General features: G+C 71.2%; 45 protein-coding genes (1 of these 45 cut by a window edge). 26 read left to right on the forward strand and 19 right to left on the reverse strand.

What is annotated here, in order from left to right:
- Window positions 1-610, forward strand: partial view of an ABC transporter ATP-binding protein gene (locus ACFYPC_RS29960; RefSeq protein ID WP_391888883.1) — the 3' portion only. It extends 182 nt beyond the left edge of the window; only the last 610 of its 792 coding nucleotides appear in the window; the start codon falls outside the window, past its left edge; the stop codon is at window positions 608-610.
- A gap of 3 nt (window positions 611-613) precedes the next feature.
- Entirely contained in the window at window positions 614-1,924 is a 1,311-nt protein-coding gene (locus tag ACFYPC_RS29965) for an FtsX-like permease family protein (protein ID WP_391888886.1), read from the forward strand.
- Window positions 1,925-2,050: 126 nt separating this feature from the next.
- Here the strand turns inward: ACFYPC_RS29965 and ACFYPC_RS29970 are convergent, their stop codons facing one another.
- Window positions 2,051-2,905: a SigB/SigF/SigG family RNA polymerase sigma factor gene (locus tag ACFYPC_RS29970; RefSeq protein ID WP_391888888.1), complete on the reverse strand. Its 855-nt coding sequence runs from the start codon at window positions 2,903-2,905 to the stop codon at window positions 2,051-2,053.
- A 212-nt stretch (window positions 2,906-3,117) separates the two neighbouring features.
- A complete protein-coding gene (locus ACFYPC_RS29975) occupies window positions 3,118-3,960 on the reverse strand; it encodes an alpha/beta fold hydrolase (RefSeq protein WP_391888891.1) in 843 nt (280 codons plus the stop codon).
- Between the two features lie 356 nt (window positions 3,961-4,316).
- On the opposite strand from ACFYPC_RS29975, the gene ACFYPC_RS29980 reads away from it, so the two are divergent.
- Window positions 4,317-5,669 (forward strand): discoidin domain-containing protein, encoded by a 1,353-nt coding sequence (locus ACFYPC_RS29980; RefSeq protein ID WP_391888893.1) that lies wholly within the window; start codon window positions 4,317-4,319, stop codon window positions 5,667-5,669.
- Between the two features lie 149 nt (window positions 5,670-5,818).
- Here the strand turns inward: ACFYPC_RS29980 and ACFYPC_RS29985 are convergent, their stop codons facing one another.
- Window positions 5,819-6,784, reverse strand: coding sequence for a pirin family protein (locus ACFYPC_RS29985; protein ID WP_391888895.1), 966 nt, complete (start codon window positions 6,782-6,784; stop codon window positions 5,819-5,821).
- Between the two features lie 191 nt (window positions 6,785-6,975).
- Here ACFYPC_RS29985 and ACFYPC_RS29990 point away from each other — a divergent pair, with 191 nt between their 5' ends.
- The 3 genes from ACFYPC_RS29990 to ACFYPC_RS30000 all read left to right on the forward strand — a co-directional run bounded on the left by ACFYPC_RS29990 (window position 6,976) and on the right by ACFYPC_RS30000 (window position 8,367).
- The gene (locus ACFYPC_RS29990; protein ID WP_391888897.1) at window positions 6,976-7,512 is read left to right on the forward strand and encodes a MarR family winged helix-turn-helix transcriptional regulator; all 537 of its coding nucleotides are present in this window, start codon (window positions 6,976-6,978) and stop codon (window positions 7,510-7,512) included.
- Window positions 7,509-7,949, forward strand: a complete 441-nt coding sequence (locus tag ACFYPC_RS29995) for a MarR family transcriptional regulator (protein ID WP_391888899.1) — start codon at window positions 7,509-7,511, stop codon at window positions 7,947-7,949. Before ACFYPC_RS29990 ends, ACFYPC_RS29995 begins: the two co-directional genes overlap by 4 nt.
- A gap of 70 nt (window positions 7,950-8,019) precedes the next feature.
- A complete protein-coding gene (locus tag ACFYPC_RS30000; RefSeq protein ID WP_391888902.1) occupies window positions 8,020-8,367 on the forward strand; it encodes a tetratricopeptide repeat protein in 348 nt (115 codons plus the stop codon).
- Between the two features lie 94 nt (window positions 8,368-8,461).
- Here the strand turns inward: ACFYPC_RS30000 and ACFYPC_RS30005 are convergent, their stop codons facing one another.
- Window positions 8,462-9,853, reverse strand: coding sequence for a PepSY-associated TM helix domain-containing protein (locus ACFYPC_RS30005; RefSeq protein ID WP_391888904.1), 1,392 nt, complete (start codon window positions 9,851-9,853; stop codon window positions 8,462-8,464).
- 202 nt (window positions 9,854-10,055) lie between these two features.
- On the opposite strand from ACFYPC_RS30005, the gene ACFYPC_RS30010 reads away from it, so the two are divergent.
- Window positions 10,056-10,712 carry a peptide deformylase gene (locus ACFYPC_RS30010; protein ID WP_391888906.1) on the forward strand — a complete coding sequence of 219 codons (657 nt, stop codon included), beginning with the start codon at window positions 10,056-10,058 and terminating at the stop codon, window positions 10,710-10,712.
- An 86-nt stretch (window positions 10,713-10,798) separates the two neighbouring features.
- Here ACFYPC_RS30010 and ACFYPC_RS30015 read toward each other — a convergent pair whose 3' ends face one another.
- Window positions 10,799-12,235: a dihydrolipoyl dehydrogenase family protein gene (locus tag ACFYPC_RS30015; RefSeq protein WP_391888908.1), complete on the reverse strand. Its 1,437-nt coding sequence runs from the start codon at window positions 12,233-12,235 to the stop codon at window positions 10,799-10,801.
- 120 nt (window positions 12,236-12,355) lie between these two features.
- Here ACFYPC_RS30015 and trxA point away from each other — a divergent pair, with 120 nt between their 5' ends.
- On the forward strand, window positions 12,356-12,733 hold the full coding sequence (gene trxA / locus ACFYPC_RS30020; protein ID WP_391888909.1) for a thioredoxin: 378 nt from the start codon (window positions 12,356-12,358) through the stop codon (window positions 12,731-12,733).
- A 15-nt stretch (window positions 12,734-12,748) separates the two neighbouring features.
- On the opposite strand, the gene ACFYPC_RS30025 is transcribed toward trxA, so the two are convergent.
- The 3 genes from ACFYPC_RS30025 to ACFYPC_RS30035 all read right to left on the reverse strand — a co-directional run bounded on the left by ACFYPC_RS30025 (window position 12,749) and on the right by ACFYPC_RS30035 (window position 16,509).
- Entirely contained in the window at window positions 12,749-14,185 is a 1,437-nt protein-coding gene (locus tag ACFYPC_RS30025) for a benzaldehyde dehydrogenase (RefSeq protein WP_391888911.1), read from the reverse strand.
- Window positions 14,186-14,223: 38 nt separating this feature from the next.
- The gene (locus ACFYPC_RS30030) at window positions 14,224-15,402 is read right to left on the reverse strand and encodes a 4-hydroxybenzoate 3-monooxygenase (protein ID WP_391888913.1); all 1,179 of its coding nucleotides are present in this window, start codon (window positions 15,400-15,402) and stop codon (window positions 14,224-14,226) included.
- A 72-nt stretch (window positions 15,403-15,474) separates the two neighbouring features.
- Window positions 15,475-16,509, reverse strand: coding sequence for a LacI family DNA-binding transcriptional regulator (locus ACFYPC_RS30035; protein WP_391888915.1), 1,035 nt, complete (start codon window positions 16,507-16,509; stop codon window positions 15,475-15,477).
- Between the two features lie 182 nt (window positions 16,510-16,691).
- Between ACFYPC_RS30035 and ACFYPC_RS30040 the strand changes: the two genes are divergently transcribed.
- Together ACFYPC_RS30040 and ACFYPC_RS30045 are read left to right on the forward strand one after the other, a co-directional pair.
- Window positions 16,692-18,131, forward strand: a complete 1,440-nt coding sequence (locus tag ACFYPC_RS30040; protein ID WP_391888917.1) for an amidase — start codon at window positions 16,692-16,694, stop codon at window positions 18,129-18,131.
- A gap of 60 nt (window positions 18,132-18,191) precedes the next feature.
- Entirely contained in the window at window positions 18,192-18,638 is a 447-nt protein-coding gene (locus tag ACFYPC_RS30045; protein WP_391888920.1) for a type II toxin-antitoxin system PemK/MazF family toxin, read from the forward strand.
- Window positions 18,639-18,708: 70 nt separating this feature from the next.
- Here ACFYPC_RS30045 and ACFYPC_RS30050 read toward each other — a convergent pair whose 3' ends face one another.
- A complete protein-coding gene (locus tag ACFYPC_RS30050) occupies window positions 18,709-19,539 on the reverse strand; it encodes a TIGR02452 family protein (protein ID WP_391888921.1) in 831 nt (276 codons plus the stop codon).
- 258 nt (window positions 19,540-19,797) lie between these two features.
- Here ACFYPC_RS30050 and egtA point away from each other — a divergent pair, with 258 nt between their 5' ends.
- The 5 genes from egtA (at window position 19,798) to ACFYPC_RS30075 (ending at window position 24,607) form a co-directional block, all read left to right on the forward strand.
- The gene (gene egtA, locus ACFYPC_RS30055; protein WP_391888923.1) at window positions 19,798-21,192 is read left to right on the forward strand and encodes an ergothioneine biosynthesis glutamate--cysteine ligase EgtA; all 1,395 of its coding nucleotides are present in this window, start codon (window positions 19,798-19,800) and stop codon (window positions 21,190-21,192) included.
- Window positions 21,189-22,529: an ergothioneine biosynthesis protein EgtB gene (egtB, locus tag ACFYPC_RS30060; protein ID WP_391888925.1), complete on the forward strand. Its 1,341-nt coding sequence runs from the start codon at window positions 21,189-21,191 to the stop codon at window positions 22,527-22,529. Before egtA ends, egtB begins: the two co-directional genes overlap by 4 nt.
- Window positions 22,529-23,320 carry an ergothioneine biosynthesis protein EgtC gene (egtC, locus tag ACFYPC_RS30065; protein WP_391888927.1) on the forward strand — a complete coding sequence of 264 codons (792 nt, stop codon included), beginning with the start codon at window positions 22,529-22,531 and terminating at the stop codon, window positions 23,318-23,320. The genes egtB and egtC overlap by 1 nt, the downstream gene beginning before the upstream one ends.
- Window positions 23,317-24,279 (forward strand): L-histidine N(alpha)-methyltransferase, encoded by a 963-nt coding sequence (gene egtD / locus ACFYPC_RS30070; RefSeq protein ID WP_391888929.1) that lies wholly within the window; start codon window positions 23,317-23,319, stop codon window positions 24,277-24,279. The genes egtC and egtD overlap by 4 nt, the downstream gene beginning before the upstream one ends.
- Before the next feature lie 112 nt (window positions 24,280-24,391).
- Window positions 24,392-24,607 carry a dodecin gene (locus ACFYPC_RS30075; protein ID WP_391888931.1) on the forward strand — a complete coding sequence of 72 codons (216 nt, stop codon included), beginning with the start codon at window positions 24,392-24,394 and terminating at the stop codon, window positions 24,605-24,607.
- A gap of 36 nt (window positions 24,608-24,643) precedes the next feature.
- On the opposite strand, the gene ACFYPC_RS30080 is transcribed toward ACFYPC_RS30075, so the two are convergent.
- The 3 genes from ACFYPC_RS30080 to ACFYPC_RS30090 form a co-directional block, all read right to left on the reverse strand.
- The gene (locus ACFYPC_RS30080; protein ID WP_391889092.1) at window positions 24,644-25,144 is read right to left on the reverse strand and encodes a hypothetical protein; all 501 of its coding nucleotides are present in this window, start codon (window positions 25,142-25,144) and stop codon (window positions 24,644-24,646) included.
- Window positions 25,145-25,343: 199 nt separating this feature from the next.
- A complete protein-coding gene (locus ACFYPC_RS30085; RefSeq protein WP_391888933.1) occupies window positions 25,344-26,624 on the reverse strand; it encodes an MFS transporter in 1,281 nt (426 codons plus the stop codon).
- A gap of 135 nt (window positions 26,625-26,759) precedes the next feature.
- The gene (locus ACFYPC_RS30090) at window positions 26,760-27,314 is read right to left on the reverse strand and encodes an RNA polymerase sigma factor (protein ID WP_391888935.1); all 555 of its coding nucleotides are present in this window, start codon (window positions 27,312-27,314) and stop codon (window positions 26,760-26,762) included.
- A gap of 481 nt (window positions 27,315-27,795) precedes the next feature.
- Between ACFYPC_RS30090 and ACFYPC_RS30095 the strand changes: the two genes are divergently transcribed.
- The 3 genes from ACFYPC_RS30095 to ACFYPC_RS30105 all read left to right on the forward strand — a co-directional run bounded on the left by ACFYPC_RS30095 (window position 27,796) and on the right by ACFYPC_RS30105 (window position 30,055).
- A complete protein-coding gene (locus ACFYPC_RS30095) occupies window positions 27,796-28,542 on the forward strand; it encodes a serine/threonine-protein kinase (protein WP_391888938.1) in 747 nt (248 codons plus the stop codon).
- Between the two features lie 87 nt (window positions 28,543-28,629).
- Window positions 28,630-29,181, forward strand: coding sequence for a hypothetical protein (locus ACFYPC_RS30100; RefSeq protein ID WP_391888940.1), 552 nt, complete (start codon window positions 28,630-28,632; stop codon window positions 29,179-29,181).
- 244 nt (window positions 29,182-29,425) lie between these two features.
- The gene (locus tag ACFYPC_RS30105; protein ID WP_391889094.1) at window positions 29,426-30,055 is read left to right on the forward strand and encodes a DUF4232 domain-containing protein; all 630 of its coding nucleotides are present in this window, start codon (window positions 29,426-29,428) and stop codon (window positions 30,053-30,055) included.
- 103 nt (window positions 30,056-30,158) lie between these two features.
- Here the strand turns inward: ACFYPC_RS30105 and ACFYPC_RS30110 are convergent, their stop codons facing one another.
- Together ACFYPC_RS30110 and ACFYPC_RS30115 are read right to left on the reverse strand one after the other, a co-directional pair.
- On the reverse strand, window positions 30,159-32,072 hold the full coding sequence (locus ACFYPC_RS30110) for a ricin-type beta-trefoil lectin domain protein (RefSeq protein ID WP_391888942.1): 1,914 nt from the start codon (window positions 32,070-32,072) through the stop codon (window positions 30,159-30,161).
- Between the two features lie 528 nt (window positions 32,073-32,600).
- Window positions 32,601-33,569, reverse strand: a complete 969-nt coding sequence (locus ACFYPC_RS30115) for an aldo/keto reductase (protein WP_391888944.1) — start codon at window positions 33,567-33,569, stop codon at window positions 32,601-32,603.
- Window positions 33,570-34,331: 762 nt separating this feature from the next.
- Here ACFYPC_RS30115 and ACFYPC_RS30120 point away from each other — a divergent pair.
- From ACFYPC_RS30120 to ACFYPC_RS30150, 7 genes are all read left to right on the forward strand, one after another.
- A complete protein-coding gene (locus ACFYPC_RS30120; protein WP_391888947.1) occupies window positions 34,332-41,414 on the forward strand; it encodes an SDR family oxidoreductase in 7,083 nt (2,360 codons plus the stop codon).
- A 5-nt stretch (window positions 41,415-41,419) separates the two neighbouring features.
- Window positions 41,420-45,946: a beta-ketoacyl synthase N-terminal-like domain-containing protein gene (locus tag ACFYPC_RS30125; protein WP_391888950.1), complete on the forward strand. Its 4,527-nt coding sequence runs from the start codon at window positions 41,420-41,422 to the stop codon at window positions 45,944-45,946.
- Window positions 45,936-46,274, forward strand: coding sequence for a phosphopantetheine-binding protein (locus ACFYPC_RS30130; RefSeq protein ID WP_391888953.1), 339 nt, complete (start codon window positions 45,936-45,938; stop codon window positions 46,272-46,274). Before ACFYPC_RS30125 ends, ACFYPC_RS30130 begins: the two co-directional genes overlap by 11 nt.
- Before the next feature lie 2 nt (window positions 46,275-46,276).
- Entirely contained in the window at window positions 46,277-47,077 is an 801-nt protein-coding gene (locus tag ACFYPC_RS30135; RefSeq protein ID WP_391888955.1) for an alpha/beta fold hydrolase, read from the forward strand.
- The gene (locus ACFYPC_RS30140) at window positions 47,078-48,271 is read left to right on the forward strand and encodes a glycosyltransferase (RefSeq protein WP_391888958.1); all 1,194 of its coding nucleotides are present in this window, start codon (window positions 47,078-47,080) and stop codon (window positions 48,269-48,271) included.
- Entirely contained in the window at window positions 48,268-50,037 is a 1,770-nt protein-coding gene (locus tag ACFYPC_RS30145; protein WP_391888969.1) for an ABC transporter ATP-binding protein, read from the forward strand. Before ACFYPC_RS30140 ends, ACFYPC_RS30145 begins: the two co-directional genes overlap by 4 nt.
- Before the next feature lie 83 nt (window positions 50,038-50,120).
- A complete protein-coding gene (locus tag ACFYPC_RS30150; protein WP_391888971.1) occupies window positions 50,121-51,158 on the forward strand; it encodes an LLM class flavin-dependent oxidoreductase in 1,038 nt (345 codons plus the stop codon).
- Window positions 51,159-51,210: 52 nt separating this feature from the next.
- On the opposite strand, the gene ACFYPC_RS30155 is transcribed toward ACFYPC_RS30150, so the two are convergent.
- The 5 genes from ACFYPC_RS30155 to ACFYPC_RS30175 all read right to left on the reverse strand — a co-directional run bounded on the left by ACFYPC_RS30155 (window position 51,211) and on the right by ACFYPC_RS30175 (window position 56,634).
- A complete protein-coding gene (locus ACFYPC_RS30155; protein WP_391889097.1) occupies window positions 51,211-52,056 on the reverse strand; it encodes a lysophospholipid acyltransferase family protein in 846 nt (281 codons plus the stop codon).
- Window positions 52,057-52,232: 176 nt separating this feature from the next.
- On the reverse strand, window positions 52,233-53,003 hold the full coding sequence (locus ACFYPC_RS30160) for a GNAT family N-acetyltransferase (protein WP_391888974.1): 771 nt from the start codon (window positions 53,001-53,003) through the stop codon (window positions 52,233-52,235).
- Window positions 53,004-53,258: 255 nt separating this feature from the next.
- A complete protein-coding gene (locus tag ACFYPC_RS30165; RefSeq protein WP_391888975.1) occupies window positions 53,259-54,014 on the reverse strand; it encodes a succinate dehydrogenase/fumarate reductase iron-sulfur subunit in 756 nt (251 codons plus the stop codon).
- Entirely contained in the window at window positions 54,011-55,960 is a 1,950-nt protein-coding gene (locus ACFYPC_RS30170; protein ID WP_391888977.1) for a fumarate reductase/succinate dehydrogenase flavoprotein subunit, read from the reverse strand. Before ACFYPC_RS30170 ends, ACFYPC_RS30165 begins: the two co-directional genes overlap by 4 nt.
- A gap of 2 nt (window positions 55,961-55,962) precedes the next feature.
- Window positions 55,963-56,634: a succinate dehydrogenase gene (locus tag ACFYPC_RS30175; protein ID WP_391889099.1), complete on the reverse strand. Its 672-nt coding sequence runs from the start codon at window positions 56,632-56,634 to the stop codon at window positions 55,963-55,965.
- A gap of 120 nt (window positions 56,635-56,754) precedes the next feature.
- Here ACFYPC_RS30175 and ACFYPC_RS30180 point away from each other — a divergent pair, with 120 nt between their 5' ends.
- The gene (locus ACFYPC_RS30180) at window positions 56,755-57,639 is read left to right on the forward strand and encodes a LysR family transcriptional regulator (RefSeq protein ID WP_391888979.1); all 885 of its coding nucleotides are present in this window, start codon (window positions 56,755-56,757) and stop codon (window positions 57,637-57,639) included.
- The last annotated feature ends 32 nt before the right edge of the window (window positions 57,640-57,671 follow it).

Consider the following 57,671-nt stretch of genomic DNA (forward strand, 5'->3'; position numbering starts at 1 on the left):
GGGCAAGTCCACGCTGTTGCAGTGCGCGGCCGGGCTGGACCGGCCCGACTCGGGCATCGTGATGGTCGACGGCGCGGAGATGACGGGCGGCGGCGAGGCCGAGCTGACGAGGTTCCGGCGCAGCCGGATCGGGTTCGTCTTCCAGCAGTACAACCTGCTGCCGACGCTGACCGTCGCCCAGAACACGGTGCTGCCGCTCAGGCTCGCCCGGCGGCGCGTCGACCGCAGGCGGGTCCAGGAGACCCTGACGGCCGTCGGTCTCGGCGACCGCCTGGGCCATCTGCCCGAGCAGCTCTCGGGAGGTCAGCGGCAGCGCGTCGCGATCGCCCGCGCACTGGTCACCGAGCCCCGGGTGATCTTCGCGGACGAACCGACCGGGGCGCTGGACACGCGCAGCGCGCGGGATGTGCTGCGGCTTCTGCAGGAGGCGGTACGGGTGCACGGCAGGACCGTCGTCATGGTGACGCACGACCCGGTCGCCGCCTCGTACGCCGACTCCGTCGTGTTCCTCGCGGACGGCCGGCTGGCGGGCGCGATGCACGCGCCGACAGCCGACGCCGTGGCCGAGCGGCTCGCGCACCTGGGTGACGACACCACGGTGGGGGTGTGAGCCATGTTCGCTCTGTCCTTGCGTTCCATCAGGCAGCGCCCCGGGCGCTTCACCTCGACGCTGCTGTCGGCCTTCCTGGGCGCGGCGATCATCATGACCTTCAACGCGATGCACGACACGGCGGGGCAGCCCGGCGTCGACTCCGTGAGCGCCCAGTCGCTGACCACTGCGGCAAGCGTCGTGGGCGGCTACGGCTCGCTGCTGGTGTTCTTCGCGGTCGCCTCGACGCTGACGGTCAATGTCCGTCAACGCGCCGACGAGATCGAGCTGTTGCGCTGCTCGGGGGCGACTCCGGCGCAGATCAAGCGGATGGTCGTCGGCGAGTCGGTGGTGGTCGCGCTGGTGGGCGCGGTGCTGGCGATCGGTCCGGCGATGCTCGGCGGGACGGCCCTGCTGGACGTGTTCCACGACAGCGGCCAGGTCGCCCGGTCGGTGGACTACTCCTTCGGTACCGTCGCGCTCATGTCGGGCATCTGGATCACGGTGCTCGCTTCGGCGGGCGCGGCGTTCCTGGCGGTACGGCGGGCCACGCACCGGCGTCAACCCCGGCGCGGCGTACGGAGGTTCTTCGCGTACGCGGCACTGGCCGTCGGTGGTCTCGCGGTCCTGTCCACCTTCGGGTTCTCCTCGACGGACGCCGCGCTGATGGCTCCTCCCGCGTACGGGGCGATCCTGCTGTCCGTGGGGTGCGCGCTGCTCTCGCCGCAACTGCTGGCGGGGCTGCTCGACCGGCTCGTACTGACGAGCCCGAGCGGCTACCTGGCCGTACGGAACCTGCGCCGCCGGGCAGCCGAGCTGTCCGGGGTCCTGATGCCGCTGATCCTCTTCACCGGCATGGCGACGGCGACGCTCTCCATGCAGGCGGTCGAGAGCGACGCGATCAAGGCCTCAGGTATTGCGAAAACAATCGACGCGAAGAATCTCGAAACCCTGAACCTCGTGGTTGTCGGCATCATTGTGGTCTTCTCCTGCATCATGCTGATCAATTCCCTGTACGCGGCGACGACTTACCGCAGCCGGGAGTTCGGCCAACAGCGACTGGCCGGTGCGACGCCGGGCCAGGTGCTCGGAATGATCGGTGTGGAGGGCCTGGTCGTGACGGTCACCGGTGTCGTCCTCGGCACCGTGGCAGGGCTCGCCGGACTCCTCCCCTTCACCCTCGTCCGCACGGACGCGGCCTGGCCGGACCAGGGCCCGGGTATCTGGCTCACCGTCGTCGCGATCGCGGGGGCGGTCACGCTGGGGACCAGCCTGTTCACGGCCCGGCGTACCCTGCGGACGCCCGCGGTGGCGGCGGTGACGACGGCCGCGTGATCGCAGTGATCTCAAGGGCGGCCGGGCGTCGTGACCGCAGTGATCTCAAGGGCGGCCGGGCGTACTCGCCGGCCGCCCTCATGCGCCCCCGAGGCGAAAGGGGCGCCGGTCCCTCTCCGCTTGCGCTCAGGCCGCGTCGGACCCTCGCCGCGCAGGCCGCGCCGGTCCCTCTCCGCTCGTCGCAGAGGCCGCGTCGCTCGCTATCTCCTCGCGCAGGGTGGCGCAGCAACCGCTGATCAGCCTGGACACGTGCATCTGCGAGATGCCGAGCTGCCGCGCGATGCCGAGTTGCGTCATCCCGCCGAAGAAGCGCAGGTAGAGGATGGTCCGGTCGCGTTCGGGGAGCGTGCGCAGCGCGGGTTTCACGGCCTCGCGGTCGATGACCAGGTCGAAGCCGGCGTCGGGCTCGCCGAGGGTGTCGGCGAGGTCGTATCCGTTCTCGCTGCCCGGGAGTTCGGCGTCCAGCGAGAGCGCGGTGAAACAGTCGAGAGCCTCCAGGCCGGTGCGTACCTCGTTCTCGCTCAGGTGCGCGCACTCGGCGATCTCCGTGACGGTGGGCCGTTGGCCGGGGATCGTCTGCGCCAGGTTCTTGAGGGCGGCGCGCACCCGGTTGCGCAGGTCCTGGACGCGGCGCGGCACGTGCAGGACCCACATGTGGTCACGGAAGTGGCGTTTGATCTCGCCGGTGACGGTCGGCACGGCGTAACTCTCGAAGGCGTTGCCCAGGGCGGGGTCGTAGCGGTCCACCGCCTTGACCAGTCCCAGGGCCGCGACCTGGTTCAGGTCCTCGACGTTCTCGCCCCTGCCCCGGAACCGGCTCGCGATGCGCTGCGCCATGGGCAACCAGGATTCGATGAGCTCGTCGCGCAGCGCCTGCCGCTCGGGCCCGTCGGACAGGCCGGCCAGACGGGCGAAGGCCGCGGCGGTGTCGGGGGCGTCATCGTGCGGATGCTGCTTCTTGCTGACCGGGACAACAGACATGGTGCTCACAACTCCCTCAGGGGGTGCTGAGCGGACAGTCACCATGGGAGGGCGCGCATACCAGTCGGAAGGGAAACACCCGCGGCCTTTGCACACCTGCGCCCACGGACGTGCCTCCTGTCCGAAGCACTGGATCTCAAATTCCCCGCACGGCGCCGGCAAAACCATTTCGCCAATCAGATGACTCCGCGCAATCAGTCGAATCGGGAACGTCAATCCCCTGAAATCGGAAAGGGAGCGGCGCCGGGACGGACGATACGGGCGGCGAATTCGGCGAGGTCGGCGACGACCCGCTCGGGCAGTTCCCAGTGCACGACGTGGCCCGCACCCTCGTAGACAAGGAGGCGCGCTCCGAAGATGGCGTCCAGGATGATCTGCTGGTCGCTGCGCGGGAGGATTTCGTCCCGGTCGCCCCAGATGACGAGGGTCGGCACCAGGATTCCGGTGAGCGTCGCGCCGAGGTCGGCCTCCAGCAGGCCGCGGAGGGTCTCCCGCCAGACGCGGGCCGGAACCTTCAGGCTCTCTTCGATCATGGTCTCGACGAGTCCCCTGGCGACCCCGTCGCCCACCGTGACAGCCATGAGGTCCTCGACGAACTTGCGGGGAACGGGGTCGGAGAAGCCCGCCACCGACTCCTGCGCTCTCAGCGCCGCGGGCTTGTCGGCAAGCGTGGCGGGGACGCCGAGCAGGACCAGTCCCTCGATGCGATCGGGGTGGCTGCCGGCGACGATCCGGGCCTGCACGCCACCGCTGGAGGATCCCACGAGAAGAGCGCGGTCGATTCCGACGGCGTCGAGGAAGTCCACGAGATCGGAGGCGAAGTCCTCCGGCGTGTAACCGTCGGGGGGACGGCCTGCGTCACCGTGTCCGCGCTGGGTGGGCGCGTAGCCGTGCAGGGAGACCGGGAGACGCCGCAGGAGGGGTTCGAAGGACCACCAGGAGTCGGAGAGCCCGTGCACGAAGACCACCGGTGTCCCATCGGGGTAGCCGGCCTCGGCGTAGGGGAGCACGAGTCCGTCGCCCACCGTCGCGGACTTCACAGAGATCACGGTCACGGCTGCCAGCCTCCCTCCGCTCGGCCGTCCCGACCCGGGAGCCGGGCACAGGAAAACGAGCGGCGAACACCTCCGACAGTACCGACCGGGGACACGGGCCGCCCTCCGGCGGCGGGCCTCGCCGGGGTCCGGCAGCCGGGCAGCGGGTCCCTGGCTCGCCCTCACAATCCTGACCGCAACGCCACACGCGGTGGCAGTACGGGAGTGCTGCCGCTCCTTGAGGCCCGTATGCGAACGATCGTCCAGATGACCTCTGACAACGTCGCAGTGTTCATGACAACATTGTCATCGGGGCCGGGGTTGCTGTGGTCGTCACCGCGACCGCCCCCGGCCCGAGGGGCCAAGGAGGCCAAGGCATGACTGTCAGGAGAACGCTCGTCCGGGTGGTGGCCGGGCTGGTCGCGGCCGCGACCGTGCTGTTCGGCACCGGGACGCCCGCTGCCGCGGCAAACAGCAAGCGGGTCGTAGTCTACTACCAGACGCAGTACTCCAACGGGTCCTACGTCTCCCCGTTGGGCCTCACCAACAACAACACCGGGGTCACCGACCTGCTGATCGGCGCCTTCCATCTCAACAGCGACCTGTCGGTCCACCTGAACGACAACCCTCCCGGCAACGCGATGTTCAACCAGATGTGGACGGACGTCGCGGCGATGCAGGCGAAGGGCGTGCACGCGATCGGCATGGTCGGCGGGGCCGCCCAGGGCACCTTCCAGCGCCTGGACACCGACTTCGCCACCTACTACCCGCTGTTGAAGAACGTGGTGTCCACCTACCACCTCGACGGCCTGGACCTGGACGTGGAGGAGTACATGTCCCTGGCCGGCGTGGAGCGGCTCATCGACCAGCTCCACGCCGACTTCGGCGCCGGCTTCATCGTGACCCTGGCGCCCGTGGCCACCGCGTTGAGCGGGGGCGGCAACCTGTCCGGCTTCAGCTACGACCAGCTCTATCGCGACCGCGCGAGCTCCATCGCCTGGTTCAACGCGCAGTTCTACTGTGGCTGGGGATCGCTCAGTTCCACCAGCGGTTACGACGCGATCATCAACCGCGGCGTGATCCCCGCGGACAGGGTCGTCGCGGGTACTCTCACCAATCCGGCCAACTGCGGCAGCGGTTACGTCGATCCCAGCGTTCTGAACAGCACCCTCGCGACGCTCACCGCCAAGTACCCCTCCTTCGGCGGCGTTTCCGGCTGGGAGTACTTCAACTCCCTGCCCGGCGGCACCAGCGCGCCCTGGCAGTGGGCCGCCTCGGTGAGCGCCGCCATGGGCAGCGGCACCGGCCCGACCAACCTCGCTCTCGGCAAGAGCGCCACCGGCAGCACCTCCTGCAACAGCAACGAGACGCCCGCCAAAGCAGTCAACGGCACGGTGACCGGCGGGAACAGCGACAAGTTCTGCTCCCTCACCTCCCCGGCGCAGCTCACCGTCGACCTCGGCTCGGCCCACTCCGTCACCGGCCTCGAGATCGACCACGCCGGCGCGGGCGGCGAGGCCGCGTCCTACAACACCCGGGCGTACACGGTGCAGGTCTCCACCAACGCAACGACCTGGACCACCGTCGCCCAGGCCACCGCCAACACCGCCGGTGTCAGCACGCACAGCCTCACCGGTACCTCCGCCCGCTACGTCCGGCTGAATATCACCACTCCCACCCAGGGCACCGACCCCGCCACCCGCGTCTACGAGTTCAAGGTCTTCGGCTGACGAGGAGCCGCTCACGACGAGGGTGTCGAGTGGGCCGTGCCGGTCTGCGTGTGCTCAAGATCCGGGCGGCAGCACAGCCCGGGAGCGGACCGGTCCGGCCCGTCGCCCCGCGTTCCGCGCGAGGGCTGCACCCGAGCTCGAACTCCAGGTCAGCGCACCCTTCCACGCGGTTTCAACGGCACCGGCGGGAGTTCAGGAGCAGGCAGTGGCGCACCGTCATAGCCCACCACCTCACCGAACCGGGAGCCGGCCATCCAGTCCGAACGGGCCTGACGGATGTCCTCGTTGGACCGCCCGATGAAGTTCCACCACATGATCAGCTCCTCCTCGAACGGTTCGCCGCCTAGGAGCATGAGGGCCGCGTCGGACCGGGCGCGCAGCGGGAGTTCGGTGCGGCCGCAGCCGAGGTAGAGCATCGAGCCCGGGAGTACCGGTACGCCGTCGACATCGGCCTCGCCGGACATGGCGAGGACGGCGTACTCGAAGTCGGGCTCCAGGGGCAGACGTACGTCGGCGCCGCTCGTGAGAGCCAGGTCGGCGCCGACGATCGGGGTGTACGTCGTGCCGGGCGACGCCGTGCCGTCGACCGTGCCCAGGATGAGCGTGGCGCGCAGGCCCGGAGCGGTGACGAGGGGCAGTTCGGAGTGGTGCTCGAAGCGCGGTTCGGCATGGCGGTGGCTGTCCGGGAGGGCGACCCAGAGCTGCGCGCCGTGCAGGAAGCGGGCGTGCGACTTGGGGCTCTCCTCGGAGTGGCTGATGGCGCGGCCGGAGGTCATCAGGCCCAGTTCGCGCGGACGGATGGTCTGCAGGCTGCCCGTGGAGTCGCGGTGCAGCACCTCGCCCTCGTGCAGCCAGCTGACGGTCTGCAGGCCCATGTGCGGGTGCGGCGGGACCTGCATGCCGGGCTCCTCGGCGATGTCGTCGGGCCCGTAGTGATCGACGAAGCACCACGCGCCGACCATGCGGCGGCCCAGGTTGGGCAGCAGGCGGCGGACTTCGGTGGACTCGCCGAGCTTGACCTTGCGGGGGCTGAGGAGTTCGCGCACCGGTTCGGCCACCACAAAACCGCGGCCACCGCACAGGGCGGGCACTGCCTCGCGATCAAGATTGCTCATGGCCCACAACCTAGCCCCGTGGGCGACCCGCCGTCCGGCCATCGACCCGCCCATTGAGGGGCACTCGGCGCCAGGTCCGGGCAAAGGACGACAAAAGGGTCGGGGGCCTGGGGCCCAGACGCATACCCCATCGGTCGGGCCGACCGACAAAATAGTAGCCATGGATATAGTAGCCATGTACTGTTTTTTGCATGAGTTCGGCACCTGAGAACGCGACGCCCGGCTTCCTCGTCTGGCGTCTGTCGATGAAATGGCGGGTGGCCGTCGACCGGGCGGTCGCGCCGCTGGGCCTGACCCACGCGCAGTACTCGCTGGTGGCGTCGCTGTACGGCATGCACAGGGATGGCCGGCGGCCGAGCCAGCGCGCACTCGCCGACCACACCGGACTCGAACCGCTCTACGTCTCCAAGCTCGCCCGCGCCCTGGAGACGGCCGGGCTCGTCGACCGGACCCGCGATCCGGCCGACCCGCGAGCCGTGCAGCTGTCACTCACCAAGGAGGGGCGCGAGGTCACGCGCCGCGCGATCAGGGTGGTCCAGAGCCTCCTGGACCAGCTCCTGGAACCCCTCGGCGGGCTCCACGGCGAGCGCACAGGGGCGTTCAGCCGCGAGTTGGCGGCGCTGCTCGACGTACCACTGGGTCCACGTTCCGAGCAGAGACACCCACAGAGGGAACGCCCCGAACAGGAACACCCCAAGCAAGTACTTCCCGAGAAGGAGCAGTCATGACCACCGCCACTCCCCCCGCCAACGGCCAGCTCATAGCCCTGGCCCACTTCGCGAGCCGGGCCGTTCTGGAGACGGTCCTGGGCAGCACCGGAACCACGTTCCACCAGTCGGTGACCCTCAATGCCGTCGCGAGTCAGGGCGGCACCGCCGAGCACGACTGGCTCATCGGCCGCCTGACCGGAGCACTGAAGATCGAGGAGTCCGCGGCCCGGGAGATCGCCGACGAACTCGTTACCCTGAAGCTGCTGGAGGAGTCGGCCGCGGGGCAGGTTTCCTTCACGAACAGCGGCCGGGAGCTCTTCGACAGTATCCAACCGGGCGTACGTGAGGCTTCGGCCCGGCTGTACGCGGATATCCCGGCGGAGGATCTGGCGACCGCCGGTCGCGTACTCACCCTGGTCACGGAGCGGGCCAACGCGGAGCTCGACGGCGCCTGAACCCCACCACCCTGCAGTAGTGGAATATTCAACCAACACCTGCCGTTGAGCCCGTCAAAGGAGGTCAGCGGTGGACACGACGTACTACGACCACGGGACGGCCGCGGAGCGCTGGGAGCGGGCGCGGATGTTCTTCGATGCCAGGGACTACGCCGGTGCGGCGCGGGTTCTGGAGGGCCTGGTCCAGGAGGTGCCGGAGCTGGTCGGACCCCGGCTGCTGCTGGCCCGCTCGTACTACCACTCGGCCCAACTGCGGCGCGCGGAGGCCGAGTTGCGCGTACTCGTGGAGCTCGACCCGGTCGAGCACTACGCCCGCCTGATGCTGGGGCGCACACTTCAGCGCCAGGGGCGGTCCGAGGAGGCGGAGCGGCACCTGCGGATCGCCTCGGCGCTCACGGGCGAATTCGAGCAGGTGTAACAGCCCTGCGGAGGAAGGCCGGTCACCACCGTGACCGGCCTTTTCGTATGCGCCCTCGGTAATGGCCGGACGGGCCGGACAGGTCCTAAGGGTTTCAAGCGGCGTACGTACGCTTCCCCCTCCGGTGCGCGATCTCTCCGAGCAGCACGTCCACCGCGATGAACGCCGCCAGCGGGATGCCGAGCAGCGGGACGAAGTAGCCGAGCACCGCGATGGCCGCCATGGCCGGGACCAGGATCTGCGGCGGGACCTGCTGCCAGGCGCCGCGCGGGATGGGGCGGCCGAACGCGGAGGCGCGCCCGCGCAGCCACCACATGCGGTAGCCCAGGACGATCAGAAGGATCAGCGCGCCCGCGAGAGCCATCAGCACGATCTGGTTGACCAGGCCGAAGAGGACGCCCGTGTGGGCGTCGATGCCCCAGCGGGTCAGCTTGGCGAGCACCGGGTAGTCGGCGAAGCGGAGTTCGTCGGTGACCGCGGCGGTCGTCGGGTCGACGGCCACCGCGTCCTGCTTCTCGGGCCAGCTGCGCTGGACCTGCTTGACGACGTAGGCGGAAGAGGCGTCGGCCGGCGGGGTGATCTCGACCGGGTCGCCGAGGCCCTTGGCACGGGCCGCGGCGAGGATCTCGTCGATACCCGCTCCGCCCTCCGCATCGCCCGCCGAGGCCGCGGCCTCGTGTTCCGCGTGCTCGCCGCCCGTCGCCGCGGAGACCGAGGGCGTCGACTGGCCGAGCGAGGTCCTGAGGACGTCGATGTTCGCCCCGGCGTATGTCGACCAGGTCAGTCCGGTCGCCGAGAGGAAGAAGAATCCGACCGCCGCCCAGACGCCGACGGTGCCGTGCAGTCCCAGGGTGCGACGACGCCCGCTCGTCCCACGCACCTTGCGCTGCGAACGTCGGCGCGCGAACCACAGCACCAGACCGCCGCTCGCGATCACCCACAGCCAGCTCGCGGCGAGTTCGCTGTAGAGGCGGCCGCTCTCGCCGAGGTGCAGGTTGCGGTGGAACTCGTCGATCCAGGTGCGCACCGGGAGCGCGCCGGTGGCGCCGTACTGTTCCAGGTCCCCGCGCACCTTCGCGGTGTACGGGTCGACGAAGACCGCGAGGGTGTGGTCGGCGTTGATGCCCGGGACGCCCGAGAGCATCACCCGGGTCGTCGCATCGGCCTCAGGCGAGGGGCGTATCGCCGAGATCGTGCCCTCCGGGTGGGCCTTGCGGGCTGCGGCCACCTGCTCGGACAGCGGCAGCTTCTCGTCGCCGACCGGGACGGTCATCTCATGCGAGTAGATGATCTTCTCGGCCTGGTACGAGGCGGCGTACAGGAAGCCGGTGGCCGCGGCGACCAGCAGGAAGGGGGCGACGAGCACTCCTGCGTAGAAGTGCAGGCGCAGCACCAGGGGACGCAGCGAGGACCAGGCTCTTCGGGTGGATGCCGGCGTGGCGGACTGCGGGGACTCGTCCGTCGTGATCGGGGGCGCGGTGGACATCGGCGGGGTTCTCCGGTCAGGAAGGGGACGGGATCGGGCCGTGGGCCGGGAGTGGGGCTCCCTTCACCGGTGGCGGTCCAGTAGTCGGGGCGCGCGCGGGGGGAGTTCCCGGGCCCGGGGGTGGCATGCGTCACATTCGAGAAGCTGGGGGACTCGCCTGTGCCGCCTCGCGACGCGTCGGACCACTTGACATCCTGGGGTGATGGCATCCGAACGTGACCCCAGCGCCTCCCGCTCCCTCAGCGACCAGGTCGAGGAACTCCTCTCCCACGAAGGCCCGTTGCCGATCGTGGCGGCCGGAGACCCGGTGCTGCGGCGTACCGCCGAGCCCGTCGACGGCCAGTTGGACGCGGGGTTGTTGACCCGCTTCGTCGCCGCTCTGCGCGCGACGATGCATGCGGCGCCGGGTGTCGGCCTCGCGGCGCCGCAGGTCGGCGTACCACTGCGGCTCGCGGTCATCGAGGACCCGGCGCCGGTGTCCGAGGAGGTACGGCTGGTGCGCGGGCGGGTGCCGCAGCCGTTCCGGGTGCTGATCAATCCGTCGTACGAGGGGATCGGCGCCGGGCGGGCGGCGTTCTTCGAGGGCTGCCTGTCCGTGCCGGGCTGGCAGGCCGTGGTGCCCCGGCATGCGGAAGTACGGCTGCGGGCACTGGACGAGGAGGGTCACGCGGTCGACGAGGTGTTCACGGGCTGGCCCGCGCGGATCGTCCAGCACGAGACCGATCACCTGGACGGTGTGCTCTATCTCGACCGTGCGGAGACGCGTTCGCTGTCCTCGAACCAGGCGATGGCCGAACACTGGTCGCAGCCGACGCCTCAGGAGGCGGCTGCGGCCCTCGGCTTCACACTGCCCGGCTGAGCCGCCACGGCAGGTTGCGCAACTGAGAGGACCTGCCGCCGCGGCAGGATGCCCTGGTGCGGGCAGGCACCCTGCCGGCTGCTCGGCTACGGCGCGTCCCGGTAGGCCTCCAGCAGCCGCAGCCACACCTCGCTCACCGTCGGATAGGACGGGACGGCGTGCCACAGGCGGCCGATGGGCACCTCGCCGGCGACGGCGACGGTCGCGGAGTGGATCAGTTCGCCCACGCCGGGTCCGACGAAGGTGACGCCGAGGAGGATCTCGCGGTTGATGTCGACGACCATGCGGGCCCGGCCGCGATAGCCGTCCGCGTACAGTCCCGCGCCCGCCACCACGGACATCTCCACGTCCACGGCCCGCACCCGGTGGCCCGCCTGTTCGGCCTCGGCAAGGGAGAGGCCCACCGCGGCGGCCTCCGGGTCGGTGAAGACGACCTGGGGGACGGCCGCGTGGTCGGCGGTGGCGGCATGGGCGCCCCAGGGGTCCGACTCCAGGAGCGGTACGCCGGCCGCGCGGGCGGCGATGGCCGCGCCCGCGATACGCGCCTGGTACTTGCCCTGGTGGGTGAGGAGCGCGCGGTGGTTGACGTCGCCGACCGCGTACAACCACTCGCTGCCGATCACCCGGAGGCTGTCGTCCACGTCGAGCCAGGACCCCGCTTCCAGGCCCACGGTGTCGAGGCCGAGGTCGTCGGTGCGGGGCGCGCGGCCGGTCGCGAAGAGGATCTCGTCGGCCTCCAGGCGGTCACCGGTGTCCGTCAGGACGACCACGGTCGAGCCCTCACGGGTCACCGCGGTCACCGAGGTGCCGGTGCGCACCTCCACGCCCGCTTCCTGCAGGCCCTCAGCCACCAGTTCCCCCGCGAAGGGTTCCATGCGGGGCAGCAGGCCCTTGCCGCGGACCAGGACCGTGACCTGGGATCCGAGGGCCTGCCAGGCCGTGGCCATCTCGACGGCGACCACACCGCCGCCGACCACGACGAGCCGGCCGGGCACGGCCTGCGCGCTGGTGGCCTCGCGGCTGGTCCAGGGCCTGACCTGGGCGAGCCCCGGCAGGTCGGGCAGCAGGGCGCGGGTGCCGGTGCACACGGCGACCGCGTGCCGGGCTGTCAGCACCTGCCGCTCGCCGTCCGGCCCTTCGACCGTCACTGTGCGTGCTCCGTCGAGCCGCCCGTGTCCGCGATAGAGGTCGGCACCGATGCCGTCCAGCCAGCCGACCTGGCCGTCGTCCTTCCAGTGGGAGGTGAAGGAGTCGCGATGGGCGAGTACCGCGGGTGCGTCGAGGGGGCCTTGCACCGCTTGGCTGAGGCCGGGCACTCGGCGGGCGTCGGCGCGGGCGATGGCCGGGCGCAGCAGGGCCTTGCTGGGCATACAGGCCCAGTAGGAGCACTCGCCGCCGACCAGTTCGCTCTCCACGACCGCGGCGGAGAGGCCGGCCGCGCGAGCGCGGTCCGCGACGTTCTCCCCCACGGGTCCGGCACCGAGCACCACGACGTCGTACGCGATGGATTCCGTTTCCGTCATGGGATCAGTCTGGTTCCTGGTGTGCTTCGTGGCCACATGGGTAAGGGCGCGGAATACGCCACTGGAAGGCGGTGTTGTGCGAACCGGCACGAACCGAGTCGAGAAAAAGGGGAGACAGGCATGAGCAGCACCGTGGAGCTCACCAAGGAGAACTTCGACCAGACGGTCACGGACAACGAGTTCGTCCTGATCGACTTCTGGGCGTCCTGGTGCGGGCCGTGCCGTCAGTTCGCCCCGGTCTACGAGAAGGCGGCCGAGGCCAACCCCGACCTGGTGTTCGCCAAGGTTGACACGGAGGCGCAGCCCGAACTGGCCGCGGCCTTCGACATCCGGTCGATCCCGACGTTGATGATCGTCCGCGACCAGGTCGCGATCTTCTCCCAGCCCGGGGCGCTGCCGCAGGCCGCGCTGGAGGACGTCATCGGCCAGGCACGCAAGCTTGACATGGACGAGGTCCGCAAGTCCGTCGCCGAGCAGCAGGCTCAGGCCGGCCAGTAGGTTCCGGGTTCACGCTCAGAACGGGTACGGCGCCACGTCGCCGCGCACCGTCGTCCAGCGCACGTCGGTGAAGGCCTCCAGGTTGGCGTCACCGCCGAAGCGGGCGCCGGTGCCGGAGGCCGCGATGCCGCCGAAGGGCGCGACGGCCTCGTCGTTGACGGTCTGGTCGTTGATGTGGGCGATGCCGGTGGGGATGCGGTCGGCGAGGTCGAGACCGAGCGCGGTGTCCCGGGTGACGATTCCCAGCGAGAGGCCGTAGGGTCCCGCCGAGGCGAGGGCCGCGGCCTCGTCGACGTTCGCGAAGGAGCGTACCGGCGCGACCGGTCCGAAGACCTCCTCCGTGTACGCGGGGGTGGAGTCGTCGACTCCGGCGAGCACCGTCGGCCGGTAGAACAGCCTCTCGTGCGTACCGCCCGCCGCCAGCTTCGCGCCGCGTGCCGTGCTGGACTCCACCAGCCTCTGGATCTTGGCGAGTTGGGCGCTGTCGATGATCGGCCCGAGGTGCACCTGCTCGCGGTGCGGGTCGCCGACGGCGAGCGAGTCGGCCTTGGCGGCGAGCCGCTCGACGTACTCCTCGTAGAGCGAAGCGTGGACGAGATGGCGGCCCGTCGTCATGCAGATCTGGCCCTGGTGGAAGAACGAGCCCCACGCCGCCGTGGAGATCACCGCGTCGATGTCGGCGTCCGCCAGCACGATCAGCGCGGAGTTGCCTCCCAACTCCAGGTGTACGCGCTTGAGTTGACGGCCGGCGGCCTCACCGACCGCGCGTCCGGCGGCGGTCGATCCCGTGAACGAGATCACCGGAACCTGAGGGTCGGCGACCAGTGCCTGGCCGGTCTCGGGACCACCGGGCAGCACGTGCAGCAACCCCTCCGGGAGACCCGCCTCGGCGAAGACGGCGGCGAGCGCGAGGCCCCCGCACACAGCGGTGCGCGGGTCCGGCTTCAGGACGACACCGTTGCCGAGCGCGAGCGCCGGGGCCACCGAGCGGATCGAGAGGATCAGCGGAGCGTTGAACGGGGCGATGACGCCCACCACACCGACCGGGACGCGCCGGGTGTACGACAGACGCGGGGCCTCCGACGGGAGGATCTGACCGGTCGGGCGCGAGGCCAGCGCTGCCGCCTCGTAGCACTCCTGGGCGGCGACATGAAGCTCGAAGTCGGCCTTGCCGGGAATGGAGCCGGACTCGCGGACGATCCAGTCGCGCAGTTCGTCGGCGTGCGCGGCGAACAGGTCGCCCGCCTTGCGCAGGACGGCGGCGCGGACGAAGTGCGGGGCCCCGGCCCATTCGGACTGGGCGGCCCCGGCGGTCCGCGCGGCCGTCGCGATGTCCTCGGCGGTGGCGAGCGTGACGCTGCCGAGCGCCTCGCCGGTGGCGGGCTCGGTGACGGCGTACTCACCGCCCGCCAGCGTGCGGGACTGCCAGGTCTTGGGGTCGAGCAGCGGCATGACGGCTCTCCGATCGATCGCTGGTCAGCGGCGGGACATCACAGGGCGAGGGGTAATCCCGTGTAGTTCGCGGCCAGTTCGGCGGCCGCGGGACGCGATGACGTGATCCGGCGCAGCCGCGCGAGCTGCATCCGGCGTTCGAAGGCGTCCCCGTCCGGTTGAGCGTGCAGCATCCTGGTCATGTCGTAAGAGAAGCGGGTGGCCTGCCACACCCGGTCCAGGCTCAACTCCGAGTAACGGTCGAGGAGTTCGGCTGATCCCGCATGGTGCAGAGCCGCGAAGCCACGCGCCAGCACCCGGACGTCGGACACCGCGAGGTTGAGCCCCTTGGCGCCGGTCGGCGGCACGATGTGCGCGGCGTCCCCGGCGAGGAAGAGCCGTCCGTGGCGCATCGGCTCGTGGACGTAACTCCGCATCGGGGTCACGGACTTGGCCGTGACGGGACCGCGCTCCAGCCGCCAGTCGCCGTCGATCGCGAAACGCGCGGCGAGCTCGTCCCAGATACGCTCGTCGGGCCAGTCGTGGACATCGGTGCCGTTGGGGACCTGGAGGTAGAGCCGCGACACCGAGGGTGAACGCATGCTGTGCAGGGCGAAGCCCCCGTCACCGCGCGCGTAGATCAACTCCTCGCAGGAGGGCGGCACATCGGCAAGGATCCCGAGCCAGGAGTAGGGGTAGTCGTGCGCGTACGTGCGGCTCGCGTCGGCCGGGAACGCCTCGCGCGCGACGCCGTGGGAACCGTCGCAGCCCACCACGTAGTCGCAGCTCAGGGTCTGCTCGCGCCCCTGGTGCACAAAGCGCACCAGGGGCGCCTCACTGTCCGGCTTCTCGATCGCGATCGCCTCGGCCCCGAACAACAGCGGTGGCCCGTCGGCGAGTTGGAGGGCGATGAGGTCCTTCACGATCTCCGTCTGGGCGTAGATCGTGACCGTGCGACCGCCGGTGAGGTCGGGGAAGTCGATGTGGTGGCGTTCGCGTGCGAAGCGCAACTCGATGCCGTGGTGGATCAGGCCCTCGGCGTCCAGCCGGTCGGCGGCGCCGCACTCGCGCAGCGCGTCGACGGTGCCCTGCTCCAGCATTCCTGCGCGCTGGCGCTGCTCGGCGTACGCCCGGGTCCTGCTCTCCAGGACGACACAGTCGACGCCTGCCCGGTGCAGCAGCCGGGCCAGCAGCAGCCCGGCGGGACCCCCGCCGATGATGCCGACCGTGGTCCGCATGACGCGCCTCCGTGTCCGATCCAGCCCGGGAAACAGTCCCCGGCTTCGGCCGGGGAAGAGTCCCAGCCTCTCTCAGCTCGACTCGCGGTGCACGACTCTCGCGCCCAGCACCTCGTGCGTTTCGGTTGCGGCACCGGGCTCGCGCACCACACGGTCCACCAGTTCGGCCAGGTCGCGCCCCGACGGCAGCTCGATGTGCACGGTACTCAGCCGCGGCCGCAGCAGCCTGCCGAGCATCAGGTCGTCGGCGCCGATCACGGCCGTCTCTGCCGGGATGCCGATGCCCTCGTCCTGGAGGGCGCGGGTCAGCAGCATCGCGTACTCGTCGTTGTACGCGAACACGGCGTCCAGGTCCAGGGAGCGCCAGCGGGCCGCGAGGCGGGCGGCGGCCTGCTCCTCGTACGCGAGCGACAGCTCGGTCACCGTCGCGTCACTGCCGTGCAGGGCGCGCCGTACGCCTTCGAGGCGGGGCCCGGAGAAGACGTCCAGGCCTGCTTCCCGGGGCACCACGACTCCGATCCGGCGGCGGCCACGGGCCAGGAGGTGGGCACCCGCGCAGTGGCCGACCCGTTCGTGGTCCATGAGCAGCGCGTGCGCGCCCTCGACGCTCTCGGGGCCCATCGTGACGACGGCCCGGGCGCCGGAGCCCTTGAGGACGGCCACGCCCTCCGAGCCGAGCCTGCTGCCGGGCACGAGTACGGCGACCGGCCGCAGCTCGGCCCAGCCACGGGCGGCCTCGTCGTCGTGCAGGCCGCCGCTGCCGTGCTGCACGACCGTGTAGTCGAGGCGGCTCAGCGCCCACTGGAGCTCATTGAAGAACTGGCTGTAGAGCAGGCCCATGGGCAGGGACGGCGCGGGCATCAGCACCATCCGGCTGTGGCCGGCGCGCAGGCTGCGGGCGGCGGCGTGCGGGACGTACCCGAGTTCCTTGGCCGCCTCGTGGACGCGGCGGCGGGTGGGTTCGCTGATCCGCACGGCGCTGGTGTTGTTCAGGACGTATGAGACGGTCGCGCGGGAGACGCCCGCCAGGCGGGCCACATCGGCACTCGTCGGCACGGTTCGTTGTGCGGGCGCTGACGGGGCGGGCTGCTTCGGTATCTGCACCATGACGGGACGCATCCTTGCAGAACCGAGGCGCGCCGCTCGGCGCGGTGGAGAGGCCGCCGGCCCCAGGTGGCTGGAACTCGCCCTTCCACAAAGGATGTTCGACATCCCGTACCGGATGAACCGCCCGGAGGTTACCGTGCGGTAGACGACGTGCTTCGGAGGTGTCCTCGTTGGCTCCCGACGTGACTGCAGACACAGCTCCCGACCGTGCCCCGGGTCTGGCCGAATGCGCCCTCGCCCTCGCCGAGGGCACGGTCACCGCGCGCGAGACGGTCGAGCGGGCACTGGCCCGGATCGAGGCGACCCAGCCCTCCCTGAACGCCTTCCGGGTGGTGCGTGCCGAGGCGGCGCTGGCCGAGGCCGACGCGGCGGACAAGGAGCTGACCGCGGGGACACGACGGCCGCTGCTCGGGGTTCCGGTGGCGGTGAAGGACGACATGGACGTGGCGGGCGAGCCGACCGCGTTCGGCTGCCGGGGCGAGTTCCCGCCCCAGGCCGCGGACGGAGAGGCCGTGCGCCGGCTGCGTGCGGCCGGCGCGATCATCATCGGCAAGACCAACACCTGCGAACTCGGACAGTGGCCCTTCACCGAGGGACCCGCCTTCGGCGCCACCCGCAACCCCTGGCACACCGGCCACACGCCGGGCGGCTCCTCCGGGGGCTCGGCGGCAGCCGTGGCGGCGGGCCTCGTCCCGGCCGCGCTGGGCTCGGACGGCGCGGGCTCGGTCCGCATCCCGGCCTCCTGGACCCACCTGATCGGGATCAAACCGCAGCGTGGCCGAATCTCGACCGGCCCGCACCCGGAGTCGTTCCAGGGCATCACGGTCAACGGCACTCTCGCCCGCACCGTCGCCGACGCGGCCCTGCTCCTGGACGCGGCGAGCGGTCAGCACGACGGCGATCTCCACCGGCCCCCCGCCCTGCGCGTGTCGGACGCGGTGGGCCGCGATCCGGGCCGGCTGCGGATCGCGCTGTCGCTGAAGCCGCCGTTCACGGCTCTGCCCGCCCGGCTCGACCCCGCCGTACGGGGGCGGGTCCTCGCACTCGCGGAGCGGCTGTCGGCGCTCGGGCACGTGGTGGAGGAGGCGGAGCCGCGGTACGGGCGGATCGGGCTGTCGTTCATCCCCCGCGCGACGGTCGGCCTCGCCGAACGCGTACGCGACGTGCCGCAGCAGGACCTCCTCGACCGGCGTACCCGCGACGCAGCCCGCCTGGGACGCGTCCTCAGCGGAGTGCCTCTCCGATTGGCCCGCCGCGCGGAGGCCACCCTCCACCGGCGGATCGGCGCGCTCTTCGAGTCGTACGACGTCCTCCTCGCACCGACGACCGCCGCTCCCCCGCCACGCATCGGCTCGATGGTGAACCTGAACGGGCTGGGCACCGACCGGGCCATGATCGCCGCGTGCCCGTTCGCCTGGCCGTGGAACGTGCTGGGCTGGCCCGGGGTCAACGTCCCCGCGGGCTTCGTGGGCGACGGCCTTCCCGTAGGGGCGCAACTCCTCGGCCCCGCGAACAGCGAGCCACTGCTCGTCTCGCTGGCCGCCCGGTTGGAGGCGGATCAGCGCTGGCACGAACGGTGGCCGCCGCTCGCGACGGACCCGGGCTCCCGCGCGGTGCGGTGAGGCGGTGGCCTTCGGGGGCAGGGGAGTTGGCCGCCCTGTCCCCGAAGTAACGTGACCCATGTGACTGCATCGACCGAAGAAGACGTCCCCGGCCGCCACGGCCTTTCCGCGACCACGGAGGCCGAGCCTCGTGAGGTGGGCCGGGTGCGGACCGAGTACTCCCCCGCGCACGACGGCGACCCCGATCCGGGCGAGATCGTCTGGACGTGGGTGCCCTATGAGGAGAACGACGGCCGGGGCAAGGACCGCCCGGTGCTCGTCGTCGCCCGGGAGGCCGCGGGCACCTTCCTCGCCGTCCAGCTGTCGAGCAAGCGGCACGACGGCGACCGGGAGTGGGTGCCGATCGGGAGCGGGCCGTGGGACCGCACCGGCCGGGACTCGTGGGTGGCCGTGGATCGCGTACTGCGGCTGCACGAGGACGGGATGCGGCGGGAGGCGTGTGCGCTGGACCGGATGCGGTTCAACTCCGTGGTGCGGCGGCTGCAGGAGCGGTACGGGTGGCGGTAGGTGCGCTGGATCGACTGCGGGCTCATCGTGGCCGATCGTGCAGTTCCACGCGCCCCTGAAACGGGGCGCGTTACCGGACCCCGAGCTCAGCTGCGAACGTCCGCTCGAACGCGCCCCGCGTCGCCGAACCCTCCGTACGGTCCAGGACTCCGAACACGACGTGCTCGAAGTACCCCTCGAAGCGGCCCTTGACCAGCAAGCCGTGGAAGGCGCCCGCGACCTGCGCCGGGTCGTTCCGGAAGACCCCGCAGCCCCAGGCGCCGAGCACCAGCCGCCGGTAGCCGTGGGCGGCCGCGGTCTCCAGGACCCGCTCGGCGCGTACGGCCAGGGCGTGCGGCAGTTCGGAGGCGCGGTCCGGAGCGGTCCGCAGGACGACTCCGGCGTTGGGTGCCGCGGCCGTCAGGAAGCCGGCCGGGTACGGCTCGTCGAGGAGGCGCCCGCGGTCGTCACGGAAGACGGGCACGGCGGGTGAGTGGATGACACGGTCCGTGTAGAAGGGATCGCGGTGGGCGCGGTGGTGGTCGTAGAACGGCCGGGTCCGCAGCAGACAGGTGTACAGCGCGGAGGCCCGGCAGAGCGCCTCTTCCTGGGCCTGCGCCCCGTTGAGATAGCCGCCGCCGGGATTGCGCGCCGAGGCGAAGTTCAGGACGGCGACAGGGTCCGTTCCGTCCACGAGCCGCCGGGCGGCCTCCAGGCTGCTCTCGCCCGTGACCTCGAACGTCGTGTCCGCCGCGCCGCCGAGTTCCGTGCCCACGGGCTCCGGGCCGTACATCCGCGTCCCCGCCCGCGCGGCCTCGACCGCCACGGCGATCGACACCTCGCGCCCGTCGGACGCCCGGTACGAACCCGCCGCGACGATCTCCTCCGTGTGATGCGCGACACCGCGCAGGCGCGCACTCATGGCGCCACCCCCGTACGCGCCACGAGCGCGTCCCGCGCGATCTCCCCCGTCGTGCTCATGAACGCATCGTGAGCGATGCTGGTCATGCGGCGCAACAGAGTTTCCCGGGCTTGCAAACAGCGTTTCCCGGCCCCCCAAAGCGGCGAAACGCACCCTTGTGCGAACCGGCGCATGTGGTCTTGGGTGGGACGAGCACTGCCGGTCCGGTGCCACGGATGCCGGTCCGGCGGCATGGTGGAATCTCAGGAGGATCCCGACATGTCCGATTCGGTGAGTGACTGTACGGAGCACCGCTCCGGCGTCACCGAGGCCGAGGTGGAAGCGCTGGTCCGAGGCATCTGCTTCAAGACCGGACCCCCTCGACATCTCGGCGTCGAAGTGGAATGGCTCGTCCACGAGCTGCGGCAGCCGCAGCTCCCGGCAACACCTGAACGACTGGTAGCGGCCTACGCCGCACTGCGGACCCTGCCCCTGCGTTCGGCGCTCACGGTCGAACCCGGCGGACAGCTGGAGCTCAGCTCTCTTCCCGCCGCCTCCCTGATGGAGTGCATCGGGTCCGTGTCCGCCGACCTCGATGCCGTACGCGCGGTACTGCGCGAAGCGGGTCTCGGCCTCAGTGGTTACGGCCAGGATCCCTGGAACCCCCCGAGCCGCTTCCTCCATGAGCCGCGGTACGACGCCATGGAGCAGTATCTCGACCGCGCGGGCCCCGAGGGCCGCGCCATGATGTGCTCCTCCGCCTCCGTCCAGGTGTGCCTGGACGCCGGCCACGAGGAGCCGGGACCGCTCGGGTACGGGCGCCGCTGGTGGATGGCGCACCAGCTGGGCGCGGTCCTGGTGGCCGCGTTCGCCCACTCGCCGATGGCCCGGGGGCGGCACACCGGCTGGCGCTCCTCTCGGCAGTCGCTGTGGGCGGCGATGGATCCCGGGCGGATCGACGCGCCGCCGCTGGGGCCCGAGCCGCGTGCCGCGTGGGTCCAGCGCGTCCTGGACGCGCCGGTGATGTGCGTACGGGCGCCGGACGGTCCCTGGGACGTACCGGAAGGCATGACGTTCCGGGAGTGGACGCGCTCCGACAGCCCGCCGGACCGGGCGGACCTCGACTACCACCTGACGACCCTGTTCCCGCCGGTGCGCCCGCGCGGCCACCTGGAGCTCCGCATGATCGACGCGCAGCCGGGCGACGACGGATGGATCGTCCCGCTCGCCGTCACGACGGCCCTCTTCGACGACCCGGAAGCCGCCGAGATCGCCTACCGGACGGTCAAGCCCCTCGCGGAGCGAGCGGGCTCGCTGCCCGCTCCGCGCAATCCGCTGTGGGAGGACGCCGCACGGCACGGCCTGGCCGATCCCGAGCTGCACGAGGCCGCCGTCATCTGCTTCGCGGCGGCCACCGAGGCCCTGCCCCGGCTCGGCGCCACCACCGAGGTCCTGGATGCCGTCACCGAGTACACCGGGCGCTTCGTCGCCCGGGGCCGCTGCCCCGCCGACGATCTGCTCACCCAGCTGCGGGCCCGGTCCGACGATCAGCGCCCCGATCAGTTCCACGACCAGCCGCACGACCAGCCGCACGACCGGCTCAACGGTCAGTTCCAAGGCCAGTTCCACGGTCAGTTCCACGGTCAGTTCCACCGGAAGGACATCGGCTCATGACCGCCCCCGAACCCCTCACGGAATCCGTGTCGCCCACGGACCCGGAGTCGCTCAGGGAGCGCGCCCTGGACGCGCTCACCACGGCCCGCGACCGCACAGCGCTCCTCACCTCGTGCGTCGAGGAACCCGAACTGACCGCGCAGCACTCGCCGTTGATGTCCCCGCTGGTGTGGGACCTGGCGCACATCGGCAACCAGGAGGAGCTCTGGCTGCTGCGGGCGGTCGCCGGGCGTGACGCGATGCGGCCGGAGATCGACGGGCTGTACGACGCGTTCGAGCATCCGCGCGCCGAGCGGACCTCGCTGCCGCTGCTGCCGCCCGGGGAAGCCCGGCACTACGCCGCCGAGGTGCGCGGCCGAGCGCTGGACATCCTGGAGAGCACCGCGTTCGGCTCCACCCGCCTGACGGAGGCCGGCTTCGCCTTCGGGATGATCGCACAGCACGAACAGCAGCACGACGAGACGATGCTGATCACCCATCAGCTCCGCAAGGGACCGGCGGCCCTGACCGCTCCGGACCCCGCGCCCGCGCCCTTGTTCACCGGACCCGCCGAAGTCCTGGTGCCGGGCGGCCCGTTCACGATGGGCACGTCCACCGAGCCCTGGGCGCTGGACAACGAAAGGCCCGCGCATCAGCGCATGGTCGCCTCGTTCTTCATCGACACCACGCCGGTGACGAACGCCGCCTACCAGGCCTTCATCACCGACGGAGGCTACGGCACCGCACGTTGGTGGGCACCGGAGGGCTGGGACCACATCCGGGCGCACGGCATCGAGGCGCCGCTGTTCTGGCGCCGCGAAGGCGGGCAGTGGCTGCGGCGCCGCTTCGGCGTCACCGAGCCGGTGCCGCCGGACGAGCCGGTGCTGCACGTGAGTTGGTACGAGGCGGACGCGTACGCCCGCTGGGCGGGGCGGCGGCTGCCCACCGAGGTGGAGTGGGAGAAGGCGGCCCGCCACGACCCGGCGTCCGGCCGCTCCAGGCGTTACCCGTGGGGCGACGCCGACCCGGCCCCCGAACACGCCAACCTGGGACAGCGCCATCTGCGCCCCGCCCCGGCCGGCAGCTATCCCGCGGGTGAATCACCGCTCGGCGTACGGCAGTTGATCGGCGATGTGTGGGAGTGGACGTCGAGCGAACTCTCGCCCTACCCCGGGTTCGCGGCCTTCCCGTACAAGGAGTACTCGGAGGTGTTCTTCGGGCCGGAGCACAAGGTGCTGCGCGGCGGTTCGTTCGCGGTGGACGCTGTCGCCTGCCGGGGCACTTTCCGCAACTGGGACTATCCGATCCGGCGGCAGATCTTCTCCGGGTTCCGCACGGCACGCTCGGGGGATGTCTGATGTGCCGTCACCTGGCGTTCCTCGGGCCCCGGGAGACGATGGGCAGCCTGCTCGTGGAGCCGCCGCACAGCCTTTTCCGGCAGTCCTGGGCGCCCCGGCAGCAGCGGTACGGCACGGTCAACGCCGACGGTTTCGGGGTGGGTTGGTACGCGGACGGCGATCCGGCACCGGCCCGCTACCGCCGCACCGGGCCCATCTGGGGCGACCAGTCCTTCGCGGATCTGGCCCGTGTCGTCAGGACCACCTCGCTGCTCGCGGCGGTCCGGGACGCGACCTTGGCCGGCGCGGACGGGGAGGCCGCGGCGGCGCCGTTCGCCGCGGGGCCCTGGCTGTTCAGCCACAACGGCGCGGTGCTCGGGTGGCCGCGCTCCCTCGCCCCGCTCGTCCAGAGCCTGCCCGCCGTGGAGTTGCTGTCGCTGGAGGCGCGCTGCGACTCGGCGCTCGTCTGGGCGCTGCTGCTGCACCGGCTGCGCGAGGGCGACGACGAGAGCCAGGCACTGGCCGACACGGTCGTCGAGGTGGCCGAGGCGGCGCCCGGGTCCCGGCTCAACCTGCTCCTCACCAACGGCGATTCGATCACCGCGACGGCGTGGGGCGACACCCTCTGGTACCTCATCGAGCCCGGCCACCGCACGGTCGTGGCCTCCGAGCCGTACGACGAGGACCCGCGCTGGCAGGAGGTGCCGGATCGCACGCTGCTCGCGGCGACCCGCGACGAGGTCCTGCTCAGCCCGCTGAAGGACCCGCACGACCACATGGCATCCGCCCCGTCGAAGGAGCCCCGCACGTGAGTCCGTTCCTTCTCACCCGCACCCTGACCGAAGGCGCCACGGAGGCCGCCCTGCGCGCCGATGTGCTGCACGGTCTCCGCCGCACCCCGAAGTCCCTGCCGCCGAGGTGGTTCTACGACGCTCATGGCAGCGAACTCTTCGAGAAGATCACCGAGTTGCCCGAGTACTACCCCACCCGGGCGGAGCGCGAGATCCTGATCGCGCGGGCCGCGGAGATCGCCGGCGCGACCGGCGCGCGCACCCTCGTCGAGCTGGGATCGGGCTCGTCGGAGAAGACACGGTTCCTGCTCGACGCGCTGCCGGGGCTGCACACGTATGTGCCCGTCGACGTCAGCGAGTCCGCCCTCACTCAGGCCGGGCGCGCACTGATCGCCCAGCATCCGGATCTCAGTGTGCACGCCCTGCTCGCCGACTTCACCGGCGGTCTCGCCCTTCCCGGCACGCCCGGGCCGCGGCTGGTGGCCTTCCTCGGCGGCACGATCGGCAACCTGCTGCCCGCCGAACGCGCCGCGTTCCTGGCGTCCGTACGATCCCTGCTGTCGCCCGGCGATGCGCTGCTGCTCGGCACGGACCTGGTCAAGGACGAGTCGGTCCTCGTCGCCGCCTACGACGACGCGGCCGGGGTGACCGCCGCGTTCAACAAGAACGTCCTCAGCGTCGTCAACCGCGAGCTCGGCGCCGACTTCGACCCCGACGCGTTCGAGCATGTCGCTCTCTGGGACGCCGAGAACGAATGGATCGAGATGCGGCTGCGCTCACGCGCCGCGCAGACCGTGAAGCTCCCCGCCCTCGACCTCACCGTCGACTTCACGGACGGCGAGGAACTGCGCACGGAGATCTCGGCGAAGTTCCGCCAGGACAGCATCCGCGGTGAACTGGCCTCGGCGGGCTTCGAGTTGGCCCACTGGTGGACGGACAAGGAGGGCCGCTTCGCACTGTCGCTGAGCACCGCCGGGTAGTTGCGGGCGCGTACGTCATCCACGGGCCGCCCCACACCTCGCGGACCGCCGCCCAGTGGGGCACCGTGGAATGACGCGTGGCACACCCGCCACGGCGGAGAGGAGCACCCGCATGTCCGACCACACGTACCGGGTCACCGAGATCGTCGGCACCTCCCACGAGGGCGTCGACCAGGCCATTCGCAATGGCATCGCCCGCGCCTCGCAGACCCTGCGCGGGCTGGACTGGTTCGAGGTCACGCAGGTCAGGGGGCAGATCGTGAACGGCCAGATCGAGCACTACCAGGTCGGTCTGAAGGTCGGCTTCCGCCTGGAGGACGGCGACTGACCACCTCACAGCCCCGCCGCGGCCCGGGGCCGGTCCTCAGGTCCGCCCCTCGCGCTCCTGCGCGTCCTTCAGCGCCTCGGACGCGCCGGCCCAGCGTGCCCGTACGACCGTGAAGCCCGCCCGCTCCGCGTCCTCGCAGACGAGTTCGTCGTCGTCCACGAGAACGCGGATCTGGTGGTCGCGGGCGAGCCCTTGGAGGATCTCCAGCTTGGTGCGGCGGGCCGGCCTGCGGTCGTCGTTGCGCCGCATCCAGACGCGCCCCTCGGGCAGCCCCTGTGCGGTGAGCCAGGCGAGTGTGTCGCGGCGGCACCGCTCGGGGCGGCCGGTGAGGTAGACCACCTCGCACTCCTGCGCGCTCTTCAGCGCCAGTGCCACGCCCTCGGCGAGCGGCGGATCGTGCGGCGCGGCCGCGAAGAAGGCGTCCCAGTCCCGTGGTTTGCGCTCCAGGAAGCGCTGGCGGTGCGCGGAGTCCGCGAGGGTGCCGTCCAGGTCGAACACGGCCAGTGGTCTGCTGCCCTTCTGCGTCACGGGGACCAGACTAGGCAGGGCGCGTGGAGCCCGGCGCCACGCATCCGCTCCGAGAGAGCGGATCCAGGGACACGGCCGCTCCCCGGTATGCGGAGGTCCCCGTGAAGGCGCCGCACATGACCACATCGGACACGCCGCGCAGCCGGTGTCGCCGTCCCGCCGCAGCCTGTTGCGGGCCGTGGTCGCCAGGCGGAGGAACTAGTGGTCGCTAAGCGGAGGAACTACCCGTAGCCGGGGACGGAGTCGCTTCCGTCGTAGGCGCTGGAACAAGCACGGTGGAGATGCCTGCCTTGCGCCATGGCAGGAGCAGCGCGCTCGCCACGCACAGCAGGCCGGCGATGAACAGGGCGCCGCGTACCCCGGCTGCGGCGGCGATCAGGCCACCGGCGATCATGAAGACCGCCTGGCATGCCTTGGAGCCGACGGACCAGGAGGTGCCGACGCGGGACATCAACACGTCCGGGGTGGCAGCCATGCGGTACGTGGTGAACGACGGGCCGAAGACGCCGGCTGAGAAGAGTAGGCCGAAGTCGGCGGCCACGATGACGCACACGCCGAGGGCACCGGAGGGTGCCAGTGGCAGAAGGACCGTCCAGAGCGTGCGTGCGACACCGGACAGCAGCAGAATGCGGCGCTGTCCGAATCGCCGGGTGAGCAGCGGGGTCAGGCGGGAGCCCAGCACGCCGCCCAGGCACGGCAGCCCCAGGGCCAGTCCGTACTGCCACGGTGCAAGGCCGAGATCATCCAGCATGAGGACTGCCATCAGAGGTGATGTCATCATGATGGATCCGCCAAAGAGGAGCGCGTTGAAGAACAGCGGCCGCAGTCCTGGGTGCCGTAGGAGGTACTGCCAACCGGCAGCGATGTCACGGCCCAGGTGAGAGATGGCGGAGCGTTTCGGCGGCGTGGGTTCGGGCTGCCCGATGCGCCGGATGCCAAGTGCCGACCCGAGGAAGGACAGCGCGTCGACCACCAGCGTGGCGGCCGCGCCCAGTGCCCCGATCAGAAGCCCGCCGACGGGCGGGCCCGCGCTGACGGTGATCCAGTTGGTCGTCTCGAACAGGCTGTTGGCACGAAGGCGGTGCTCGGGCAGGACAAGTGCCTTCAGGTGCGCCCCACTCGCCGCGTCGTGCGCGACAGAAGCCGCCGTCTGGAGAACGCCGACCACACACAGTTGAGTGAAGGTGAGCCTGTCGAGAGCCATGGCGACGGGAACGCTTGCCAGCACCGCGCAGCGGACCAGGTCGGCGGTGATCATGACCGGCCGCTTGTACTGGTGCTCGATACACGCTCCGAGCGGCAGAGCGATCACCCCACTGGCCACCGCGGACAACGCAGCGAGCACAGAGACCTGAAACGCCGAGGAATCCAGCGCCAGGAGGGCAATCAGCGGCAACGCCCCCATACCGACGGCGCTGCCCGCCGCGCTGACCGCGTAGGCGCTCCACAACCGCCGGAAATCTCGCCCGAGCGTGCTCCGCCGAACCAACCGGACCTCCGAAGTGTGGAAGCGGTCAGCGTAGTCACTCGGTCCGCCCACCACCCCGTGATCGAGCCATCACCCCGACCCTCGTGAGACTGCGCCTCCGCAGGTGTGGCGGGGTCCGCCCGGGCGCGAGTCGGTCTACCGCGAGGCGTCGGCGAGCCAGGGCCTGACCTGCTTGCGCGCCTCGTGGAGCCGCGACTTGAGCGTGCCGAGCGGAATACCGACCCGCTCGGCGGCCTCGGCGTAGTCCAACTGGCAGATGTCCCGGTAGACGAGTGGCGCCACCAGATGCGGGTGTTCGCGCTCCAGGCGTTCCAGCGCCTCCAGGAGGTCGACGCGGGATCCCGCGATCACACTCGTGGTTCGCGGATCGACATGCTGCGAGGCGTCGATCTCGACCGGCTGTTCGGCCGCCCGGCGCTTCAACTCGCGATATTTCTGGCGGGCGCAGTTGGCGACCACCGTATACAGCCAGGTGCTGAAGCGGCTGCGGCCCTCGAAGGTGGTGATCTTCCGCGCCACCTGGAGGAGCACGTCCTGTGCCGCCTCCTCGGCATCCTCGCGGCAGGGCAGAAAACGTCCGCAGCGCCGTACGACCTCGGGCCGCACCTTCTGGAGCAGCGCGTCCAGCGCCTGTCCGTCACCGGCGGCCGCGCGCCGGGCCAGCTCCTCGGTCTCCGCCGCGTCCTGCACAGCATGCTCCCCTCGGGGTCGATCAGAGGCCAGGCACGATCGTCGCACGCGCTCGCCGGGGACACTGCTGAAGCGCCAGGCCCGGAGCCGTTGAAGCGGCGCGACGGCCTGCACGCCCGGGGTCCGGGGGCGGGAACAGGCGGGTTTCGCCGCCGTCATGCCGGCGTTCATCCCGCTGAGGTGCTGATGCTGCTCTTCGCCGGCCCGCCCGGGTGGCCGGAGTCGGTCCTGACTCCGCTCACGGTCATGGGGACTGTCTCAGGATGCGGAGCGATTCGTGACTGAAGCGGCGGGTAGGCTTCAACAGCCCGATCGTCGCCAGGAGCAGCAACCCGTCTACGGACAGCGGCCACAGTGCCGCGCTCGTGGCAACCGGCCCGCCCTGGAGATTACTGGAGAGGGAAATGCCCGCTGGTGACCGCAGGAGGCGTACGCCGCCGGCCCGGCTCGACCAGCTCACGGGTTTCTGGGCGGGTTGCCCATGCTGAGGGATCCCTTGGAGCGGATCGGCCGCTACCGCCTGGACCGACGTCTGGGCGCCGGCGGCTTCGGCGTCGTGTGGCTCGCCCACGACGAGGTACTGGAGGCAGCCGTCGCCGTGAAGGTGCTGTCCGACAACTGGGTCGACCAGCTGGACATCCGGGAGCGGTTCCTCGCCGAGGCCCGTCTGCTGCGCCGCGCCGACTCGAACCGGGTCGTCCAGGTCTACGACATCGGTGAACTCCCCGATGGCAGGCCCTACTTCGTCATGGAGTACGCCGACGGAGGCACCCTGGCCGACCGGATCGCCGCCGGACCTCTGCCCCTGGGCGAAGCCCTGCGGCTGACGGCTCTCGCGGCGCGGGGCGCGGCCGCGCTGCACGAGGCCGGCATCGTGCACCGGGACATCAAGCCGTCCAACGTGCTGCTGCGCTCCTCGCCCGGTGGCTCCGACCGCGTCCTGCTCGCGGACCTCGGCCTGGCCAAGAGCCTGGCCCAGGCGTCCGGACTCACCATGGCGGCGGGCTCGGCGGGCTACACGCCACCCGAGCAGTCCGCGCCCGGCTCCGGGATCGACGAGCGGGCCGACGTGTACAGCCTGGGCGCCCTCGGCTACCACCTGGTCACGGGCTCGGTCCCGGGTCCGCCCGGCAAGGTCGTACGGCCGGACCGGCTCCGTACGGACCTGGCGCCGGCGGTCCAGCGGGCGCTGCTGCGTGCCATGGAACCCGACCGCGAGCGGCGCTAGCCCGGCGCGTCGCAGTTCGCGGCGGAACTCGACCGGCTGGCCGGTCCGGTGTCCACGGCTCGTCGACCGCGCCGGCGTCGACGGACCGTGCTCACGGCACTGGCGGCGACGGTCGCGGTCGGCGCCGTCGGCGTCACCGCTCTGGTCGTCACCCGGGACCACCCCACGGCGACCGTCGTCCAGGTGAAGGACAGCTCCGGACGGGTCACGGCCGAGGTACCGGGCGCCTGGGGCCGCCAACTGCGCGACTCCGGATGGAACCCCAAGACCCTTGGCCTGCCGGCCGGCACGGAGCCCGGTCTCGCCGTCGCGGACGACCTGGCGAAGTGGCAGGACCTGCGCTCCGGGGTCAACGGAGCGTTCATCGGTCTCAGCGAGCACGGCGACGTCACCGCCGTGGTCGGCGCGATCACCCACACCGGATGTCACTTCGACGGCAGCCGCACCTACACCGGCGCGCGCTGGCACGGGCTGATACGGACCTGGGACGACTGTCCGGGCGGCGCAGGCTCCCTGACGGAGGCGGGGCTGACGTCGGCGGACGGCGACGAGCAGCCGCAGGTGTACGTGCAGCTCCGGCAGGACGGCGGCGCCGACGCGACGGACACTGTGCTGGACTCGGTGCGGGTCGAAGGCTGACCGGAATCAGCCGCCGAACCCGTGAACTTTTCGGCGTCGCGGTGCATCGGACACTGATGACGGGGCATGTGGCGCCGTGTGCACGCGCCAGGCGCGTGCAGTGAATTTCTCAAGGAGTGGTGAGATGGCGACCTTCCGGCACGGCACAGCGGACCAGGCCACGGATCCGAACCCCACCGGGGCGGTGCGCGCACGGCGTACCGCGGCCCCGGCTCGGCTGGCGGCGCTGGTCGCGGGCATCGCGATGGTGGGCCTGCTCACCGCCTGCGGTTCCGACAACAGCGCGAGCAGCACGCCGCAGACGCTTCCCGGTACGGCCGAACCCGCCTCCGGTGACCACACCACGGACTCGGGCGGAAGCAGCGCCCCCGTCCCCACCGACAGCGCACCGGACAGCACCACCGCGCCCGGCTCCGGCGCGACCACTGCGGCCTCTGCCACGACCGCGGCCTCCAGTACCCGCTGCCACACCTCCGAACTGACCGCCTCGGTCGGCCGCAACGACCCCGGAGCGGGGCAGGAGAACTTCCCGATCAACCTGACCAACAACTCCCAGCGCACCTGTACCCTGCGCGGCTTCCCCGGCGCGGCGTTCGTCGACGCGTCCGGCAAGCAGCTGGGACCCGACCCCGAGCGCTCGTCGGAGTCGCCCACGACGGTGACGCTGGCGCCGGGGCAGCAGGCATGGGCCGGTCTTACGTTCAGCAACCCGGAGATCAGCGGGGCCCGTACGGCGACTCCCGCCGCGCTGCTCGTGACACCGCCCGACGAGCGGGACTCCCTCAAGGTGAAGTGGACGCAGGGCAAGGTTCCCGTCTCCGGCACCTACTCGACGGTGTCCCTGACGGTTGTGCGCTCCGGTACCGGTTCCTGACCACGAACTGACCGACCCCGCCACCCGATCGCCCGGCCGCCCGATCGCCCGGCCGCCCCGCCGCCCGCAGAGCCGGTCGGCGGGGTTTGTCGTTCCTGAGCGCTCACCGGCGGTCTCCGCCGCCTCCGTCGTTTCCGTCGCTGTTTCCGTCACTGCCGCCGCTTCCCCTGCCGTCGTCGTAGCCGCCCCCGCCGTACTGCGCGTCACCGGCGCAGTAGAAATAGGGGTAGGAGCAATAGCCCACCGCCGCGGACGCGGACGACGACGGCGTCGGCTTCGGGGGTGACAGTGTCGCCGACGGCTTGGGTGGGGCGCTGGGAGACGGTGGTGTCGAGGGAGTGGGAACGGTGCCGGGGCCGGGCGCCTCGGATTCGCTGGTGGAGCCCCAGTTGACCACCTCCAGCTGGAGGGAGGGCGAGGTGCTGTCGAGCGTCCAGCGCTGGGCCGACTCGTCCTCGCGGACCTTGAGGACGACGGCAGCTTCCTCCTCGGCTGAGGCGGGGGTGAGGGCCAGGTCCTGGTTCCAGCGCGGCACGAGGGCGCCCTGGAGAGTGAAGTCGTAGCGCACGTTCTTGGTGTCCGGCTGGGAATCGCCCGTACAGGGGGCCAGGCGGACCGAGTAGCCGAGGTGGGAGTCGAGGCAGAGGCCGGGGTCGGCCACGTTGCGCAACAGCCCGTCCTCCTCGTACGTCCACTGCTGGACCGACTTCGAGGTGCACGACGTCAGTTCGGTCTCGGCGCCGTTCACGGGCCTGCCGCCGACGACGCCGATGCACTGCCCGTTTCCGGAGTTGCGCAGCCGGCCGCCCACGGCGCCGTTCGACTGGTCCCCGGACCCGACCCAGGACGGGTTCGCGCCGGGCACCTTGTCCGGATCCGAATCGGGCGCCGCCGAGGTGCCTTCGGCAGCGCTGTCCTCGCCGCCGGAACCCAGGCCGGCCCACAGGACGAGCGGGGCCAGGATCAGGCCGCTCGCGGTCAGCGCGGCGAGGGTGACGTTCCGGCGACGCGGGACGCGCCGGTGGGCCTTGCGCGTCGACGGGTGGGAGTCGGCGTGCGTGTGACCGGGCGGCGCGGGTGGAGGGGGAAAGCTCGGAGGGCGTGAAGCGTCGGCCGGAAGGTGAAGACGGCCCGTCTGGTCGGCGGCCGCAGCCGCGGGATTCCCGGTCACTTCCACGATCTGGGTGGCGCGTCCCTGTCGCGTTTCGAGATAGGCGCGCGCACCCCAGCCGAGTACGGCTTCGGCCAGCGGGAGGGCGAGTTCGCCGTTGAAGCGGTTCAACTGATCGGCGGCACGACGGCAGTGCTCGCATCTGGCCATGTGGCGCCGCAGGTCGGGGTCGAGGTCGGTGCCGCCGCGTCTGAGGGACACGTCGAGCATGCGGTTGTAGTGCCGGCACTCTTCCGTGGGCGCCAGTTCGCGATGGATCTCCAGGCAGCCCTCGCGCAGGCGTTCGCGGGACCGCCGCAGTTCCACGGTGGCGTCGTCGTCGGCAAGGCCCAACAGCGCGGCGGGCAGGTGCAGCGGCTCCGCCTCGACCTCGGTGTGCCACAGCAGGCAGCGGGCCGGCTCCGGGAGTCGCTGGAAGGCTCTGGCCAGCAGTCGTCTGTCCGGGGACGGAAGGAGTCGTACGGCGGCTCGCTCATCGTGCGGGCCCGACCGCAGTTCGGGATGGACCTGTTCGGCCCGCTGGTCCATGAGCCACTCGGCGGCTATGCGGCGCACGGTGACCAGCAACTGCGGGCGCCATGCGGCCGTCGGCCCGGTCTGGCGCAGTGATTCTCCGAACAGCCTCGTGAATGTGGCCGTGGTGAGCATTCCCGCGGGGCGCACGCCGTTCGTGCACAGTCGTGCGTATGAGAAGACGGCTTCCCAGTGGCGGTCCAGGAGTTCGCCCACGGGATAGTTCGCCGGCGTGTTCCCCAGGCTCTTCTTCAGATCGGCGGAGAGCCGCTCGTCCGGAACCTCGAACAAGCGCGCGGGTGCTGAAGAATTGGACAGACCTGCGTCATTCACGTCCGCTTTCCTCCCAAAGGTAACGTAGGAAAAAGTCCATACCAATGGGTATGTAGCCCACCCGACGAAGCGGAGGGACTACCCATGGGGGGCTGCACCGCGAACGACCACGTCAGGCGGCTCCGGCCGGGCGAGGGGCGGACGAGTGCACCGTATGCGCACAGAACGATGCAAAAATTGTCTGCACGCCGACAACGCACACCTTTGCACAGGGTGACGAGCCGGAACAAGCAGTCTCGCGATTCCCCTTCCCCTTCAAGAGGCGGGGTATTGACTTATAGTCAGGCCGACGGGGTCCGCAAATGAATTTCGGATTCCCGCGGCAGCCTGACCCACAGCGCCGAAATCTCCGCTCCGCCCACCAGGCGAACGCATCAAGTACCCGAAAGGAACCCAAGTGCCATTGCCAATCCTGGCATGCCCATGCAAAGCAATGAGGTATGGGGAGCGCTTCCCATACCTCATTGCTTTATCACCGGACACCAGGAAGCCGAACCGCCGACCGAAGGCCCCCGCGCCACCGGACTGTCAGTGGCCGCTGATCGCCTTGGGCGCGTACGGCTTGTCCAGTTCCTCGATCTCCCTCTCCGTCAACTCCACGGCGAGCGCGGCCACCGCGTCCTCGACGTGATGCGGCTTGGTGGCGCCGACGATGGGGGCGGTCACCGTGTCCTGGTGCAGCAGCCAGGCGAGGGCGATGCGCGCACGCGGCACGTCACGCGCGGCGGCGATCCGGGCGACGGCGTCGACGATCTCGTGGTCTCCGTCCTGATAGAGGTTCTTGCCGTACTCGTCGGTCCGGCTGCGCGCGGTGGCGGTGTCCCAGTCGCGGGTGAGCCGGCCGCGGGCCAGCGGGCTCCAGGGCAGCACACCGACACCCTGGTCCGCGCAGAGCGGCAGCATCTCGCGCTCCTCCTCCCGGTAGAGGAGGTTGTAGTGGTTCTGCATGGAGACGAACCGGGTCCAGCCGTTCAGCCGCGCGGTGTACTGGGCCTTGGAGAACTCCCAGGCATACATCGAACTCGCCCCGATGTACCGGGCCTTGCCCGCCTTGACCACGTCATGCAGGGCCTCCATCGTCTCCTCCACGGGAGTGGCGTGGTCGAAACGGTGGATCTGGTACAGGTCGACATAATCGGTGCCCAGCCGGCGAAGGCTGTTGTCGATCTCCGTCATGATCGCCTTGCGGGACAGACCGTGCGCGTTGGGCCCCTCGCGCATCGAGCCGTTCACCTTGGTGGCGATGACGACCTCGTCGCGGCGCGCGAGGTCTGCCAGCACCCGGCCGACGATCTCCTCGCTGGTGCCGTCGGAGTACACGTTCGCGGTGTCGAAGAAGTTGATCCCGGCCTCCAGAGCCTGGCGGATCAACGGACGCGAGGCCTCCTCGTCGAGCGTCCACTCATGGGTGCCACGATCGGGCAGCCCAAAGCTCATACAGCCCAGACAGATCCGGGACACGTCCAGGCCCGTGGAACCGAGCTTCACGTACTGCATGCTCACTCCTGCTCACCATGGCGGTGGGGGCCAGGCCCGGCGCGCCGGCGGTGGTCGGGCCGCGGCCCGGACCTTCGGGAGGGCCATTCTCGGTCACGGACTCCCCTGTCGCACGACCGCCTCCGCCACAGCGAGTACCGCTGACCGCGGCAGCCGCCGACGGGCGGTCGGCCCGACAAGAGCTGAATCTCGTTTACCCAATCGCCACGTCGGCATGCCGGACAAAAATGACGTCGAGGGGGCGGAACAGGACCGGTCCGGACATTACGAAAGCGACCATAAACGCCGAAGTGTCGGATCCCCCCCTTTTACACAAGGCCAGGTTTCAGTTATGTGAAGAAAAACTTGTTGCACATTCAATTGCGTGACCGAAAACAATCCCCTTCCGGGAGATCGCCAATCCCAGGTTTCTGACGCATCGTCAAGTACGTGTCGACGCAGACGAGTTGGGGCAGACGCGGGCAAGAGTGAACGACTGACCAGTTCCAGCTGTGATTCTGGTGGGCCCTTGGTTACCAGTTGGTAAGTCAGACCCCCTGAGCTGTGTCGAAGACGTTAAATGAGGCACGTCCACCCTCTCTTTGAGAGTTTGACTTTCACAGGGGTGCGCAATGACTATGAGCGTGCCGCGCACCGACGTCGCTGCGCGTTCCAGCGCTCTCCCCCACTCATCCTCACACTTGTGTGATTTGGAGCGTTCGCGTGCCTGTGCCGAATTTTGTTACTTCCGGGCTGTTCGCTGTCGAAGACATTGTCATCGCCGTGAACCCGTTCGCCGTCGCTTCGGCACGGCTCACCGCGGCTGCCGTACGCGCCGGTGGTCTGGGTGTGCTCGACCTCACCTCGGGCGGGCGCCGTGCCGCGGCACAACTCGCGCTCGCCGAGGAGTGGTCGGCCGCCGGATTCGGCGTACGACTCGCCGACAACGATGCCTTTCCCGCGCGGGAGCTGCCCGCCGCCGTGCACACGGTCCTGCTGACCAGCGACGCCTCGTGCACGGCCGCCGAGTTCCCCGGCCGGCGCGTGCTCGTCGAGGTGACCGGTCGCGAGCAGGCTCTGAGGGCCGCCGCGGCCGGCGCCCACGGCCTCATCGCCCGAGGTCACGAGGCCGGCGGCCCCATCGGTGAACTGAGCACCTTCGTGCTGGTGCAGCAACTCCTGGCCGAGCCGGAGCTGGACCTGCCGGTCTGGGCCTGCGGCGGTGCCGGCCCGCACACCGCGGCGGCCGTCGTCGCCGGCGGCGGTGCCGGTGTCGTCCTCGACACGCAGCTCGCCCTGCTCTCCGAGGCCGAGTCGGAGCTGCCCGCCGAGACCACCACCCTGCTCGCCGGACTCGACGGCTCAGAGACCACCGTGGAGGACGGCCGCCGCGTCGTACGACGCCGCAGACCGGGCGCCGTACCCGCCGAAGGCGACTCCACGGCCCCCGAGATCGGCCAGGACGGCTTCCTCGCGGCCCGCTTCCAGGAACGGTGGGGGACCGTCCACGCAGCGGTGCGAGGGGTACGCGACTCGGTCCTCGATGCTCTGAAGCACGCCGGTCCCGCGCTTGCCCCCGGCGGCGCGGGCAGCCAGGCCCTGGGAACCCAACTGCCGGTCGCCCAGGGACCGATGACCCGCGTGAGCGACCAGGCCGCGTTCGCGGCCGAGGTGGGCAACGCGGGCGCGCTGCCCTTCATCGCCCTCGCGCTCTCCGGCGCCGAGCAGACTCGCGCCGTCCTCGAGGAGACCCGGGACGCACTCGGCGACAGGCCGTGGGGCGTCGGCGTCCTCGGATTCGCCGACGAGGAGATCAAGGCCGCCCAGCTCGACGTCGTACGGGAGATCCGCCCCTCTCACGCGATCATCGCGGGCGGCCGTCCCGCCCAGGCCGCCGCGCTGGAGGAAGTGGGCATCTCCACCTTCCTGCACGTGCCCTCGCCCGGGCTGCTGAAGCAGTTCCTTGAGGCGGGCGCGCGCAAGTTCATCTTCGAGGGCGCCGAGTGCGGCGGCCACGTCGGCCCGCGCAACAGCTTCCCGCTGTGGGAGGCGCAGCTCGGCGTACTCGACGACTTCCTGGCGGGCAGCAAGAAGGTGAAGGCCGCCGAACTGCAGCTGCTGTTCGCCGGCGGAGTGCACGACGAGCGGTCGGCCGCCATGGTCACCGCTCTCGCCGCGCAGCTCAGCGCGCAGGGTGCCGCCGTCGGCGTACTGATGGGCACGGCGTATCTGTTCACCGAAGAGGCCGTGACCGCGGGCGCGGTGCTGCCCCTGTTCCAGCAGCAGGTGATCGAGGCCGAGCGCACCGATCTCCTGGAGACCGCTCCCGGACACGCCACCCGCTGCGTGAACAGCCCGTTCACCGACGAGTTCGCCGCCGTCAAGGAAGACCTGGCGGCCCGCGAGATACCCGGCCGGGAGGCCTGGGAGCAGTTGGAGCAGCTCAACGTCGGGCGGCTGCGGCTGGCCAGCAAGGGCATCGAGCGGGTCGAGAGCGGCCTGAGCGCGGTCGGCGAGGAACGACAGCTCGCCGAGGGCATGTTCATGGCCGGCGAGGTCGCCGTGCTGCGCTCCGAGGTCACCACCGTCGCCGCGCTGCACACCGCGGTCACCACCGGCGCGGCGCACTTCCTCACCGCGCGACTGCGCGGCCTGGGTATCGAGGAGCCGGCCACCCCGGCCGCCCCCGAGCCGCTCGACATCGCCATCGTCGGCATGGCCTGCATGTTCCCCGGCGCTCCCGACCTCGCCACCTTCTGGGCGAACGTCCTCGCCGGTGACGACGCGGTCACCGAGGTACCCGCGACCCGCTGGGACGCGGACCTCTACCACGACCCGGACGGCTCGGGTGAGAAGACGCCGTCCCGCTGGGGCGGTTTCCTCCCCGAGATCCCCTTCGAGCCGCTGCGGTACGGGATCCCGCCGTCCTCGCTGCCCGCCATCGAGCCCGTGCAGCTGCTGGCCCTCGAAGCCGCGCGCCGCGCTCTTGACGACTCCGGCTACGGCAACCGGGTCTTCGACCGGGCCCGTGCGTCGGTCGTGTTCGGCGCGGAGGCCGGCAGCGACCTGTCGAACGCCATGACGCTGCGTTCCGTACTGCCCGCCTATCTGGGCGAGCTGCCGCCCGCGCTCGAAGAGCAGTTGCCGCGGCTGACCGAGGACTCCTTCCCGGGCATCCTGGCCAACGTCATCTCCGGCCGGATCGCCAACCGTCTCGACCTCGGCGGCGCCAACTACACGGTGGACGCTGCCTGCGCGTCCTCCCTCACCGCGGTCGACGTGGCCTGCAAGGAACTGACCAGCGGTACCAGCGACATGGTGCTGTGCGGCGGCGCCGACCTGCACAACGGCATCAACGACTACCTGCTCTTCGCCTCCGCGCACGCCCTCTCCCCCTCCGGCCGCTCCGCCCCCTTCGACAGCACGGCCGACGGCATCGCGCTCGGCGAGGGCGTCGGCTGCGTCGTGCTCAAGCGGCTCTCCGACGCGGAGCGCGACGGCGACCGGGTCTACGCGGTCATCAAGGGTGTCGGCAGCGCCAGCGACGGCCGGGCTCTCGGTCTCACCGCCCCCCGGCCGGAGGGCCAGTACAACGCGCTTGCCCGGGCCTACCGCAACGCGGGCGTCTCACCCGCCGAGGTGGGTCTCGTCGAAGCACACGGCACCGGCACCGTCGTCGGTGACCGCACCGAACTCGGCTCCCTCACCAAGGTGTTCGAGGACGCCGGTGCGCAGCCCGGCAGTTGCGCACTGGGCTCGGTCAAGTCGCAGATCGGGCACACCAAGTGCGCCGCCGGGCTCGCCGGACTCATCAAGACCTCGCTCGCCCTGCACACCGGCGTGCAGCCGCCGACCCTGCACCTCACCGCGCCGAACCCGGCCTGGGACGCCCAGAGCAGCCCGTTCGCCTTCCACACCGAGGCCCGCCCCTGGGCGGCGGCTCCGGCCGAACGAGTCGCCGGAGTCAGTGCGTTCGGCTTCGGTGGCACCAACTTCCATGTAGTCCTGCGTGCTTACCAGGACGGTCCGCCGCCGGTCACCTCGGCCGAGCAGTGGCCCGCCGAGCTGTTCACCTTCCGGGGGTCCGACCGGGCGACGGCCGTACGTGCCGCCGCCGATCTGCTCGCCCTCGTCGAGGGGGACTCCGGTCAGTACGAGCCCTGGCGGCTGCGGGACTTCGCGCTCGCCGCGTCCCGGCGCGCCGAGTCCGTCGCCACGCGTGGCGCGCGGGTCTGGATCGCGCTGGTGGCCGAGTCGACGCAGGACCTGACGGCGCTGCTGCGCCGGGCCGTGGCGGGTGAACACGCCCCGAAGGAAGGCCTGTTCGCCGCCGACGACACCGAGCCCGGCGATCTGGCCCTGCTCTTCCCCGGGCAGGGCAGCCAGCGGCCCGGGATGTTCGCCGAACTGTTCGTCGCCTTCCCCGAACTCCAGCGCCATCTGCGGCTCGACGAGGACACGGCACGGGTGCTCTTCCCGCCGGCCGCCTTCGACGACAAGAGCCGCAAGGAGCAGCAGGCGCGGATCACCGACACCACCGTCGCACAGCCCGCCCTCGGCCTCACCGGGCTCGCCGCCCACCAGCTCCTCGCCCGGGCCGGGGTACGCCCCGCGATGGCCGCCGGACACAGCTACGGAGAACTGGCGGCACTGGCCGCGGCGGGCGCTCTCGCACCCGACGTGCTGCTGCGGGCCAGCCGTGACCGGGCCGCCGCCATCCTGGGCGCCACCGGTGACGGCGACCCCGGCACCATGGCCGCCGTCGCCGGCGGCGAACCGGAGGTCGCGGCGGCCCTCGTGGACGCCGGCCTCGCCGGATCAGTGGTGACGGCGAACCGCAACTCGCCCCGCCAGACAGTGATCTCGGGCCCCACCGAGGACATCCTCACCGCCGTGGAGCGGCTGAAGGCGCACGGGCTCAGTGCGAAGCGGATCCCGGTGGCGTGCGCGTTCCACAGCCCGCTGGTCGCCGCGGCCGGCGAGACGTTCGCCAAGGTCCTCGCCGAAGTCCCGGTCGGCGCGACCGACTTCCCGGTGTGGTCGAACCGCACCGCCGAGCGCTACCCCGAGTCACCCGAGGCGATCCGGGCCGAACTGGCCGCCCAGATCGGCGCACCCGTCCGGTTCGCCGACCAGATCGAGGCCATGTACGAGGCCGGAGCGAGGATCTTCGTCGAGGCCGGCCCCGGCTCGGTGCTCACCCGGCTCGTGGGCAAGATCCTCGGCGACCGGCCGCACCAGACGGTCGCGCTGGAGGACGGCCCGCGCACCGGGCTCAGCGGTTTCCTCTCCGCGCTCGCCCAACTGGCCGTCGCGGGCGTCGACATCAGGACCGCCTGGCTCTTCCAGGGCCGGGAGGCGGTCGCCGCCGACGCCCGCGCAACCCGCCGCAAGCGCGCCGCCTGGACGGTCGACGGACATCTGCTCCGCACTGCGGACGGCGCTCTCCCCGCCGCCGCACTTCATCCCGCTCAGCGTCTCCCGGAGGCCCTCGTGAGCCACAGCACGTCAGCCGGACCGGTGGCCGCCACCGGCTCCGAAGCTCTCATCACCGAATTCCTGCGCACCAGCCGGGAGATGATCGCGGCTCAGCGGGATGTGATGCTGGGGTATCTGGGGACGGACCCAGGGGTACGGCCGGTGTCTCCCGCCCCGCTCGCCTACGCGGACGCTCCCGCCCGGGTCACGTACGCGGACGCTCCCGTCACCGTGACCGCGCTGCCCGCCGTCCCCGCTGCGCGGCCTTCCGCGGACCCGGTGCCGGCCCTGGCCACAGTGCCCGCCGGTGTCTCGGTGCTGTCGGTCGTGCTCGACGTGATCGGTGAGCGGACGGGATACCCCGTCGACATGATCGAACCGGACCTCGACCTGGAAGCCGACCTCAGCGTCGACTCCATCAAGCGCGCCGAGATCGCCGGAGAGCTGGCGGGCCGACTGGGCCTGACCGCGACAAGCGAGACCGACGTCGAGGAGCTGGCGAAGGCCCGCACCGCCGCCGCCATCACCGCGCTGGTCGAGCGGTTCACCGGGCCCGGATCGGCTCCCGCGCCGGCTCCCGCCGCCACCGCCACCGCCGGACCCGGGATACCGAGCGCCGAATCCGTTCTCGCGCTGGTGCTCGACGTGATCGGTGAGCGGACGGGATACCCCGTCGACATGATCGAACCGGACCTCGACCTGGAAGCCGACCTCAGCGTCGACTCCATCAAGCGCGCCGAGATCGCCGGAGAGCTGGCAGGCCGACTGGGCCTGACCGCGACGGGCGAGGCCGACGTCGAGGAGTTGGCGAAGGCCCGTACCGCCGCGGCTATCGCCGCGCTGGTGGCGGGCATAGGAGGAGGGGCAGCCCGCGCCGGGGCACCCGCTGCCGCGACCGTCGCGGCCGTGGTCGAACCCGAGCCGGTGGCATCCGCTCCGGCCGGCTCGCCCGCCGTCGTCGTGGCCCCCAAGCGTCTCGTCATGCAGGAGTTCGAGCTCTCCCCCGCCGTCCCGGCCGAGGGCGGGCTGACCGGCCGTAACTTTCTGATCCTCGGCGAAGGACCGGTGGCCGACGCACTGGCCGCCCTCCTCCCCGCGCAGGGAGCCGAGGTCGTGACGGCCGGCCGGCCTCCGGCCGGCGGGAGTTTCGACGGGCTGATCCACGTCGTCCCGGCCGACGGCTCGCTCGTTCTGCCGGACGTCTTCTCCGCCTACCAGCAGGTGCTCGCGGCCAACCCGCGCTGGGTACTGGCCGCCGGCGCGTCGGCCGGGCTGCGTGGATTCTTCCGGTCGGTCGCCCGCGAGTACCCCGACACGGTCGCCCGGGTCGTCGAGCACACCCCCGGCACCGCGCCCGAGGACATCGCCGCCGATCTCGTCGCCGAGCTCACCGCGCCCGACCGCGAACCGGTCGTCCTGCGCGGGCTGGGCACCCGCCGCGGACTGCGTATGACCGAAGAGGGTCTCGGCCTGCTCGGCAGTACGGGAGCGGGCCCGGCCGGGGACGGCGCCGCCGAGGCCGCCGCACTCGGCCTCGACTCCGACTCGGTGGTGCTCCTGGTGGGCGGCGCGCGCGGGATCACCGCCCGCTTCGCCGCCACCCTCGCCGGGGCGAGCCGTTGCCGGATCGAACTGTTCGGCCGTACTCCGCTCGCCGAGGGCGAGGAGGACCCTGCCCTCGCCGCCGCGAACACCGCGGGCGAACTGCGGACGGCGCTCATCGCGGGCGGACTGCGGGTGCCTGCCGAGATCGAGCGGGCGATCGGCCGGATCCAGGCCGAACGCGAGGTGCGCGGCACCCTGCGCAAGCTCACCGGGCTCGGCTCCCAGGTGCGCTACCGCGCCGTCGACGCACTGGACAGCGAGGCCGTACGCGGAGCGATCAAGGAGATCCACGCCGAGTTCGGCAGGCTCGACGGCGTCGTGTACGCGGCGGGTGTGATCGAGGACAAGTTGATCGCGGAGAAGACCCCCGAGTCGTACGACAGGGTGTTCCGCACCAAGGTCGACGGGGCTCGTGAACTGCTGGACGCCATAGGCGAGTTGGCGGAGGGCCCGCGGTTCGCGGTGCTGTTCGGCAGCATCGCGGCGACGCTCGGCAACCGCGGCCAGTCCGACTACGCCGCCGCCAACGACGCCCTGGAAACCCTCGGCACCAACTGGGCGGCCGACGGCGAGGGCCGCCGCGGGCTGACCGTCCACTGGGGCCCCTGGGCACCGACGGGCGACGGCAACCACGGCATGGTCACACCGGAGCTCATGCGGCACTACGCGAGCCGCGGCATCCAGCTCATCGACCCCGACGAGGGCACCATGAGCCTGCTGCGCGAACTGGCCTGGGGCCCTGAGGTCGACACCGCCGTCGTCTACACCGCCTCCGGCTGGTGAACCGGATGACAGGATCGCGCGCCGAACCCATCGCCATCGTCGGGATGTCGGTGCTCTTCCCAGGCGCCCCCGACCTCGCCACGTACTGGCAGAACCTGGTCGCCGGGACCGACGCCATCACCGAAGTCCCGCCGGGCCGCTGGGATGTCGAGGAGCACTACGCTCCCGGCGCCGAGCCCCGCGCCGACCGGGTCTACTGCAGGCGCGGCGGCTTCGTGGACGAGCTGGCCGAGGTGGACGTCACCGAGTACGGCATCATGCCGTCCGCGGTGCCGGCCACCGAGCCCGACCAGCTCATCGCGCTGAAGGTGGCCGCGCAGGCCATCTCCGACGCGGGTGGCGCGGACCGGCTGCCCGCCGACCGGCACCGGATCGGCGTGGTGCTCGGCCGGGGCGGCTACCTGACCCCCGGCCTGGTCAGGCTCGACCAGCGGGTCCGCACCGCGAGCCAGTTGGTACGGACCCTGGGCGAGCTGCTGCCCGACCTGGGCAGCAACCAACTGGAGGCGGTACGGCAGGCGTTCACCGACCGACTCGGTCCTGAGGCGCCGGAGTCATCGATCGGGCTCGTGCCCAACCTGGCCGCCTCCCGGCTGGCCGGGCGGCTCGACCTGCGCGGTCCGGCGTACACCGTGGACGCCGCCTGCGCCTCCTCGCTCATCGCCGTCGACCAGGCGGTGCGCGAACTCGCCAGTGGGCGGTGCGACGTGATGCTCGCCGGCGGGGTGCACCACTGCCACGACATCACCTTCTGGAGCGTGTTCAGCCAGCTCGGCGCGCTGTCGCCGAGCGAGCGCATCCGGCCTTTCCACAAGGGTGCGGACGGTGTGCTGATCGGTGAGGGCACCGGCGTCGTCGTCCTCAAGCGGCTCGCCGACGCCGAGCGCGACGGCGACCGGATCTACGCCGCCATCACCGGGACCGGCATCGCCTCCGACGGACGTACGACCAGTCTGATGGCCCCCGACTCGGGCGGCCAGGTCCGCGCGGTGCGGCAGGCCTGGGAAGCCGCCGGGCTCGACCCGGCGGCGCCCGGTTCGATCGGGCTCCTGGAGGCGCACGGCACCGCCACTCCGGCCGGTGACGGGACCGAACTCACCACGCTGGCCGAGGTGTTCGGGCCGCCGCCCAAGGATGCGAGCGCGGACCGGCCGGCCGCCGTCATCGGCTCGGTGAAGTCGATGATCGGCCACACCATGCCCGCCGCGGGCGTCGCGGGGCTCATCAAGGCCGCGCTCGCCGTCCATCACGGCGTGCTGCCGCCGACCCTGCACTGCGAGGACCCGCACCCGGGGCTGGCCCGCACTCGGTTCACCCCGATCGACACCGCCCGCCCCTGGCAGGCCGACGAACGGCAGCCGGTACGCCGCGCCGCCGTCAACGCCTTCGGGTTCGGCGGCATCAACGCGCATGTGGTGATCGAACAGGTCGCGGCCAAGCCGGTGGCCAGGCTCACCGAGGTCTACGAGCCGGAGCCGGTACTGCGGCTGACCGCGCCGACGACCGAGGCGATGGCCGCGCTCCTTGACCGCGACGACGCCGCGGTCCTCGCGGCCGGTCTCGACGAGCGTGCGGTCGCGTCGGGCTCCGACCCGGTACGGCTCGCGGTCGTCGGACCCACGGCGAAGCGGCTGGCGCTTGCACGGAAGGCGGTCGCCAAGGGCAAGGGCTGGCGTGGCCGCAACGACGTGTGGTTCGTGCCGCGCCCGCTCCTTGGCCCCGGCGGCGGAAAACTCGCGTTCGTCTTCCCGGGCCTTGAGGCCGAGTTCACGCCCAACTCCGAGGACATCGCACGGCACTTCGGACTCACCGCCGTCGCCGAGGCCACCGTCGGAGACGTGGGCCGCCAGGGCACCGGCGTCTTCGAACTGGGCCGGCTCCTGGACACCGCGCTGCGCCGGCTCGGTGTCGTACCCGACGCGCTCGCCGGACACAGCCTCGGCGAGTGGACGGCGATGGCCGCCGCCGGGATCCACGCACCGGACGAGGTCGACGCCTTCCTCGTCGGCTTCGACCCCGATTCGCTGAGCGTGCCCGGGCTGGCCTTCGCCGTGGTCGGCGCCCCGGCGGAGCAGGTCCTCACGGAACTGTCCGGCCACAGTGACGTGGTGCTCTCGCACGACAACGCGCCCAACCAGTCGATGATCTGCGGCCCCGAGCCCGCGGTCACCGAACTCGTCGAGCGGTTCCGTGCCCGGGCGGTGATCTCACAGATCCTGCCGTTCCGCTCCGGCTTCCACACGCCCATGCTGAAGCCGTACCTGGATCCGATCAGGGAGGCGGCGGAGACCTACTCCCTGCACCCGGCGCAGCTGCCGCTGTGGTCGGCGACGACCGTCGCCCCCTACCCGGCCGAACCCGACGCGATCCGCGCGCTGTTCGTCCGTCATCTGCTGGAACCGGTCCGCTTCCGGCCGCTGGTCGACACCATGTACGAGGCGGGCTTCCGGGCCTTCGTCCAACTCGGGGCCGGACAGCTCGGCTCGCTCATCGACGACACACTCAACGGGCGCGACCACCTGGTCGTCCCCGCGCACTCGCCGCACCGCTCCGGGCTTCCCCAACTGCACCGCGTGGTGAGCGCGTTGTGGGCGGACGGTGCGGAGCCGCAGCCGGCACCGCTGCTCGGCGCGGCCAAGACCGCGGCCCCTGTGCGGCGGAGCCGCCCGATCAAGCTGGACCTCGGCGGCGCGGCGGTCTCCCTCGACGCGGAGACACGTCGGCAGGTGGGAGCGGCGCTGCACCGCGCGCCCGTTCAGCAGACGAGTCTGGACCTCGCGGGACTCGGCGAACAGGGCGCTCTCGGTGCGGAGTTGACGGCGCTGCTGCGGGACGCGTCCGCGCTCGCCTCGGACGTGGTGACGGCGAGCCGACGCAGGCCCGGCACGACCGCACCCGGACGTTCCGCCCCCGCCGTTCCGGTTCCCCGGCCTCGTGCCGTCCGGCCGGCCGAGGCGGATTCCCAGCCCCGACCCGTCCGCCCACTCGAACCTCTCGAAACCACCCTCCACGTCTCGGTCGAGACCATGCCGTACCTCCTGGACCACTGCTTCTTCAAGCAGCCCGCCCAGGCCGAACCGGCCGACAGCTGGCCCGTCGTCCCCGGCACCACGGTGATCGCCCACCTCATGGACTTCGCCGAGCAGGCCGCGCCCGGCCGGCGCGCGGTGGCCGTCCACGACGTACGGCTGCATCAGTGGGTCACCGCGACTCCGACGGTCGACATCCCGGTACGGATCGTGCCCGAGGGCCCGGACAGGGTCACCGCCTCGCTGGGCTCGAACGCGCAGGCCGTCGTCGAACTCGCCGCCGAACACGGGCAGTTCGCGCCCGTCGCGCCGTGGACCTTCCCCGCCGAACAGGAACAGAAGCCCGACATGACGGCGGCGGAGCTGTACAGCCGCCGCTGGATGTTCCACGGGCCGCGGTTCCAGGGCGTCAGCGAGCTCACGGCGGTCGGCGACCGGCATGTGCGTGGCCTCCTCGTCACGCCGCCCGCACCCGGCGCGCTGCTGGACAACGTGGGGCAACTTCTCGGCTACTGGATCATGTCCAGACTTCCGGTCCGGACCACCGTGTTCCCGGTCGGCATGAAGGAGATCCGCTTCCACGGACCGCATCCGGCCCCCGGCGAGGAGCTGGAGTGCCTGATCAAGATCACGTCCGTCACCGACGCCACGCTCGAAGCGGACATGCAGCTGGTCCACCGGGGCCAGGTGTGGGCCGAGTTCAACGGCTGGCAGGACCGCCGCTTCGACAGCAATCCGCGGATCCGCGCGGTGGACCGGGAGCCCGAGCTCAACACCCTGTCCGTGATGCAGTCGGGCGGCTGGTCGCTGGTGCACGAGGAGTGGCCCGACCTGGCCACCCGTGAGCTGATCATGCGGAACATGCTGGCGGGCGAGGAGCGCGAGCAGTACGCGAAGCACGCGCCGCGCGGCCGACGGCAGTGGCTCCTGGGACGGATCGCGGCCAAGGACGCGGTGCGGCACCTGATGTGGGACGGCGGCGCGGGACCCCTCTTCCCCGCCGAGCTGCGGGTCGGCAACGACCCGGCCGGCAAGCCCTTCGTCACCGGCGCCTACGGCAAGACCCTGCCCGCACTGCATGTCTCCCTCGCCCACCGCGGCGAGACCGCGGTGGCGATGGCCAGGACCGACGGGCCCTGCGGCATCGACATCGAGGAGATCACCGACCGCCCCGAGGGCACTCTCGTCGTCGCGCTCACCCCTCACGAGCGCGAGCTGCTCCGGACACTCTCGAAGGACGCCCCGGAGCGACTCTGGTTCACCCGGTTCTGGGCCGCCAAGGAAGCCGTCGCAAAGGCGCGCGGCACAGGACTCGGCGGCGAGCCCAAACAGTTCGAGATCACCGCGGCGGACGGCGCCCTGCTGACCGTACGCGCCTCGGGCGAGGAGTACCTCGTGCGGTATCGCGAGCTGACCACCCCGCAGCCGTCCGGCCACCCCGGCAAGGAGTACGTCGTGGCCTGGACGTCCGTCAACGATCAGGAGAACGCAGATGACCACTGAACTCACCGAACTCTCAGTCGCCGCGCGCTCGGCCGCCCCCGACGAGGCGACCGTGCTCGCTGACATCTCGGCCATCCTGCGCACCGCGCTGGAGGAGTACGGGCTCGACGACGCCGAGATCACCCTGGAGACGTCCTTCCACGACGACCTGGAGCTGGAGAGCATCGACCTCGTCACGCTCTCCGCCCAGCTGCGCGAGTTCTACGGTGAGCGCGTCAACTTCGCCGCGTTCATAGCCGACCGCGGCCTGGAGGAGATAATCGCCCTGACCGTCGGCGACCTCGTCGGCTACGTGGTGGACTCCCTCGCCGTCGCCGAGGTGGGCTGACCATGCCGACGATCCACGTGAACGGCCTGGACGTCCACTTCCAGCGGCTGGGCCACACCGGTGACGTACCGCGTCCCGTCGTCGTCCTCATCCACGGCCTCCTCATCGACAGCCTCGCCAGCTACTACTTCAGCCTCGCCCCGCAACTCGCCGAAGAGGGCATGGACGTCGTGATGTACGACCTCCGCGGGCACGGCAAGACCTCCAGACCGGCGACCGGTTACCGGATCGAGGACTTCGTCACCGACCTGGACGAGCTGCTCGACGCGCTCGCCATCGACCGTCCGGTGCACCTCGTCGGCAACTCCTTCGGCGGCGCCGTCGCGTACGGCATGGCCGCCGCGCACCCCGAGCGGGTCGCCAGCGTCGTCGCCATCGAGGCCGAACCGCCCGCCCGGCCCTGGGCCCAGGCCATGTACGAAGGCCTGGTCGGAGAGCAGGGCGGCCTGGTGGTCCAGGAAGTCACCGAGTGGCTGCGGGACAACCCGGGCGAGCGCAACGCCCGACCGTTCCGGGCCGCGGGCCGAGTGCTCGACCAGACCGACCTCGCCCAGGAGATCCCGCAGAGCGACCTCATCGACGAGGACCTCTCCGCGATCCGCTGCCCGGTCTTCGCCGTCTTCGGCGGCGCCTCGAAGCTCTCCGCACAGGCCGAGATGCTGGAGGCCTCACTGGCGGACTGCCGTACCGTCGTGCTGCCCGACCGGGGTCACTCGGTGCTGGTGGAAGCCACCAAGGAGACGTACGTCCTGGTGCGCGACTGGCTGTTCGGCCAGACGCACGCCCTGCGGGAGGCCCGCTAGATGGGCAGGTTCCTCTTCGTGGTGCCTCCGCTGGTCGGGCACATCAACCCGGCGGTGGGCACCGCGGCGACGCTGGCCGCCCGCGGGCACGACGTCGCCTGGGCGGGTCACCCCGAGCTGATCCGGGGCCTCGCGGGAGCCGACGCGGTCGTGTTCCCGTGCGAGCTGCCGACGGACGGGCTGTCCCGGCGCGCCGAGCTCAAGGGCCCCGCCGCCTTCCAGTTCCTCTGGGAGAGCTTCCTGATCCCGCTGGCTGACGCGATGGCGCCGGGCGTGCGGGCGGCGATCGAGGCGTACGGTCCCGATGTCGTCGTCTCCGACCAGCAGGCGGTGGCGGGCGCGCTGATCGCCGAGTCGCTGGGGCTGACCTGGGTGACCTCGGCCACCACCTCCGCCGAACTGATGGATCCGCTGGCCGGCATGCCCAAGGTCGCGGCCTGGCTCGACGGACTGCTGGCGGACCTGCGCGAGCGGATCGCGGGCGGCTGGGGCGAGGCGGATCCCCGCTTCTCCCCGCACGGCGTGCTCGCGTACACCACACGCGCGCTGCTCGGCCCGGCCGAACTCCCGGACCGTGTCTGGCTGGTGGGCCCGTCCGTGGCCGCCCGCCCGGCAAGTCCCGACGAGTTTCCCTGGGCCTGGCTGGACGAGTCCACGCTACCCACAGTCCTCGTCAGCCTGGGCACGGCGAACACGGACGCGGGTGTCCGTTTCCTCAACACGGCCGTGGAGGCGCTGGCCGGGATGGCGGACCGGGTGCGTGCCGTGCTCGTCGATCCCGGCGGGGTCGTCGAAGGCCCGGTCGCCGACAACATCCTGGTGCGCCTGCACGTGCCTCAACTCGCGCTGCTGGAACGGCTCGACGCCGTCGTCTGCCACGCGGGCCACAACACCGTCTGCGAAACGCTGTGGCACGGCGTCCCCCTCGTCGTCGCCCCCATCCGGGACGACCAGCCGATCGTGGCCGGTCAGGTCGTCGACGCGGGAGCCGGCGTACGGCTGCGCTTCGGGCGGGCCGACGCCGCGAAGATCGCTACCGCGATCGAGACCGTGCTGGACCCCTCCGGCGGTCACCGCAAGGTGGCCGAGGAGATCGGCGAGTCCTTCCGGGCAGCGGGCGGCAGCGCTGCCGCCGCCACCCGGCTCGAAACAGTACTGGCCGAAGTGGCCGCGACCGGAGTACGAGGCGCATGACCGAGAACAGCCCGTCCACTGACCTGCCAAGCACCCCCTCCGGCTCGTTCGGCGCCCTGATCGGCTACGCGAAGCCGCACTGGCGGGTGCTGCTCCTCTCCCTCGTGCTCACCCTCCTGGCCAGCGTCTCGGGTCTGGTCCAGCCGAAGTTCGCCCAGGCGATCCTGGACCGGCTCGACGAGGGCGTCGACGTGGCCGAACCGGTCGCGCTGCTCGCCGCTTTCCTGGCGGCGGGCGCTCTGCTCACCGGGATCAACGCCTGGCTCCAGCAACGGACTTCGGAACGGGTGGTCCGGGAAGTCAGGACCGGTCTGGTGCGCCGGCTGATCCGGCTGCGGGTCTCCGAACTCGACCAGCGGGCACCCGGCGACCTCATCGCCCGCGTCACCTCCGACAGCACGCTCCTCAAGAGCGCCGCCACCGAGGGCCTGATCATGACGGTGAACGGCGTACTGACCTTCGCCGGGGCCCTGTTCATGATGGCGACGCTGGACGTACGCCTGCTGGGTGTCACGTTCCTCGTCCTGTGCCTGGTCGGCATCGTGATCACGATGATCCTGCCCCGGATCAAAGCCGCCGTGGCCCGCTCGCAGACCTCCGTCGGCGCGGTCGGCGCCGTGCTCGACCGCACCCTGGGCGCGGCCCGCACGGTCAAGGCCAACGGCGCCGAGGGCCGCGAGACGCTTGCCGCCGAGGAGGCAGTCGACGAGGCGTACGCGGCCGGACTGGTCGGCGCACGCTACAGCGCTCTGGTCACGATGGTCGGCGGTGCCTCCATCCAGACCGCGTTCCTCGTGGTCCTCGGCGTCGGCGGCGCCTTCGTGGCGAACGGCACCATGTCGGTCTCCGAGCTGATCGCCTTCCTGCTGTACGTGTTCTTCCTGGCGAGCCCGGTCTCCCAGCTCGTCGGCGGCGCCGCCCAGCTCCAGCAGGGGCTCGGCGCGGTGGGCAGGATCCAGGAGGCCGCCGGGCTGCCGATCGAGGACGACATCGACTCGCCCGGGGTCACCGCGTTCGGTCCCCCGCCGGACATCGAGCTGACCGACGTCGAGTTCACCTACCCCGGCCGCGCCCCGGCGCTGCGCGGCGTGAGCTTCACCGTCCCCGCCGGCACCCAGACCGCGCTCGTCGGCCTGTCCGGCGCGGGCAAGACCACCCTCTTCTCCCTTCTCCAGCGCTTCTACGAGCCGACCGCGGGCTCGATCAGGATCGGCGGCCAGGACATCTCCACCCTGCCGCGCGGCGAGGTGCGACGCCGTATCGCGTACGTCGAGCAGGACTCCCCGGTCATGTCCGGCACCCTCCGCGAGAACCTGCTCTACGCCGCGCCCGCGGCCACCGCCGAGGAACTCTCCGAGGTCCTGGCCGTCACCCGCCTCGACAGCCTGGTGGCCCGCCTGCCCATGGGCCTGGACACCGCGGTGGGCCCGCGCGGCGTCACGCTCTCCGGCGGCGAGCGCCAGCGCCTCGCCATCGCCCGCGCCCTGCTGCGCCGTCCTCAGGTGCTGCTGCTCGACGAGGCGACGGCTCAGCTCGATGCCCGCAACGAGCAGGCACTGAGCGAACTGGTCGCCCGTACCGCCGGACAGTGCACGGTCCTGCTGATCGCACACCGGCTGTCCACGGTCACCGAGGCCGACCAGATCGTGGTCCTGGAACACGGTGACGTCCGCGCGATCGGCACCCACCGCACCCTCGTCGACGACGACGAGCTCTACCGGGAACTGGCGGCGACACAGCTACTGGCGGCCGAACCCCAGGTGTGAGGACCGGCAGCCGGGAAGCTCCGGCGGAGACCGGTGGTTGACGTCCCTGACGACGACAGCGACCGATCTCCGCCGGAGTACTCATGCCGAGCCCGCACCAGCCGCCCGCCTCACCGGGACCGCGCCCTGAAGCCGTGCGCTTCTCCGTGCTCGACCGCTCCCGCACCCGCGAGGGCCACGACGCTCCTGAGGCCCTGCGGGACACCGTGCGGCTGGCCCAGGATCTGGAGGCGCTCGGCTACCACCGGTTCTGGATCGCGGAGCACCACGGCGTGCCGGGAGTCGCCGGCTCCGCGCCGACCGTGCTGGCCGCGGCGGTCGCCGCCGCCACCCGTACGATCCGCGTCGGCACCGGCGGCGTGATGCTGCCCAACCACCAGCCACTCGTCGTGGCCGAACAGTTCGGCGTCCTGGAGTCCTTGTTCCCGGGCCGGATCGACATGGGTCTGGGCCGTTCCGTCGGCTTCACGGACGGCGTGCGCAAGGCGCTCGGCCGGGAGAAGGACGACGCCGCGGACTTCGCGGCGCAACTCGCCGAACTGCTCGGCTGGTTCCGCGGCACGTCCTCGACCGGCGTCCACGCGCGCCCCTCCGAAGGCCTCACCGTGCCGCCCTTCGTCCTGGCCATGGGCGAGGGCGCCACGATCGCGGCGCGCGCCGGCCTTCCCATGGTCATCGGCGACCTCAGGGACCGCGACAAAATGCGCCGCGGGATCGATCACTACCGGGAGAGCTTCCGCCCCTCCGTCTGGGCCCGGGAGCCGTACGTCGTCATCTCCGGCACGGTCGCGGTCGCAGCGACCCCGGAGGACGCCCGCCGCCTGCTCCTCCCGGAGGCCTGGTCGATGGCGTACTCCCGCACCCACGGCACGTTCCCGCCCCTGCCGCCCGCCGAACGGGTCGAGAGCCTGGCGATGAGCGCCAAGGAGCGGGGTTTCTACGAGTCCGGTCTGACGGGTCACATCACAGGCACCGAGGAACAGGTCGCCCACGACCTGGAAACCCTCATCAAGGAAACCGGCGCCCAGGAAGTCCTCGTCACCACCAGTACGTACGACCGGGACGCCCTCCTGGACTCCTACCGGAGGCTCGCCGGGGTCGCGGGACTGACGGCGGCCTAGGGTCGTGCCGTCGCACCCCGCACGGAGCACGACGGCCCCTTCCCTCAAGGCCTCAGGGGTGTGCGTGCGGGCCAGGAGACCGCAGGCCTCCTTGCGCCGCTCGGGCCAGGTCTCGGCGGTCGGTGTGGTCGCCCGGTGCGAGGACGGGGCGCAGGTCCAGCTCGGCGACCAGGGCGCGGGCCGAGACGACCCGCCAGACCGAGGTGAGGAGGGAATCGCTCCCGACGAACGCGGGTGCGGTGCTCGCCGCTCCCCCGTCCAGCCGGTAGTGGATGCGTACCGGCTGAACGGGCACACCGGCGTCGAGCGCGGCCTGGAAGACGGCCCGGCGGAAGTACCCCTGTGCCCGGCCGCACCAGGTGCTGCCTTCCGGGAACACCACCATCGTGGACCCGGCGCGGAGGGTGTCCGCCATACGCGCGACCGTCTGCGGCAGTGCGCGCAGCCGGTCGCGATCGATGAACAGCGCGCCGCTGCTCGCGGTCAGCGCGCCCGCCACGGGCCACTGCCGGATCTCGGCCTTGGCGATCATCCGTCCGGGACGGACGGCGGCGAGCAGCGGGATGTCCATCCAGGAGATGTGGTTGGCGACCACCAGCAGGCCGCCGGTGGGAGGGGTGGTACCGGTGACCCGCAGGCGGACGCCGGCGGCCCGGACCATCGTCCGGCACCACGTCCTGATGAGCCGGTCGCGCGGTGCGGCCGGGATCCTGCCGACGACCGGGATCAGCACGATCCCGAAGACGAGCACGAACAGGAGCGTGGACAGCCTGAGTACGGCGAGCGGTGCGGCGGCCATCGAGCCCGTGGAGTCCACGCAGAAGCGCGGGGTGCACGGGGCGCTGGGCAGCCAGGCGCTGGTGGGCGTCTGGACGGGCCGGAAGGAGACCGGCCGCATCCCGGCCCGGCGAGGCGAGGGCAGCTTCCTGGTGGTGGCGGGGAAGGCCGCCGTGGCGACAGCCGGGTTGACGAGCGCCGCCGTGTCACGGCGGGGGCGAAGTATCACGCCCACCCGGGACGCGCGGATGACCCCGTTGCGGGTGGCGCCCATGACGCCGGTGCGGGAGGCGTTCATCAGGCCGGTACGAGCGAGAGGAAGTGCCGCAGATAGCGCGGGTTGACCTTGCGCATCGACAGCAGCACGTACAGGTCGGCGACGCCGAAGTCCGCGTCGTGCGCGGGTTCCCCGCACACCCAGGCGCCGAGCCGCACATAGCCGCGCAGCAGCGGGGGCAGTTCGGTGCGCGCGGGCCGGGCGACGCCCTCGGCACTCCAGGGCTGCAGCGGCCGTACGCGATACTCCTCGGGCGCGAGGTGCTTGGCCTTGACCCGGTCCCAGGTGCCGGCGGCGAGCGTGCCGCCGTCGGCGAGCGGGATGGAGCAGCAGCCTGCCAGCCACTCGTGGCCGCCCTCGATCATGTAGCGCGCTATCCCGGCCCAGATGAGACCGATGACGGCGCCGTCGCGGTGGTCGGGGTGCACGCAGGAGCGGCCGACCTCGACGAGCCCGGAGCGGATGGCGGCCAGCGGGCCGAGGTCGAACTCGTTCTCCGAGTAGAGGCGTCCGGCGACGGCGGCCCGCTCGGGCGGCAGCAGCCGGTAGGTTCCGACGACCTGGCCGGTCTCGGTGTCACGGACCATGAGGTGATCGCAGTACGCGTCGAAGGCGTCGATGTCGAGACCCGGCTGGGGGGTGGTCAGCAGGGCGCCCATCTCTCCCGCGAACACGTCGTGACGCAGCCGCTGTGCGGCGCGGACGTCGTCCTCGTCGCGGGCGAGGGTCACGGTGTAGCGGGTGGGGGCGGTCGACAGTGGGGGGCTGTCGAGCGTGGATACGCCGGTCATGGCACTCTCCTGGTCACGGGCCGGTTCGGCGGAGCGGTGGCAGCCCGGATCTGTTCGGTCTGCGCGCTCCTGTTCTTCCGACGCCGGTTGGCCTACGCGTTACCTGTGCCGAGAGCCCGGATGTGAGGATGTTGAATGCCAGGGGACGGCGAGGACGAGCCCCCGTACGGAATCCGCCTTTCCGCAGACGCGAGACGGGACCGGGGCTGAGCACCACCCCCGGTCCCGCCCGTCCGCACATTGACGGCGAACGTCTTACGGCTGGCGCTTGCCCGCCTTCCGGGCCGCGCGCAGCCACTCCTTGTTCATCCCGGTGATGGAGACCAGCGGGATCCCCTTGGGGCAGGCGGTCGCGCACTCTCCGGCGAGAGTGCAGCCGCCGAAGCCCTCTTCATCCATCTGCGCCACCATGTCGAGGACGCGGGTCTCGCGCTCGGGCGCACCCTGCGGCAGCACGTTGAGGTGGTTGATCTTCGCCGAAGTGAACAGCATCGCGGCGCCGTTGGGGCAGGCCGCGACGCAGGCGCCGCAGCCGATGCACTCGGCGTGTTCGAAGGCGAAGTCGGCGTCCGGCTTGGGCACGGGCGTCGCGTGGGCCTCGGGTGCGGCTCCCGTCGGGACGGTGATGTAGCCGCCGGCCTGGATGATCCGGTCGAAGGCCGACCGGTCGACGACGAGATCCTTCACGACCGGGAACGCCGAAGCGCGCCACGGTTCGACGTCGATGGTGTCGCCGTCCTTGAAGGACCGCATGTGCAGTTGGCAGGAGGTGGTGCGCTCGGGGCCGTGCGCGTCGCCGTTGATGACGAGCGAGCAGGCTCCGCAGATGCCCTCCCGGCAGTCGTGGTCGAAGGCGACGGGGTCCTCGCCCTTGAGGATGAGTTCTTCGTTGAGGGTGTCGAGCATCTCCAGGAAGGACATGTCGGCCGAGATGTCGTCCACTTGGTAGGTGGACATCGCTCCGTCGGCGTCGGCGTTCCGCTGCCGCCAGACGCGCAGGGTGAGCTTCATGCGTAGCTCCGCTGAGTGGGGTGGACGTACTCGAAGACCAGGTCTTCCTTGTGCAGGACGGGCGCGCCGCCGGTAACGGTGAACTCCCAGGCGGCCGCGTACGAGAACTCCTCGTCCTTGCGGGCCGCTTCGCCGTCCGGGGTCTGGGACTCCTCGCGGAAGTGCCCGCCGCAGGACTCGCTCCGGCTGAGCGCGTCGAGGCACATGAGCTCGGCGAGTTCCAGGTAGTCGACGATCCGGTTGGCCTTCTCCAGCGACTGGTTGAACTCCTCGCCGGTGCCGGGCACCTTGATGCGCCGCCAGAACTCCTCGCGGATCTGCGGGATGCGCTCGAGTGCCTTGCGCAGCCCGGTCTCCGTGCGGGCCATGCCGCAGAACTCCCACATGAGTTCGCCGAGTTCGCGGTGGAAGGAGTCGGGCGTGCGGTCGCCGTCGACGGCCAGGAGCAGCCGTAGCCGGTCCTCGGTCTCGGCCAGCACCTCCTGTACGTCCGGGTGTTCGTCGGTGACCTGCTCGTGGTGGGGGTGGCGGGCGAGGTAGTCGTTGATGGTCGACGGCAGGACGAAGTAGCCGTCGGCGAGGCCCTGCATCAGGGCCGAGGCGCCCAACCGGTTCGCGCCGTGGTCGGAGAAGTTGGCCTCGCCGATCGCGAACAGGCCGGGGACGGTGGTCTGGAGGTCGTAGTCGACCCAGAGCCCGCCCATCGTGTAGTGCACGGCGGGGTAGATCCGCATCGGCACGGTGTACGGGTCCTCGGCGGTGATCCGGGCGTACATGTCGAAGAGGTTGCCGTACTTCTCCTCGACCTTCGCCCTGCCCATCCGCTGAATGGCGTCGGCGAAGTCGAGGTAGACGCCCTGGCCGCCGGGGCCGACCCCGCGCCCTTCGTCGCAGACGTTCTTGGCGGCCCGGGAGGCGATGTCGCGGGGCACGAGGTTGCCGAAGGCCGGGTAGATGCGCTCCAGGTAGTAGTCGCGCTCGTCGTCGGGGATCTCGTTCGCGGGACGGGTGTCGCCCTGGGCCTTGGGCACCCAGATCCGGCCGTCGTTGCGCAGGGACTCGCTCATCAGGGTGAGCTTCGACTGGTGTTCGCCGGTGCGCGGGATGCAGGTGGGGTGGATCTGGGTGAAGCAGGGATTGGCGAAGTAGGCGCCGCGCCGGTGCGCCCGCCAGATCGCGGTCGCGTTGGAGTTCATGGCGTTGGTCGAGAGGTAGAAGACGTTGCCGTAGCCACCGCTGGCCAGTACGACGGCGTCCGCGAAGTACGTGTCGATCTTCCCGGTGATCAGATCGCGGGCGACGATTCCTCGTGCCCGGCCGTCGATGACGATCACGTCGAGCATCTCGGTCCGCGCGTGCATCTCGATGTTGCCCGCGGCGATCTGCCGTGACAGCGCCTGGTAAGCGCCGAGGAGGAGTTGCTGGCCGGTCTGGCCGCGCGCGTAGAAGGTCCGGGACACCTGGACGCCGCCGAAGGAACGGGTGTCGAGCAGTCCGCCGTACTCGCGCGCGAAGGGCACGCCCTGTGCGACGCACTGGTCGATGATCTCGACCGAGATCTGCGCGAGGCGGTGGACGTTGGACTCCCGCGCCCTGAAGTCGCCGCCCTTGACGGTGTCGTAGAACAGCCGGTGGACGGAGTCCCCGTCGTTGCGGTAGTTCTTCGCCGCGTTGATGCCGCCCTGGGCGGCGATCGAGTGGGCGCGGCGGGGCGAGTCCTGGTAGCAGAACTGCACGACGTGGTAGCCCTGTTCGGCGAGCGTGGCGCCGGCGGAGCCGCCCGCGAGGCCCGTGCCGACGACGATCACCGTGTGTTTGCGGCGGTTGGCGGGGTTGACGAGCTTCGCCTCGAAACGGCGGGTGTCCCAGCGCTCGTTGACCGGGCCCTGCGGGGCCTTGCCGTCGACGAGCGGCTCACCGGTCGAGTAGTCCGCGTAGGAGGTCATGGTCAGCTCACCAATCCGGTCATGACGCCGACGGGTACGGCGAGGAAGCCCGCCGTCAGCACCAGTGCGAGGACGTTTGCGACGGTCTTGAGGGCACGGTCGCGGGAGCGGCTGCCGGCGCCCAGCGTCTGTGCGGCGCTCCAGAAGCCGTGCCGGATGTGCAGGCCGAGCGCGAGCATCGCGACGATGTAGATGGTGTCGCCGTACCAGGTCGAGAAGGTGTCGATGACGTTCTGGTACGGGTGTCCGGCCTGGAATCCGTCCGGGTGCACGGTGCCGGTCGTCAGATCGAGGATGTGCCAGACGATGAAGAGGCCGAGGATGATCCCGCCCCACCGCATGGTGCGCGTCGCATAGCTGGCGCGCCGCTTCTTGTGGACGTATCCGCTGGGGCGCGCCCCGATGTCGCGGCGGCTGAGCTGGTAGGCGGCGGTGGCGTGCGCGACGACGGCCAGGACGAGGACGACGCGGATGATCCAGAGCGCCCACTCGTAGTGCAGGAAGGGCTCGCCGAGGGTTCGCAGCCAGTGCGCGTAGTGGTTGAACTCCCCCGGCCCGAAGAAGATCTTCAGGTTGCCGAGCATATGGACGACGAGGTACAGCAGCATGATCAGGCCGCTGACGGCCATCACGGTCTTCTTGCCGACGGACGAGTCCCACACGGTGCGCGTCAAGGACGGTTTTCGGTCCGTCCGCGTTGCCAGTGCCATGTCACGCACGCTAGGGCCGACGAGGGCGATCGGTCCAAGACATGGTCCGGCTCGTTTCCATAGGCGTGCCCTATCGTGGTTGGTGTGCAGTTCCAGCAGCTTCAGTACTTCGTGGCCGTCGCCGAGACCCGGCACTTCACCCGGGCCGCCGACCTGGTCCATGTCGCGCAGCCGTCGCTCTCCCAGCAGATCAAGTCGCTGGAAAAGGAGCTGGGGGCGGATCTGTTCCTGCGGGCGCGGGGCAACATCACGCTCACGGACGCCGGGGAAGCCCTCCTCCCACTGGCCCGCCGCATCCTCGCCGACGCGGACACGGCCCGGCACGAGGTGCAGGAGCTGGCCCAGCTGCGCAGCGGCCGGGTCCGTCTCGGCGCGACGCCGAGCCTGTGCACGGGCCTGCTCCCGGACGTGCTGCGCGCTTTCCACGACCGCTATCCGGGTATCCGGCTGCTGATCGAGGAAGGGGGTTCCCACGATCTCGTACGGGAACTCGCGCGCGGCGCCCTCGACCTCGCCCTGGTCGTGCTGCCCCTGCCCACGCCGTCTCCGGCCCTGACGACGGTGGAGTTGCTTCGCGAGGACCTGGTGGTGGTGTCGTCACCGGCCGCGCCCGCGCCCGGGTGGGGGCGCAGCACCGTACGCGTGTCCGACCTGGAGGGTGAGCGCCTTGTGATGTTCCGGCACGGCTACGACCTGCGCGAACTGACGGTCGCGGCCTGTCGCGCCGAGGGTTTCGAGCCCGACTTCGCCGTCGAGGGCGGTGAGATGGACGCGGTCCTGGGCTTCGTCCGGGCGGGACTCGGCGTGGCTGTCGTCCCCCGCATGGTCGCCACCCGTTCCGGGCGCGGACTGCGGGTGACACCGCTGGCCCGGCCCGGACTGCACCGCACGATCGCACTGGCGCACCGCAGCGATGTGGCTCCGCCGCGGGCGGCCCGGGAGCTCCAGCGGATGCTGCTGGAGCGGTGACGCTCCGCTGGATGCCGGGTCCCCGGTAGCGC

It is taken from the genome of Streptomyces sp. NPDC005808 (assembly GCF_042871385.1).
Taxonomy (GTDB): Bacteria; Actinomycetota; Actinomycetes; order Streptomycetales; family Streptomycetaceae; genus Streptomyces.

Excerpts from the sequence above, each read along its gene's own strand:
- ACFYPC_RS29965 (WP_391888886.1), top strand. The coding sequence starts at position 614 with ATGTTCGCTCTGTCCTTGCGTTCCATCAGGCAGCGCCCCGGGCGCTTC.
- ACFYPC_RS29970 (WP_391888888.1), bottom strand. The coding sequence starts at position 2,905 with ATGTCTGTTGTCCCGGTCAGCAAGAAGCAGCATCCGCACGATGACGCC.
- ACFYPC_RS29980 (WP_391888893.1), top strand. The coding sequence starts at position 4,317 with ATGACTGTCAGGAGAACGCTCGTCCGGGTGGTGGCCGGGCTGGTCGCG.
- ACFYPC_RS29985 (WP_391888895.1), bottom strand. The coding sequence starts at position 6,784 with ATGAGCAATCTTGATCGCGAGGCAGTGCCCGCCCTGTGCGGTGGCCGC.
- ACFYPC_RS29990 (WP_391888897.1), top strand. The coding sequence starts at position 6,976 with ATGAGTTCGGCACCTGAGAACGCGACGCCCGGCTTCCTCGTCTGGCGT.
- ACFYPC_RS29995 (WP_391888899.1), top strand. The coding sequence starts at position 7,509 with ATGACCACCGCCACTCCCCCCGCCAACGGCCAGCTCATAGCCCTGGCC.
- ACFYPC_RS30005 (WP_391888904.1), bottom strand. The coding sequence starts at position 9,853 with ATGTCCACCGCGCCCCCGATCACGACGGACGAGTCCCCGCAGTCCGCC.
- ACFYPC_RS30010 (WP_391888906.1), top strand. The coding sequence starts at position 10,056 with ATGGCATCCGAACGTGACCCCAGCGCCTCCCGCTCCCTCAGCGACCAG.
- ACFYPC_RS30015 (WP_391888908.1), bottom strand. The coding sequence starts at position 12,235 with ATGACGGAAACGGAATCCATCGCGTACGACGTCGTGGTGCTCGGTGCC.
- trxA (WP_391888909.1), top strand. The coding sequence starts at position 12,356 with ATGAGCAGCACCGTGGAGCTCACCAAGGAGAACTTCGACCAGACGGTC.
- ACFYPC_RS30025 (WP_391888911.1), bottom strand. The coding sequence starts at position 14,185 with ATGCCGCTGCTCGACCCCAAGACCTGGCAGTCCCGCACGCTGGCGGGC.
- ACFYPC_RS30030 (WP_391888913.1), bottom strand. The coding sequence starts at position 15,402 with ATGCGGACCACGGTCGGCATCATCGGCGGGGGTCCCGCCGGGCTGCTG.
- ACFYPC_RS30035 (WP_391888915.1), bottom strand. The coding sequence starts at position 16,509 with ATGGTGCAGATACCGAAGCAGCCCGCCCCGTCAGCGCCCGCACAACGA.
- ACFYPC_RS30050 (WP_391888921.1), bottom strand. The coding sequence starts at position 19,539 with ATGAGTGCGCGCCTGCGCGGTGTCGCGCATCACACGGAGGAGATCGTC.
- egtA (WP_391888923.1), top strand. The coding sequence starts at position 19,798 with ATGTCCGATTCGGTGAGTGACTGTACGGAGCACCGCTCCGGCGTCACC.
- egtB (WP_391888925.1), top strand. The coding sequence starts at position 21,189 with ATGACCGCCCCCGAACCCCTCACGGAATCCGTGTCGCCCACGGACCCG.
- egtC (WP_391888927.1), top strand. The coding sequence starts at position 22,529 with ATGTGCCGTCACCTGGCGTTCCTCGGGCCCCGGGAGACGATGGGCAGC.
- ACFYPC_RS30075 (WP_391888931.1), top strand. The coding sequence starts at position 24,392 with ATGTCCGACCACACGTACCGGGTCACCGAGATCGTCGGCACCTCCCAC.
- ACFYPC_RS30095 (WP_391888938.1), top strand. The coding sequence starts at position 27,796 with ATGCTGAGGGATCCCTTGGAGCGGATCGGCCGCTACCGCCTGGACCGA.
- ACFYPC_RS30105 (WP_391889094.1), top strand. The coding sequence starts at position 29,426 with ATGGTGGGCCTGCTCACCGCCTGCGGTTCCGACAACAGCGCGAGCAGC.
- ACFYPC_RS30115 (WP_391888944.1), bottom strand. The coding sequence starts at position 33,569 with ATGCAGTACGTGAAGCTCGGTTCCACGGGCCTGGACGTGTCCCGGATC.
- ACFYPC_RS30125 (WP_391888950.1), top strand. The coding sequence starts at position 41,420 with ATGACAGGATCGCGCGCCGAACCCATCGCCATCGTCGGGATGTCGGTG.
- ACFYPC_RS30130 (WP_391888953.1), top strand. The coding sequence starts at position 45,936 with ATGACCACTGAACTCACCGAACTCTCAGTCGCCGCGCGCTCGGCCGCC.
- ACFYPC_RS30135 (WP_391888955.1), top strand. The coding sequence starts at position 46,277 with ATGCCGACGATCCACGTGAACGGCCTGGACGTCCACTTCCAGCGGCTG.
- ACFYPC_RS30140 (WP_391888958.1), top strand. The coding sequence starts at position 47,078 with ATGGGCAGGTTCCTCTTCGTGGTGCCTCCGCTGGTCGGGCACATCAAC.
- ACFYPC_RS30145 (WP_391888969.1), top strand. The coding sequence starts at position 48,268 with ATGACCGAGAACAGCCCGTCCACTGACCTGCCAAGCACCCCCTCCGGC.
- ACFYPC_RS30150 (WP_391888971.1), top strand. The coding sequence starts at position 50,121 with ATGCCGAGCCCGCACCAGCCGCCCGCCTCACCGGGACCGCGCCCTGAA.
- ACFYPC_RS30155 (WP_391889097.1), bottom strand. The coding sequence starts at position 52,056 with ATGCGGCCGGTCTCCTTCCGGCCCGTCCAGACGCCCACCAGCGCCTGG.
- ACFYPC_RS30160 (WP_391888974.1), bottom strand. The coding sequence starts at position 53,003 with ATGACCGGCGTATCCACGCTCGACAGCCCCCCACTGTCGACCGCCCCC.
- ACFYPC_RS30165 (WP_391888975.1), bottom strand. The coding sequence starts at position 54,014 with ATGAAGCTCACCCTGCGCGTCTGGCGGCAGCGGAACGCCGACGCCGAC.
- ACFYPC_RS30170 (WP_391888977.1), bottom strand. The coding sequence starts at position 55,960 with ATGACCTCCTACGCGGACTACTCGACCGGTGAGCCGCTCGTCGACGGC.